General features: G+C 66.3%; 38 protein-coding genes. 25 read left to right on the top strand and 13 right to left on the bottom strand.

Annotated elements, in window-relative coordinates:
• Positions 1-129 precede the first annotated feature (129 nt).
• Complete coding sequence (locus PV761_RS20175; RefSeq protein WP_347899426.1) at positions 130-840, bottom strand: FadR/GntR family transcriptional regulator; 711 nt, start codon at positions 838-840, stop codon at positions 130-132.
• A 152-nt stretch (positions 841-992) separates the two neighbouring features.
• On the opposite strand from PV761_RS20175, the gene PV761_RS20170 reads away from it, so the two are divergent.
• From PV761_RS20170 to PV761_RS20140, 7 genes are all read left to right on the top strand, one after another.
• Positions 993-2,504, top strand: coding sequence for a four-carbon acid sugar kinase family protein (locus PV761_RS20170; protein WP_347899425.1), 1,512 nt, complete (start codon positions 993-995; stop codon positions 2,502-2,504).
• A gap of 29 nt (positions 2,505-2,533) precedes the next feature.
• Positions 2,534-3,436 carry an NAD(P)-dependent oxidoreductase gene (locus tag PV761_RS20165; RefSeq protein WP_347899424.1) on the top strand — a complete coding sequence of 301 codons (903 nt, stop codon included), beginning with the start codon at positions 2,534-2,536 and terminating at the stop codon, positions 3,434-3,436.
• A gap of 98 nt (positions 3,437-3,534) precedes the next feature.
• Positions 3,535-5,001 carry a GntP family transporter gene (locus tag PV761_RS20160; RefSeq protein WP_347899423.1) on the top strand — a complete coding sequence of 489 codons (1,467 nt, stop codon included), beginning with the start codon at positions 3,535-3,537 and terminating at the stop codon, positions 4,999-5,001.
• Positions 5,001-5,900, top strand: a complete 900-nt coding sequence (locus PV761_RS20155; RefSeq protein ID WP_347899422.1) for a class II fructose-bisphosphate aldolase — start codon at positions 5,001-5,003, stop codon at positions 5,898-5,900. The genes PV761_RS20160 and PV761_RS20155 overlap by 1 nt, the downstream gene beginning before the upstream one ends.
• A gap of 42 nt (positions 5,901-5,942) precedes the next feature.
• A complete protein-coding gene (locus tag PV761_RS20150; RefSeq protein ID WP_347899421.1) occupies positions 5,943-6,335 on the top strand; it encodes a DUF1304 domain-containing protein in 393 nt (130 codons plus the stop codon).
• A 103-nt stretch (positions 6,336-6,438) separates the two neighbouring features.
• Positions 6,439-7,779, top strand: a complete 1,341-nt coding sequence (locus PV761_RS20145; RefSeq protein WP_347899420.1) for an acyltransferase — start codon at positions 6,439-6,441, stop codon at positions 7,777-7,779.
• Complete coding sequence (locus PV761_RS20140) at positions 7,776-8,132, top strand: GNAT family N-acetyltransferase (protein WP_347899419.1); 357 nt, start codon at positions 7,776-7,778, stop codon at positions 8,130-8,132. Before PV761_RS20145 ends, PV761_RS20140 begins: the two co-directional genes overlap by 4 nt.
• A 30-nt stretch (positions 8,133-8,162) precedes the next feature.
• Here the strand turns inward: PV761_RS20140 and PV761_RS20135 are convergent, their stop codons facing one another.
• Complete coding sequence (locus tag PV761_RS20135; protein ID WP_347899418.1) at positions 8,163-8,900, bottom strand: GAF and ANTAR domain-containing protein; 738 nt, start codon at positions 8,898-8,900, stop codon at positions 8,163-8,165.
• A 128-nt stretch (positions 8,901-9,028) separates the two neighbouring features.
• Here PV761_RS20135 and PV761_RS20130 point away from each other — a divergent pair, with 128 nt between their 5' ends.
• The 9 genes from PV761_RS20130 to PV761_RS20090 all read left to right on the top strand — a co-directional run bounded on the left by PV761_RS20130 (position 9,029) and on the right by PV761_RS20090 (position 19,123).
• On the top strand, positions 9,029-9,712 hold the full coding sequence (locus PV761_RS20130) for a hypothetical protein (RefSeq protein ID WP_347899417.1): 684 nt from the start codon (positions 9,029-9,031) through the stop codon (positions 9,710-9,712).
• 177 nt (positions 9,713-9,889) lie between these two features.
• Positions 9,890-11,860 carry a glycosyltransferase family 2 protein gene (locus PV761_RS20125; RefSeq protein ID WP_347899416.1) on the top strand — a complete coding sequence of 657 codons (1,971 nt, stop codon included), beginning with the start codon at positions 9,890-9,892 and terminating at the stop codon, positions 11,858-11,860.
• Entirely contained in the window at positions 11,857-12,186 is a 330-nt protein-coding gene (locus tag PV761_RS20120) for an STAS domain-containing protein (protein WP_347899415.1), read from the top strand. Before PV761_RS20125 ends, PV761_RS20120 begins: the two co-directional genes overlap by 4 nt.
• Positions 12,186-12,617, top strand: coding sequence for an ATP-binding protein (locus tag PV761_RS20115; protein ID WP_347899414.1), 432 nt, complete (start codon positions 12,186-12,188; stop codon positions 12,615-12,617). The genes PV761_RS20120 and PV761_RS20115 overlap by 1 nt, the downstream gene beginning before the upstream one ends.
• Positions 12,618-12,825: 208 nt before the next feature.
• Entirely contained in the window at positions 12,826-14,409 is a 1,584-nt protein-coding gene (locus PV761_RS20110; protein WP_347899427.1) for an aspartate aminotransferase family protein, read from the top strand.
• Positions 14,406-15,815 carry a lysine N(6)-hydroxylase/L-ornithine N(5)-oxygenase family protein gene (locus PV761_RS20105; RefSeq protein WP_347899413.1) on the top strand — a complete coding sequence of 470 codons (1,410 nt, stop codon included), beginning with the start codon at positions 14,406-14,408 and terminating at the stop codon, positions 15,813-15,815. Before PV761_RS20110 ends, PV761_RS20105 begins: the two co-directional genes overlap by 4 nt.
• On the top strand, positions 15,812-16,405 hold the full coding sequence (locus PV761_RS20100; protein WP_347899412.1) for a GNAT family N-acetyltransferase: 594 nt from the start codon (positions 15,812-15,814) through the stop codon (positions 16,403-16,405). Before PV761_RS20105 ends, PV761_RS20100 begins: the two co-directional genes overlap by 4 nt.
• Positions 16,402-18,231 carry an IucA/IucC family siderophore biosynthesis protein gene (locus PV761_RS20095; protein ID WP_347899411.1) on the top strand — a complete coding sequence of 610 codons (1,830 nt, stop codon included), beginning with the start codon at positions 16,402-16,404 and terminating at the stop codon, positions 18,229-18,231. The genes PV761_RS20100 and PV761_RS20095 overlap by 4 nt, the downstream gene beginning before the upstream one ends.
• A 115-nt stretch (positions 18,232-18,346) precedes the next feature.
• On the top strand, positions 18,347-19,123 hold the full coding sequence (locus PV761_RS20090) for an SDR family oxidoreductase (protein WP_347899410.1): 777 nt from the start codon (positions 18,347-18,349) through the stop codon (positions 19,121-19,123).
• A 9-nt stretch (positions 19,124-19,132) separates the two neighbouring features.
• On the opposite strand, the gene PV761_RS20085 is transcribed toward PV761_RS20090, so the two are convergent.
• Both PV761_RS20085 and PV761_RS20080 read right to left on the bottom strand, forming a co-directional pair.
• Positions 19,133-20,200: an FUSC family protein gene (locus PV761_RS20085; RefSeq protein WP_347899409.1), complete on the bottom strand. Its 1,068-nt coding sequence runs from the start codon at positions 20,198-20,200 to the stop codon at positions 19,133-19,135.
• Between the two features lie 147 nt (positions 20,201-20,347).
• Positions 20,348-21,949, bottom strand: coding sequence for an MFS transporter (locus tag PV761_RS20080; protein WP_347899408.1), 1,602 nt, complete (start codon positions 21,947-21,949; stop codon positions 20,348-20,350).
• Between the two features lie 503 nt (positions 21,950-22,452).
• Here PV761_RS20080 and PV761_RS20075 point away from each other — a divergent pair.
• Positions 22,453-22,704, top strand: a complete 252-nt coding sequence (locus tag PV761_RS20075) for a hypothetical protein (protein WP_347899407.1) — start codon at positions 22,453-22,455, stop codon at positions 22,702-22,704.
• A 76-nt stretch (positions 22,705-22,780) separates the two neighbouring features.
• Positions 22,781-23,035: a hypothetical protein gene (locus PV761_RS20070; protein WP_347899406.1), complete on the top strand. Its 255-nt coding sequence runs from the start codon at positions 22,781-22,783 to the stop codon at positions 23,033-23,035.
• Positions 23,036-23,206: 171 nt separating this feature from the next.
• Here the strand turns inward: PV761_RS20070 and PV761_RS20065 are convergent, their stop codons facing one another.
• Positions 23,207-25,804, bottom strand: coding sequence for an ATP-dependent DNA ligase (locus PV761_RS20065; protein WP_347899405.1), 2,598 nt, complete (start codon positions 25,802-25,804; stop codon positions 23,207-23,209).
• Positions 25,805-25,844: 40 nt separating this feature from the next.
• Between PV761_RS20065 and PV761_RS20060 the strand changes: the two genes are divergently transcribed.
• Entirely contained in the window at positions 25,845-26,906 is a 1,062-nt protein-coding gene (locus tag PV761_RS20060) for a Ku protein (RefSeq protein ID WP_347899404.1), read from the top strand.
• 44 nt (positions 26,907-26,950) lie between these two features.
• On the opposite strand, the gene PV761_RS20055 is transcribed toward PV761_RS20060, so the two are convergent.
• From PV761_RS20055 to PV761_RS20025, 7 genes are all read right to left on the bottom strand, one after another.
• Complete coding sequence (locus tag PV761_RS20055) at positions 26,951-27,217, bottom strand: Rho termination factor N-terminal domain-containing protein (protein WP_347899403.1); 267 nt, start codon at positions 27,215-27,217, stop codon at positions 26,951-26,953.
• A gap of 2 nt (positions 27,218-27,219) precedes the next feature.
• Positions 27,220-27,828, bottom strand: coding sequence for an SRPBCC family protein (locus PV761_RS20050; protein WP_347899402.1), 609 nt, complete (start codon positions 27,826-27,828; stop codon positions 27,220-27,222).
• Positions 27,829-28,128: 300 nt separating this feature from the next.
• Positions 28,129-28,407 carry an HPr family phosphocarrier protein gene (locus PV761_RS20045; RefSeq protein WP_347899401.1) on the bottom strand — a complete coding sequence of 93 codons (279 nt, stop codon included), beginning with the start codon at positions 28,405-28,407 and terminating at the stop codon, positions 28,129-28,131.
• A 56-nt stretch (positions 28,408-28,463) separates the two neighbouring features.
• On the bottom strand, positions 28,464-30,527 hold the full coding sequence (locus PV761_RS20040) for a fructose-specific PTS transporter subunit EIIC (protein ID WP_347899400.1): 2,064 nt from the start codon (positions 30,525-30,527) through the stop codon (positions 28,464-28,466).
• A 2-nt stretch (positions 30,528-30,529) separates the two neighbouring features.
• A complete protein-coding gene (locus PV761_RS20035) occupies positions 30,530-31,528 on the bottom strand; it encodes a hexose kinase (RefSeq protein ID WP_347899399.1) in 999 nt (332 codons plus the stop codon).
• Positions 31,525-32,334, bottom strand: a complete 810-nt coding sequence (locus PV761_RS20030) for a DeoR/GlpR family DNA-binding transcription regulator (protein WP_347899398.1) — start codon at positions 32,332-32,334, stop codon at positions 31,525-31,527. The genes PV761_RS20035 and PV761_RS20030 overlap by 4 nt, the downstream gene beginning before the upstream one ends.
• Positions 32,335-32,612: 278 nt before the next feature.
• Positions 32,613-32,870: a DUF6458 family protein gene (locus PV761_RS20025; RefSeq protein WP_028270630.1), complete on the bottom strand. Its 258-nt coding sequence runs from the start codon at positions 32,868-32,870 to the stop codon at positions 32,613-32,615.
• Between the two features lie 271 nt (positions 32,871-33,141).
• On the opposite strand from PV761_RS20025, the gene PV761_RS20020 reads away from it, so the two are divergent.
• From PV761_RS20020 to PV761_RS19995, 6 genes are all read left to right on the top strand, one after another.
• Entirely contained in the window at positions 33,142-34,362 is a 1,221-nt protein-coding gene (locus tag PV761_RS20020; RefSeq protein WP_347899397.1) for a beta-ketoacyl-[acyl-carrier-protein] synthase family protein, read from the top strand.
• Positions 34,363-34,404: 42 nt separating this feature from the next.
• Positions 34,405-35,022: a phospholipase gene (locus PV761_RS20015; protein ID WP_028270632.1), complete on the top strand. Its 618-nt coding sequence runs from the start codon at positions 34,405-34,407 to the stop codon at positions 35,020-35,022.
• A gap of 157 nt (positions 35,023-35,179) precedes the next feature.
• On the top strand, positions 35,180-36,208 hold the full coding sequence (locus tag PV761_RS20010) for a LacI family DNA-binding transcriptional regulator (protein WP_347899396.1): 1,029 nt from the start codon (positions 35,180-35,182) through the stop codon (positions 36,206-36,208).
• Between the two features lie 150 nt (positions 36,209-36,358).
• Positions 36,359-37,099 (top strand): HAD-IA family hydrolase, encoded by a 741-nt coding sequence (locus PV761_RS20005; RefSeq protein WP_347899395.1) that lies wholly within the window; start codon positions 36,359-36,361, stop codon positions 37,097-37,099.
• 54 nt (positions 37,100-37,153) lie between these two features.
• Positions 37,154-39,514, top strand: coding sequence for a glycosyl hydrolase family 65 protein (locus tag PV761_RS20000; RefSeq protein WP_347899394.1), 2,361 nt, complete (start codon positions 37,154-37,156; stop codon positions 39,512-39,514).
• A gap of 95 nt (positions 39,515-39,609) precedes the next feature.
• Positions 39,610-40,071 carry a DUF2871 domain-containing protein gene (locus tag PV761_RS19995; protein WP_347899393.1) on the top strand — a complete coding sequence of 154 codons (462 nt, stop codon included), beginning with the start codon at positions 39,610-39,612 and terminating at the stop codon, positions 40,069-40,071.
• Between the two features lie 51 nt (positions 40,072-40,122).
• Here PV761_RS19995 and PV761_RS19990 read toward each other — a convergent pair whose 3' ends face one another.
• Positions 40,123-40,524: a hypothetical protein gene (locus PV761_RS19990; RefSeq protein WP_347899392.1), complete on the bottom strand. Its 402-nt coding sequence runs from the start codon at positions 40,522-40,524 to the stop codon at positions 40,123-40,125.
• Between the last annotated feature and the right edge of the window lie 157 nt (positions 40,525-40,681).

The following is a 40,681-nucleotide window of genomic DNA, read 5'->3' as shown; positions in this document are numbered from 1 at the left end:
CGTCTGGCACCGCACTACCAGCCCCAAACAAGTCCTGGAACACTCAACCTGGCGACGAAAACACCAACACCGCGCACGACATAGTCATTACAAAACCCGCGGACACACCCCATAAACGCGACTGTAGTACTAGGCCGGCTTCGCCTCAAGCACGTATGACTTCAGGTCATCGAGCGTCTGCTGCATGTGCGCGTCCATGGCGCTGCGGGAGCGTGCGGCGTCCCGCGATTCAAGTGCCTCGGCAATGGTCCTGTGGTGGCCGATGGCATGCTCCTGGATCTCCCGGAACTTGGACGTTTCGGTCCGGCGCTTCTCCAGCACGCGGTGCAGCGGCTCAAACAGGACGGCGACAAAAACGTTCTCGGAGGCGCGGAGGATGACGTCGTGGAATGCGAGGTCGGCTTCCACGAAACCCGGCAAATCGTCGGAGTCATGCGCCTTGCGCATGGCGGCCACGTAGCCATGCAGAATCCCGATGTCCGCGTCGCTGATGCGGCTCGCCGCCAGTTCGCATGCGCCCGTTTCCAGCATCCTGCGGAGTTCAATCAGCTGGATGGCGGCGGAGGCATCATTCACGCCCTCTGACGCCGCGCGGAGCACTGCTTCGAGGGATGCCCAGCGGTTGAGCGGGTTGACGAATGTGCCCCGCCCGCGCTCCACACTCAGGATGCGCTGCGCCTCCAGCGTCTTCATGGCTTCCCGCACGGTCATCCGGCTGACCTCATGCTTCGCGCTGAGCTCCAGCTCCCCCGGGACGCTGGAGCCCGGGGGAAACTCGCCGGCAATGATCCGGTCGAGGAGCTCATCGGCCACCACGCCGACCAGTGATTTACGTGCCAATTTTCCCCCGTTCAGCGGTGAGCGACGATTTGTCCGACAAGTCTACTTGCGCGTCCCTGTGCCTTGTGCCACACTAGCATTCAAATGTTAGATGTCTGACATCTTACAAATACCTAACCGCAGCAGAGATTTCATACACAACGGAGTGCAAAGTGCCCCTTGAAGCAGATGTACTGGCAGCCTTCCCGGCAGAGGTCCAGATTCCCGCTGAGCTGGTTGCCGACGCTGTAGCGGCGTCTTCGGCAGCCTCCCCCCGCGTGCTTGTAGTGCTCGACGACGACCCCACCGGCACGCAGTCCGTTGCGGACCTGCCCGTGCTCACCCGCTGGGACGTTGCCGACTTCACCTGGGCCTTCTCCCACATCCGGGAAAACAACCTCAAGTCCGCCGTCTACGTCCTGACCAACACCCGTAGCCTGGATCCGGCTGAGGCCGCGGCACGGAACGAAGAAATCGTCCGCAACGCGCTGGCCGCAGCCGGGAACACAGCCGGCCCCGCGGGCGGAGAAGCACTGCGCCTCGGTTTCGTCAGTCGCAGCGACTCCACCCTCCGCGGCCACTACCCGCTGGAACCTGACGTCATTGCAGCCACTGTCGCCGCCGAGACCGGCGAGGGCACCGACGGCGTAGTGATCGTTCCGGCATTCCCCGACGCCGGCCGCGTCACCATCGGCGGTGTGCATTACATGCGCGGCACCGGGGCGGAGGCGGGCACGCTCACCCCCGTGGCCGAGACTGAATTCGCCAGGGACGCAAGCTTCGGGTTCGCCAACTCCGAAATGGCCAAGTACGTCGAGGAGAAGTCGCAGGGCCGGTTCGCCGCTGACTCCGTGATTGTCCTGGACCTCAACATCATCCGTGCCGGTGCTGCCGCTGCGGACCCGGCCATCTCCGCCAAGGCCATTGCGGACGCCATCGAATCCGCCACCGATTCCACGCCGATTGTGGCCGACATCGTCACCGAGAATGACTTCCGTGCCCTGGCCCTCGGCCTGGAAGAAGCAGAACGCCGTGGCAAGAAGCTGCTCTACCGCGTGGGTCCGCCCTTCGTCCGTGGCCGCATCGGCCAGGAAATCCGCGCCCAGCTCACCGGCGAAGAGGCCTATGCCGGCAACACCCCGTCTGAAGCCGGCGGGCTCATCGTGGTGGGCTCCCACGTCGGTGTCACCACCCGCCAGCTCAAGGCACTCACTGAACAGCACAGCGCGGCACGCATCGTGGAGATCGACGTCGAGAAGCTTCTTGGCGATAGCGCCGGCAGCTACCTGGACGAGACGGTGGACGCGGTGGTGGAGTCGCTGCGCACCGGCGACGTCATCGTGCACACCAGCCGCCTCCTGATCAAGACGGACGACGCCGCCGAAAGCCTGCGGATCGCACGCACGGTGTCCGCCGCCGTCGTCGCCGTCGTGAACCGCACGCTCAAGACCTTCCCGCCGCGTTTTGTGATCGCCAAGGGCGGCATCACGTCCTCGGACGTCGCCGCGCACGGCCTGGAAATCCGCCACGCGATCGTCCGCGGCCCCATGCTCCCGGGCATCGTCAGCCTATGGGAGCCGGTGGACGGCCCCGCCAAGGGCATCCCGTACATCGTCTTCGCCGGCAATGTGGGCGACGACCAGTCCCTCGCGGACGTTACGCGCAAGCTCAGCAACACCTTCTGAATCCCGACATAATTTCAATGGAGAACACCATGACCAGCAGCAACTACACCATCACCGTCCTAGGCCTTGGCGCCATGGGCCTGCCCATGGCCACCCGCCTCGCGTCCGAGCTGACCGTCCACGGTTTCGACATCGCCGAAGCCCGCCTGGAGCTCGCTGCGGCAGCAGGCATCAAGACCTTCGCCTCCGCCCGCGAGGCTTCCGAAGGCGCCGACGCGCTCCTTCTGGCAGTCCGCAACGGCGAGCAGCTCAACGATGTCCTCTTCGGCGAGAACGGCGTGGCCTCCGTGCTCAAGCCGGGCGCCGTCGTGATCCTCGGCAGCACCGTGGGCACCGACGCCATACCCGCCACCGTGGACCGCCTGGCCGAATACGGCGTCGAACTCGTCGATGCTCCGCTTTCCGGCGGCCCGAAGCGCGCCGGTGAAGGCGACCTGCTGATCGTGGTGGGCGCCTCTCCCGAGGCCCGGGAAAAGGCCCGCCCGGCCCTGGAACTGCTGGCCTCCACCCTCACCGTGGTGGGCGACAAGCCCGGCGACGGCCAGGCGCTCAAGACCGTCAACCAGCTGCTCTGCGGCGTCCACATCGCTGCAGCCGCCGAAGCCCTGGCCCTGGCCGACGCCCTCGGCCTGGACCAGGAGAAGACCCTCAAGGCCCTCGAAGCCGGTGCAGCGGGTTCGTTCATGCTTTCCAACCGCGGCCCGCGCATCCTGGAGGCCTACAACGAGGAAGGTGCCGAGGTGCTGAGCCGCCTGGACATCTTCGTCAAGGACATGGGCATCGTGGGCAAGGCCACCCGTGCCGCCGGCCTGGCCGCCCCCGTTGCCGCCGCGGCCGAGCAGCTGTACCTCCTGGGCCAGGCCCAGGGCCTCGCCGCGGCGGACGATTCCGCCGTCATCAAGGTTGTCGCCCCCACGAAGCGCACCGCATAATCCCCAACTAGAGCCCGACGACGGCGGTCCCCCCTCCGTCGTCGTCGTCGAACCACCTCGCCAGGCGTTGCCGGCGACGTCAAAGGAGACAATTCCCCATGAACCCCCTGATGAACTCCTTGATGGTGCGGGCCGCTGATGCCCCCGCCATCAAGCCGGCCGTGGAGCTGGGCACTCCGCTGCTGCTGACCATCGCCGCTCTCGGCATCGCACTCCTGCTGGTCATGATCATCCGCTTCAAGATCCAGGCCTTCGTGGCCCTGCTCACCGTCAGCATCCTCGTGGCCATCGCATCGCAGATTCCGCTGAAGGACGTCTTCACCGTCGTGGCCACCGGCGTGGGCGGCACCATGGGAAAGGTCGCACTGCTGATCGCCCTCGGCGCCATCCTGGGCCGGATGATCGAGGTGTCCGGTGGCGTCCAGTCGCTGGCCTCCCACTTCACCGCGAAGCTCGGTGCCAAGCGCGTGGCAGTGGCACTCACCGCCGTCGGCTTCCTGGTGGCCATTCCGGTGTTCTTCGAGGTTGGCGTGATCGTCCTGGTCCCGATCGTCTACGCGTTCGCCAAGATCGCCAAGGTCCACCCGGTGAAGTTCGGCCTGCCCATGGCCGGCATCATGCTGTCCATCCACGTCGCCGTGCCGCCGCACCCAGGCATCGTCGCCGGGGCAGGCGTCTTCGGAGCCGACATCGGGCTCATCACGCTGATCTCCCTGCTCATCTGCATCCCCCTCGGGTTCCTCTCCTACTGGGTTGCCAGCATCATGAACCGCAAGGAATACGAGCTCCTCCCCAGCGTCAAAGCACAGGTTGACGAGTTCGGTTCCGCTTCCCTGGTGCACGTTGGCCACGACGGCCCCGGCGCCCAGGCTGTTGCTCCGCCGCGGCCCGGCCTGATCATCTTCCTCATCGCCGCACCCATCGTGCAGATCCTCCTGGGCACTGTGGGCACCCTGACCATCAGCAAGGACAACTTCTGGTACGGCGTGGCCGCGTTCGTCGGCAACCCGTTCCTTGCCCTGCTCGTGGCAGTTGGCCTGTCGTTCTTCCTGCTGGCGGTCCGCCGCAACTGGTCGCTGCGCGAAACCGGCGAGATCTTCGAAGGCGCACTGCCTCCCATCGCCTCCATCCTGATGGTGGTTGCCGCCGGCGGTGTGTTCGGCGAAGTCCTGCGCACCTCAGGCATCGGCGCGGCCCTCTCGCAGACCCTGGACCACCTGGGCCTGCCGCTGATCGTCCTCGGCTTCATCATTTCCCTGGCGCTCCGTGCAGCGCAGGGCTCCGCAACCGTGGCCATCGTCACCACTGCGGGCCTGCTCACCTCGGCCGTGGCTGAAGGCGGCTACACGCCCGCCCAGATCGCCGTACTGGTCATCGCCATCGGCTTCGGATCTTTGGGCCTGTCCCACGTGACTGACGCCGGCTTCTGGACCGTGGTCCGGTACTACGGCCTCACCGTGTCCGACGGCCTCCGCACTTGGACCGTTCTGACCACCATCCTGGGCCTGGCCGGCTTCGCCCTGACCTTCGTCGCCTGGATCCTGGTGGGAGGCCTGAGCGCCTGATGCGAGCCCGACTCGACCACCTGGTGGTTTCGGCCCTGCAGCAGGGCGCCGCCGTGCCGGCCTTCACCTGCTACGACTTCACCACAGCCCTGGCCGTGGTGGAGGCAGCGGAAGAGGCCGGCCGCGGAGCCATCCTGCTGGTGGCTCCCAAGACCGCCGCAACCCCGAACGGGCTGCGCCTCATCACCGCGCTCCGCGGCCTGGCCGACTCCGCCAGCGTCCCGATTGCCGTGCAGCTGGACCACGCCTCCGATCTTCGGGTGATCGCCGACGCCGTCGCAGCGGGGGCGGACTCGGTCTTAGCAGACGGTTCGTCGTTGCCCTATGAGGACAACATCGCCCGGGTCCGCGAGGCGCGGGCCGTGCTGGCGGCGCAGGGCCATGCCGACGTCGTGATCGAAGCGGAACTGGGCGGGCTCGCCGGTGACGAGGACCGTGCCTTTGGTGCGGACGCCTCGGGCCCGTTGACGGACGGCAGCGTCGCCACAGGCGCGGATGCCGGCACCGCCGGGCTGACCGACTCCGCCCAGGTGGAGGACTTCGTGGCCCGCACCGGCGCCCAGTTGCTGGCCGTGGCCGTGGGCAATGTGCACGGCAGGTACAAGGGGGAGCCGCAGCTGCGGTGGGACGTGCTGCAGGACATCGCCGTGCGGACCCACATCCCGCTGGTGCTGCACGGTGCGTCCGGAATCCCGGCCGAAGAGCTGGTCAAGGCCGCCGCCATGAACGTGGGCAAGGTGAACTTCAACACCGAACTCCGCACCGGTGTGCTGGCCACGCTGGAAGCCGAAACCGGTCCCCACCGCGCCGACGGCGAGAACCTCCAGGGACTCCTCGGGAAGTGGAACGCCTCGGCCAGGGACTTCGCCACCGGCGCCCTGTCCACCCTCATGAAGTAGCGGAACGGTAAAACTCCCAACGGGGGAGGCTAGGATCGAGCCATGATCCCGGCCTCCCTCGTTTTCGCGTTTGTCGCTGCCCTGCTGCATGTCTACATCTTCACGATGGAGTCCGTCACCTGGACCCGGCCGGCCACCTGGAAGCGCTTCGGCGTCGCCTCACAGGCCGACGCCGAAACCACCCGTCCGCTGGCCTACAACCAGGGCTTCTACAACCTGTTCCTGGCCGTCGGCGCGCTCATCGGCGCGGGCGCGGTCATCCTCGGCCAGCCGGTGGTCGGCTGGACCCTCATCTTCGCGTCCTGCGGTTCCATGCTGCTGGCGGCCGCCGTCCTCGCCCTGACCGGGCGGAAGTACCTCCGCGCGGCCGCCACGCAAGGCACGACGCCGCTGCTCGCCGTGGTGCTCGGCCTCCTGGGGCTGCTGCTCGGCTAAGCCCGCTCCGATGCGCCGCCCGGCGTAGCTTCTGGTCCTTGACGGACGCCCGGCGGACAATGGACAGTACGCAGGGAATCGTTCCGCCTCGGTAGGGAGCGCAATGGGTGGTCCGCAGCAGCCGCAGCAGGCAGGCGCCGGGCAGGTTGTGCCCGCACCGGACCGCGACACCGTGATCGACCTTGTCCGCTTCTTCTGCCTGGCACTGGTAGTGGTGGGACACACCATGATGGTCAGCCCGGTACTCCACCCTGACGGCACAGTGACCACCGAAAACACGCTCGCGCTGCAGGACTGGTTCGAGCCCATCATCTGGATCTTCATGGTGATGCCGCTGTTTTTCGTGGCCGGCGGCATCACCGGGCTGCAGTCCTGGCGGCGGCTCAAGGCGCGCGGCGGCAGCGGACTGGAGTTCGCCCAGGCCCGGCTGTTGCGCCTGATCCGGCCGGCCGCCGCCCTGCTGGCCGTGATGTTCGCCGGGCTGTGGGCGGCCCGCCTGTCCGGCGTGGAACCACAGGTGGTGGAACTGATCGTCACCGGCGCCGGAATGCCGCTCTGGTTCCTGGCGGCGTACCTGGCGGCCCAGCTGAACATCCCCCTGCTGGCGGCGCTCCATGACCGTTCCCCCTTGCTGTCACTGGCTGGATTAACCGCGCTCGTGGTGGCAGTCGACTGCTTCCGCGGTACCCTGCCGCTGCTGGCGTACGCCAACATCCTGTTCCTCTGGTGCGCCGTCCAGCAGCTGGGGTTCGTGCTCGCCGACGCGCCCCGGGAGAAGACCCGAGCCTCCACACTTTTAGGCATTATCATCGCCAGCAACCTCCTGCTGGGGTTGGTGACGGGCCTGGGGCTGTACCGCGGCAACATGCTGGTGAACTTGAACCCGCCCAACTTCTGCCTGCTGCTGCTTGGAGCGGCCCAGGCTGCGGCGCTCCAGCTCGCCCGGCCGGTGCTCATGGGTGTTGCGTCGGCGCGGTGGGTCCGGGCCGTGGTGGGGCTGGCCGGACGGCACGCCATGACCGTCTACCTGTGGCACCTGCCGCTGCTGGCAGCCATGTCCGGGCTGCTTCTGCTGACCGATTTCCCCAAGCCGTCGGCCGGGACCGCAGCATGGTGGTGGTCGCGTCCGCTGGTCCTGCTCGGCGTCATCGCGCTCCTGCTCCCGGTGCTGGCAGTGTTCGGGCGGCTGGAAGAACGTCCGACGGCGTCTGTCCACTCCCGCCGCCGGTCTCCCGCCGCGGTGGTGACCGCCGTCGTCGTCGTTTTTGTGCCGGTGGCCGACGCGGCGCTCAACGGGCTGACGCTCGCCCTGCTGGGCGGGGGAGCGGCGTGCTTCGCCCTGGCGGTTCTCCTGCTCGGCCGGATTCCGCCGCGTCCAGCCACGCCGGGAGGCCGTAGCGGACCATTGCCACAGGCGCCTTTAAGTGCCAATGTCGAACCATGACGGAGAACACCGTATCCAGCGAAGACACGTTCAGTCCGGACGTCACCACCATCCGGAATGATGACCTGCACCGCTACGAACTGCGTGTCGGCGGGAAGCTGGCGGTCGAGTCGCGCTTCGTGGACAGACCCGGGCATGTGGACTTCATCCACACCGACACGGCGGCGGAATTCAAGGGACAGGGGCTGGCAAAGGTGCTGGCCCATTTCGCCCTCGATGACGTGGTGTCCGCAGGGAAGCGGATCATCCCGCATTGCCCCTTCATCTACGCCTACTTGAAGAAGCACGACGCCTACGAACAGTTCATCGACTGGCCCGAGCAGCCGCCCACGGACCAAATAACCGCGTCCTAGCGTTGGGCCCCCGCCTGGGGAAGGGCAGGCTTAGTCGTCGAAGTGCGTGGCCGGCGCCTCCGGGGCGAACGATGCCACGAGCTTTTCCGCCACGTCACGAAGCTTCAGGTTCCGGCCGCTGGAAGCCTTGGTGAGGATGGACATCGCTTCCGCCTGCGAACACCGGTTCTGGCCCATGATGATGCCGGCTGCAAGGTCGATGGCGGTGCGGGACTCCATGGCCGCCCGCAGGTCCGCGGCCAGCTTTTGCTGCATGCCGATTCTTACCGCAAGGCGGAGCGCCTTCTCGGCCTGGGCGGCAAACTGTTCGGCTTTCCGGACCGCGGCGGCGTCGAAGATGTCCGGGGCCGCACCAAAAACGTTCAGTGCAGCGGCAGCGCCGGCGTCAAGCGTCAGCGGTACTCCGAGCACGCTGAACTGCCCCATGGAGGCAATGGCGTGGCCGTATTCCGGCCAGCGGGGGTCCGTGCGGGTGTCCCGCACCAGTACCGTGGTGCCCGTCGTCATGGCGTGGAGGCACGGGCCTTCGCCGAAGCCGTGCTGGATCTCGTCGAAAAGGCGGGCCGCAGGGTTGCTCCAGGCCGCCGTTGTGGTTCTGTGGTGCCGGCTCAGGGTCACGGCGCAGGAAACATCCCGGCCAAGGGCGCGTGAGAGGGCGGCAGCTGAAAGCTCACAAAGCTCCGCGAGGAAACCGTTAACGTCGTCGCTGTTGATGACCAGATCCTGCAGCTGTTCGGCCACGGATGCGTCCAGCTTGATCTCATCCATCCTCCAAGTCTAGGTCCGGTGGGAAGTGTAAGACCCGGCGCGGAGGGCGGCTTGTGGCCCGGTCAACAATTTCGTATGGTTTAGGTGAGTTATGAAGCTGGCTCTTGGATGTCTCTGTGGGAGAACCCTTGAACCATAAACTGCGTGTGCTGGTCCGTGTGGACATTGATCCCGGACGAGTGACCCTGGAAGTCTCGGGCTGCCTGACCCAGGCCAACTACCCCGTATTGCTTCACATCATGCGCCGCGGGCGCCGCCTGTCCCCGGAGCAGGACATCACGGTGGACCTGCACAACGCGTCCCACCTTGACCCCGAGGTCCTGATGTACCTGCGCCACATCGCCGGACGCAGGGCTGAGGGCGGCGCGAATAACGGGCATGGCGCGAGCGGCTCCGACGCGTTCCGCCTCAATCTCGCCGAGCCCGCGGAAGTTCCCATCTGCCTGGAGCATGCCGGGCTGGCGGGCGGCGAAGAGGCCACGCTGGACAGCGAAATCAACGCACTGCTGGACTCCGACGCTGCTGCAGGCCTGGACATCGACGAAAAACTGGCAGCGCCCGGGGAACAGCGCACCATCGACGGCCTGGAGCTGTCCGAATACCTAGAAGGGAACCTGGATCCCGCCTCCACGGTACGGGCTTTGTCGGATGAAGCCCTCGGGAAGCTGGCCGACGCCCTGTACCGTCATTTGGACACGCCGAGCCCTTCCTTCGGCGCGCACACCTGGTACGAACTGGCCGCCGAGGAACTGCATGCACGGCACCTGACGGAGCCCGAAGGCCCGTCGCAGGAGGAAATCGCCGCGGGCTGACGGCCCGGCCCGCCGTCAGCGTCCGCCAGGCACCTTAGCCCTTTTTCCGGGCGTGCGGATAAGGTTGGACTGACTCAGGATTGTCCGCCCTTCCACGCTCCCTTGGTCTCACTTCGGAGCCGGGTCCTCACCGGGCGGCTGACTGAACGGACGAGGATCCAGGGGGACAGCCGGGCCATGACACCACGGCAACTGACCATCAGGCTTATTGTTTTGGCGACTGCCATCCTGGGCCTGAACTACATCATTTGGCGTTGGATGGTTTCCATCAACTGGGAAGCCTGGTGGATCGCGGTACCACTGGTCCTGGCGGAGACCTACTCCCTGCTCGATTCCCTGCTGTTCGGCGTCACTATGTGGCGGTATAGGCAGCGGGACACTCCGCCACCGCCGCCGGCCGGCCTCACGGTGGACGTTTTCATCACCACCTACAACGAGCCGTTCGACCTCGTTATGGGAACGGCCCGGGCAGCCAAGAACATCGCGTATCCGCACAGGACCTGGATCCTCGATGACGGCAACCGCGCCGACTTGCGGGACATCGCCGAGGCGGAGGGCATCGGCTGGATCACCCGGTCCGAGGACTGGGCCAACCGGCCCCGGCACGCCAAGGCCGGCAACCTCAATAACGCACTGCTCGCCACCGACGGCGAGTTCATGCTGATCCTCGACGCAGACCAGGTGCCGGACCCGAAGATTCTCGACAACACGCTGGGCTATTTCAACAACCGCAGGATGGCCCTGGTCCAAACACCGCAGGTGTTTGTCAACGTTCCGCCCAACGATCCGCTGGGCAGCCAGGCACCGCTGTTCTACGGACCCATCCAGCAGGGCAAGGACGGCTGGAACGCGGCCTTTTTCTGCGGTTCGAACGCCATCATCCGGCGGGAAGCGCTGATGCAGCTGGGGGTCATGCGCTACGTCTCGGAAACAGAGCTGGCACTGAACAAGGCGCTCAAGACGGCGGACAAGGTGGTGGCCAAGGCGAGGCGCCAGCTCGGGCCCGGGCAGGAGCGGCTGGCATCCGCGCTCTCCACCCTGGCGACGGACCTGCAGCAGGTCCGGCACGAACTTAGCGAGGGGCAGGCCATTGCCGACGTCACCTACCGGTTCCAGGAGCGCGTGGATGCCGTGGCCCGGAACCTGGTGGCGGAAGACTTCGCCGCGCTGCACGCTGAACTGAACTCCATTGAGGGGCTGTCCCGGACCATCGACGCGGACGGTTCCCTCGCCGTCGTCGACGACGTTGCACTGGACAGGCTCTCCCAGCGCGACTGGTCCCCGCTGGGGGCGGTGGAAACCGTCCGCGTCCTGATCGATTCCGTCAACGCCGAGAAGGCCGGCGAGGCGCAGGCCGTGATGCCGCTGGCCACGATCTCGGTGACAGAGGACATGGCCACCTGCATGCGGCTGCATTCCCTTGGCTGGGAATCGGCCTACCACCACGAACGGCTGGCCGACGGACTGGCCCCCGAGGACCTCGATTCGATGCTGACCCAGCGGCTCCGGTGGGCCCAGGGCACCATGCAGGTCATGTTCCGCGAAAACCCGTTTATGCAAAAGGGGCTCACCCTGGCCCAACGGCTGATGTACCTGGCAACCATGTGGAGCTATCTGTCCGGGTTCGCCGCGGTGGCCTACATCGCCGCCCCCGTGATCTACCTGACCCTCGGGATCCTGCCGGTCCAGTCCCTGAGCAACGAATTCTTCCTCCGGCTCATCCCGTTCCTGGTGATCAACCAGATCCTGTTCATGGTGGTGGGACGCGGGGTAAAGACGTGGCGCGGCCAGCAGTATTCGCTGGCGCTGTTCCCCACCTGGATCAAATCCGTCACCTCCGCGTTCGGGAACGTCTTCCTGGGCCGGGACCTGGACTTCCGGGTCACCCCCAAGACGCTGCAGGCACGCAGCCGGCTTCCGTGGCACCTGGTCCGGCCGCAGCTGATTGCCATGGCTGTGCTGGTCCTGGCGGCCGGAGTGGGTGTGATCCGGCTGTTGCTGGGCCAGGGCGATCTCCTGGGCAGCACTGTCAACTTTGTGTGGATAGCCTTCGACCTGCTGATCTTCAGTGTGGTCATCGAGGCTGTCCGCTACCCCGGCTATGATGCCTGGCTGGACAGCACCCAAAAGAAAGAAGGAAATCCATGATCGAATTCAACAACGAGACCCTGGCCAACGGGGTGGGCGTGATCCGTCCGGTGGGCCGGCTCAACATGGTGTCAGCACCGCACCTCGGCGCCAACATTGATGCGCTGATCAGCGATGGCACGGTCCGGCTGGTGGTGGACCTTGCCGGCACCGACTTCATTGACTCATCCGGCCTGGGTGCCCTGATTACCGGGCTGAAGAAGACCCGGCAGGCGGGCGGAGACCTTCGGCTGGCCAACCCGACGGCACAGATCACGGCGGTCCTGGAAATGACTAACCTCAACAGGGTGCTGCAGCCGGTCTCCTCCGTGGACGGAGCCTATTGATGAGCAGCGAGTTCAGCCTGCGCGCCGCCGCGGTGCCCGAAAGCCTGGAGCTGATCCATGAGCTGCTCGAGGACGTTTGGGCGGGCGAACCCGGCATTGAACCCATGGACCGCATCAGGTTCGAAACGGCGCTCATCGAGGTGGCATCGAACATCATCGAGCACTCCCGCCCGGCCGGCACGGACCCTGTGCGCTTCGTCCTGGCCGTGGAGTGCGAGCCGGAACGGCTCTTCGCCGAATTCACGGACAACGCCAGGCCCGCCGGCGTCGACCTCACCGCGGCCGAACTGCCGGACGACATGTCCGGGAGCGGGCGCGGACTTGCCCTGGCCAAGGTGGCGTTGGACCAGTTTTCCTACGCCAAGGAGGACGGCGGGAACCGCTGGACACTGCTCTGTCGGCGCAAGTCGGCGGCCACCGCAGCGCACTGAGCCGGCCACCCACAGCCGGAACGCGAATTCTGCCTCAAACGCCTCCCGAACGACAGTCAATGACGCTCCATTGAGCCGGGATAACCCCGCAAATCCGTCCATTTCATAATTAGCTCACAAAAGTTTGACTAAAAGGTTTACCTAAGTAAGGCTTGCCTTGCTACGTTAGCGCGCCTCCGAACGCCTACCAAAGGAAAACCTTGTGACGCTGTCGCCCCGTGTGGACGAGAAACCCCTGGATCTGCCCGCCCCTGCCGGCGGGCACGATTTCGGCTCCCGGGTGGAGCTCGCCCTCGCCGCCACCAACCACCTTTTCAACTCCCGCAATGCGCCCCGTTACGTGGCGCAGGTGCTTCAGGGCGTCAACGCCGTGGCCACCAAACTGGAGCGGACCACCAAGCCGTTTACCGGCGTCGGACCCCGCGAACTTCAGGCGCGCGTCGGCGCGGTTGACCTGGACCACCCCCTGCCGGACACTGCTGCCGCCCTGGCGGAACTGGAAGAGGTGTACCTGCAGGACGCCGTCTACTTCCATGACGCGAAGTACGCGGCCCACCTGAACTGCCCCGTGGTGATCCCGGCGCTGGTGGGGGAGAGCATCCTGTCCGCCGTGAATTCGTCGATGGACACCTGGGACCAGAGCGCGGGCGCCACCATGATCGAGCGCAGGCTCATCGACTGGACGGCTGAGCGGCTGTCCCTGGGTGACGCTGCCGACGGCGTGTTCACCTCCGGCGGCAGCCAGTCCAACTTCCAGGCGCTGCTCATTGCCCGCAACCATGCCGTGACCGGGCTGCGAAAGCTCCCCGGCAATGCGTCCCTCAGGCTTCCCGCCCTGCTGGAGAAGCTGCGGATCTTCGCTTCCGAAGACAGCCACTTCAGCATCCGCAAGTCGGCCTCCATGCTGGGGCTGGGGTACGACGCCGTCGTGCCGGTGGCCTACGGGCGGGACCATCGGATGGACCCCGCCGCGCTGGCCGGCGCACTGGCGCAAACGGCCGACGCCGGGCTGGTCCCGATCGCAGTGGTGGGCACCGCCGGCACAACCGACTTCGGCGCGGTGGACCCGCTCGTCGAAATCGCCGCCCTTGCCCGGGCGTACGGCGCCTGGTTCCACGTGGATGCCGCTTACGGCGGCGGCCTGATGCTCTCCGGCCGCTACGGCCACCGGCTGGACGGGATCGGCCTGGCCGACTCCGTCACCGTGGATTTCCACAAGACCTTCTTCCAGCCGGTGAGCTCCAGTGCCCTGCTGGTCCGGGACCGGGCCATGCTGCGGCACGTGACCTACTACGCCGACTACCTCAACCCGGAGAGCGCCGCGCTGGCGGACATTCCCAACCAAGTGGACAAGAGCATCCAGACCACGCGCCGCTTCGACGCCCTGAAGCTCTGGCTGACCCTGCGGATCATGGGCGCGGACGCCGTCGGCGCCCTGCTGGACGAGGCGATAGACCTTGCCGCACGCACCGGGCAGGCCCTGGCCGCTGATCCCGACTTCGAGCTCCTTGCCGAACCCCAGCTCAGCACCCTCGTGTTCCGCTACCGCCCGCTCCTGGCCGACGGGACGCGCCTCGATGAGGATGCCGCGGACACCCTTAACCCGGCGATCCGCGCCGCGGTATTCGCCTCCGGCGAGGCGGTGGTTGCCGGAACGAAGGTGGCCGGACGGCATTACCTGAAGTTCACCCTGCTGAACGCCGAGGCCACTCCGGAAGACATCAACACGATCATCAGCATGCTGCGCCGCACGGGTGAAGCGCTGCTGACCGGACAGGAAGCTGCAGCATGAGCACGTCCACTCCCTCCAGCACCTCAAGCTCCAGAACCTCAAGCGAGGGGCGCATTTACGACTTCGCCGGAATCGGCGTCGGGCCCTTCAACCTGGGGCTGGCCGCGCTCACCGAGCCCATCGACGGACTGGATGCCGTCTTCCTGGAGCGCCGCGACTCGTTCGACTGGCACCCCGGGATGATGCTGGAACCGGCCCACCTGCAGGTCCCGTTCATGGCGGACCTCGTGACGCTGGCCGACCCCACGTCGCCGTATTCGTTCCTGAACTTCCTCAAGCAGACCGGCCGGCTCTACCGCTTCTACATCCGGGAAAACTTCTACCCGCTGCGCGCCGAGTACAACCAGTATTGCCAGTGGGTGGCCGGCCGGCTCCCGTCGGTGCGGTTCGGCACGGACGTCCGGGAGATCACGTACGACGACGGCGTGTACGCGCTCTCCGTCCACGGTCCCGCCGGTCCGGAGGTGCTGCGTGCGCGGCGGCTGGTGCTGGGCACCGGGACGTCGCCGTACGTCCCCGCGGCCTGCGACGGAATTGTCGAGGCGGCAGCCAATGGCGGAGGACTGGTCCTCCACAACGCCGAGTACTTGTCGAGGAAGAGTGAGCTGCAGAAGCGGCGGAGCATCACCATCGTGGGCAGCGGCCAAAGCGCGGCGGAAATCTACTATGAGCTGCTGCAGGAGAGCGACGTCCACAGATACCAGCTCAACTGGGTCACGCGGTCCGGCCGGTTCTTCCCGCTGGAGTACACCAAGCTCACCCTGGAGATGACGTCACCGGAGTATGTGGACTACTTCCACGGCCTTCCGGAGGAACGGCGCGACGGCCTTATCAGGAGCCAGAAGAACCTGTACAAGGGCATCAACTCCGAGCTCATCGACGCCATCTACGACCTCCTGTATGCCAAGAGCCTCTCCGGGATGGTGGATACCCGGCTGCTGACGCACTCCGCCCTTACCGGGGCCTCGTGGGACCCCGCCTCCGGCACCCACACCCTGGAGTTCCGGCACGAGGAGCAAAGCGCCGACTATGCGCTGGACACCGAAGCCGTGGTGCTGGCCACCGGCTACGGCTACCGCGAGCCGGAGTTCCTCGCCGGCGTGCAGGACCGGATCGCCCGGGACGGCCGCGGCAGGTTCGCCGTCGCGCGCAACTACAGCACCGGCGTCGAACCCGGCGAGATCTTCGTCCAGAACGCGGAACTCCACACCCACGGCTTCGTCACCCCGGACCTCGGCATGGCCGCCTACCGCAACTCCTGCATCCTGCGCGAAATCACCGGCCGCGGGGTCTACCCCGTGGAACAAAGCATCGCGTTCCAGCAGTTCGGGGTTCCCGCGCCGGCCGTGACCGTGCCGGACATGCCTGTGCCGGACATGCCTGTGCCGGCGGGGGTGCGCGCATGAGCTTCACGTTCCGCTGCTTCGACCCCGACGCCGACGCGCACCTCCTGCACAGCTGGGTAACCCGGCCCTATGCAGCCTTCTGGGGGATGCAGTCCGCGTCCGTGCAGGACGTTGCGCAGGAATACTGGAAGATCCAGTCCAGCGGTCATCACCACGCGCTGCTGGGGCTCGACGCCGGCGTTCCCGCCTTCCTGATGGAGGAGTACCTTCCGGTTTTCTCTCCACTGGCCGGCCGGTACGCCGTGCAGCCGGGGGACATCGGGATGCACCTGCTGGTGGCACCGCCGGCCGGTACGCCGCGCCCCGGCTATACCGCCGCCGTGATGGAGACGGTCCTGGACCGGCTCTTCGCCAAGGACAAAGTGGAGCGCGTGGTGGTGGAGCCCGACGCCCGGAACCACAAAATCCACGTGCTTAACGAGCGGCTCGGTTTCCGGCCCGCGGGGGAGATCGCACTGCCGGACAAGCAGGCCCTCCTCAGCTTCTGCACCCGGGAGGCCTTCCATGCGGCCCGCGCCGCCCTTCATTCATCCCCGATCCGCCAGTCCCCGATCCGCCAGTCCCCGATCCGCCAGGGAGCGTCACTTTGACCACCGCAGAACTTGAATCCGTCCTCACCGCAGCAAACGCCGCAACCCACCTCACGCCGGAACGCTGGGCCGTCGCCAACCGACACCTGATCCGCAAGGCGCTCGCCGAGTTCTCCCACGAACGCATCCTCAGCCCGGAGCGGACCAGCGCCGGGGACTACCGGGTGCTCAGCGACGACGCCGCAGTTGAATACCGGTTCTCCGCCAGGATCCTGCACCTTGAGCACTGGTCCGTCGACGCTGCTTCGATCAGCTGCAACCGGGATGGGCAGGACGCGCCCCTGGATGCGCTCCGGTTCATTACCGAATTCCGTGACACCCTGGGGATCCGGCCGGAGATGCTCCCGGTTTACCTTGAAGAGATCAGCAGCACCCTTGCCAGCCACGCCTACAAGCAGTGGATCGGCCAGCCGTCGTCCGCGGAACTGGCGGCAGGCGTGACCGGCGGAGCCGACGTCGCCACGGACTTCCAGGCCATTGAGCGCAGCATGACCGAGGGCCACCCCTGCTTCGTGGCCAACAACGGCCGGCTGGGTTTCGGCATCAGCGATTACCGCGCCTTCGCCCCGGAAACCGGTGCTTCCGTGCAGCTGGAATGGATCGCGGTCCACCGGAGCAAGGCAGTGTTCACTTCCAGCGAGGGCCTGGACTATGCAGCCCACCTTGACGCCGAACTGGGTGCGGGCACCCTGGCCTACTTCGATGCCGAGCTCGGTGCCCTGGGACTGGACCCTGCCGCGTATTTCCTGATGCCGGTGCACCCGTGGCAGTGGGAGAACAAGCTGACGGTGACCTTCGCGGCCGAGATCGCCCAGCAGCACATCGTGCACCTCGGGATCGGGGCGGACGGCTACCAGGCCCAGCAGTCCATCCGGACGTTCTTCAACACCGCCTCCCCGGAAAAGGCGTACGTTAAGACCGCCATGTCCGTGCTGAACATGGGGTTCATGCGCGGGCTGTCCCCGCAGTACATGAAAGCCACGCCGGCCATCAATGACTGGCTCCGGGACCTGATCGGCGGCGATGAGGCCCTGCAGGCCCGCGGGCTGGCCATGATCCGGGAGGTGGCGGCGATCGGATACCACAACGGCTACTACGAGGAAGCTGCGCCCAAGGATTCGCCCTACCGGAAGATGCTGTCCGCGCTGTGGCGCGAAAGCCCGCTGCCGCTTCTGGAGGAGGGGCAGCAACTTGCCACCATGGCCTCGCTCCTGCACACCGATTCCGCGGGCACACCCATGGTCTCCGCCCTGATTGAACAGTCCGGACTGGAACCCGGCGAGTGGCTGCGGCGGTACTTCGAGGCGTACCTCGTGCCGCTGGTGCACTGCCTGTACCGCTACGAACTGGCGTTCATGCCGCACGGCGAGAACGTGATCCTGGTGCTCCACAACGGGGTGCCCGTGCGGGCCGTCATGAAGGACATCGCCGAGGAAATCGTGGTCATGGGGAACCGGATCGAACTGCCGGACGCCGTATCCCGGATCAAGGTGGATATTCCCGACGACGAGAAGGTCCTGGCCATCTTCACCGACGTGTTCGACTGCATCTTCCGGTTCCTCGGCGCCCTCCTCGAGGAAGACGGCGTGCTCCGGGGCGAGGAATTCTGGCGCATCGCGGCCCGGACCATCCGCGATTACCAGGCTGAGCACCCCGAACTCGCGGACCAGTTTGCCCGGCACGACCTGTTCGCGCCCGACTTCCAGTTCTCCTGCCTCAACAGGCTGCAGCTGCGCAACAACCAGCAGATGCTGGACCTCGCGGACCCGTCCGGAGGCCTGCAGATGGCCGGCAGGCTGGTGAACCCGCTGGCGAAATTCGCCTAGGGAGTTCACCGAGATGGCATGTCACGGCAGTCGTGGTCGCAGCGACTGCCGTGACGTGCCATCTCGGCGCCGGTTGAGGGAGGCGCCGGGCGCAACGTGCCACTAGGCTTCTGCCATGACCGAACAAGTTCCCGGACCCACGGCCCTGATCACCGGCGCGACGGCGGGCCTTGGCGCCGAGTTTGCCCGCCAGCTCGCGGAACAGGGGCACCACCTGGTGCTGGTTGCACGCGATGCGGAGCGCCTGCGGGCCGCCGCGCACGAACTGGAGAACAACTACAGCATCACCGCCGAGGTGCTCTCCGCGGACCTGACCGACGATGCCGGGGTGGCCGCCGTCGTCGAACGCCTTTCCGATTCTTCCCGGCCGGTGGAGATCCTGGTCAACAACGCCGGCATCGGGCTACTGAAATCCTTCGACCAAAACAGCATTGACGAGGAACGCAGGCACCTGCGGCTGCACGTCCAGACGCCCATGGAACTGTGCCACGCGGCACTGCCGGGCATGCTGGCGCGCGGGTCGGGCAGGATCATCAACGTGGCCAGCGTCGCCGCCTTTGCGAACCGGGGGAGCTACTCGGCGGCGAAGGCCTGGCTGGTGAGCTTCAGCCGCTGGGCCAATCTGGCCTACGCCGGCAGCGGGGTCAAAGTCACGGCCGTGTGCCCGGGGTTGACCCACACCGAATTCCACGACCGGATGGGCATGGACAAAACCGTGGCCCCGCGGTGGCTGTGGTTGCACGCAGACCGGGTGGTCCGCGAGGGCCTCGGGGATAACGAACGCGGCCGCGCGGTGTCCATCCCCACCAAGCGGTACAAAGTGGTGGCCGCCGTATCCCGGATGCTGCCCGCGCGGTTCACTTCGGGACCGCCAAAAAGGCCTGCAAAGTAACCCCCGGGTTCAGCTGCGCGGTTGCAGCCGGACGGCCCGCCGCCGCACCAGGACAATCACCAGGATGCCCACCACCGCGCCCACCACGGTTTCCACGGCCCGTTCCGTGATGAGGACATAGGGGTCCGCCGGGGCGGCAAGTTGCGTCATCAGCAGGATGACGGGCGTGAAGGACACCATGGCGAGGCCGTAGTGCCTGGTCATAAAAAGTTCAGTAGTGAACTGGAAGGCGATGACCAGAAGCGCCAGCACGGCGGCTTCCGCCCCCGGAAAGAACGTCAGCGGCGCCCACGGCACCGGAAGGAGCACGACGGCGACCAGCACCAGCCCGAGGAATGTCCCCACCATGCGGTGGAGGCCGCGGTGCACACTGCTGGGCAGGTCAGCTCCGGCCAGGGGAACCGCGGCGGCGGCCATGGCCCAGTGCGGGTGTCCGCTGCCGCTGAGAACACCGATGGAGCCCGCGGTTCCCACTGCGAGGACATAGCGGGCCGCGTGGACCGCAGCTGCCTGTCGCCGCAATCCGCTGAGCGGTGCGGCTGACCGGACCGCTCCCGGCTGCCACTGCCGGCCGCGGACCCAGCCACCGAATCCAATGGCTATTGAAAACGCGGCGGAGGCGGCTGCGATGAGCAGCGCCGCAAACCAGGGAATGGTGGTGGGGACTGAGGCGCAGGCGCCGAGGGCCAGGATGCCGAAGAACGGGCCGTTGGGCTTCAGGTTCACCCGATCGGAGAACACTGAGCCGACGCCGGCCAGGACGGCTTCCACCCCCACCAGCCACCAGGAGTGCAGGTGGTTGACGGACAGGAAAATGCCGACGCCAACACCGCTGAGCAGGACCAGCGCGGCCTGGGCCTGGTGGGTGAGGCGGAGCTGGTGCGGTTCGGACCGTCCGTACATCCCGGTCAGGGCACCAAACACGGCATAGATGATCAGGTCCGGACGGCCGAAAACCAGGAGGGCCAACGAGGGGACGGCCACACTGACTGCCACGCGCAGGGCGGCCAAATGATCATTGTTGGCCGGGCCGAGGCTATGCAGGTCGCGGAGATGCCGCCGGAGTACATGGGCCATAGGTACCTCCGGTCGGTTTTTGTGCGTTCGTTCCGAGCGCACTTCCTCAAAAAGTCTGCCAGACGCGCGGAAGGCCTGCTTTGCACGCTGTCACAAAGGAACATGGTGCAAAGCAGGCCTCGTAGGCGGGGCAGCTGGGCTACAAAGCTAGGCCTTCGCAGGAACCTTTTCGGTTTCGCGCAGCTCGTCCTCAAACGGCATGTCATCCAGGTTGATCAGCGGGTTCTCATCCTGGGTGGCCACGAGCTCCTGTGCCTCAGCCTTCGTGTCCACGCTGGGCATGGAGCCCGGCAGCGGACGGTTGGCCGATTCCTTCAGGAAGTAGATGGCCACGGCGCCGATGGCCGAGGTGGCCATCAGGTAGTAAGCGGGCATCATGTCGTTGCCGGTCGCCTTGATGAGGGCAGCCACAATGAACGGCGTGGTGCCGCCGAAGATCGCTACCGAGAAGTTGTAGGCAATGCCCATGGCGCTGTAGCGGCTGGCCGTGGGGAACTGGGCCGGCAGGGCCGAGGCCAGGTTTGCCACATAGAACGTGACGGGGAATGCGATCAGTGACAGGCCGGCCAGGGTCGACCAGATGTCGCCGACGCCGATCAGGAGGAAGGCAGGCGCGGCCAGCACGATCGTGCTCACGGCACCGATCCACAGGACCGGACGGCGTCCGATACGGTCCGAGAGCTTGCCGGTCAGCGGGATGCACAGGCTCATGACCACTAGCACGGGGATCGTCAGCAGCGTGCCGTGGACGGGGTCGTAGCCCTTGGCGTCGGTCAGGTACGTCGGCATGTAGGACGTCAGGGCGTAACCGGCGGTGTTTGCCGCGGCCACAAGGACCATGGCAACAATAATCGGGCGCCAGTTGGCCTTCACAACACCCACGGGACCCTTGGCGGCAACGTCAGAGGACTTGGCTGCTTCCTTGCCGAGCTCTTCCTGTGCGTCCAGGGTTGCCTGGAACTGCGGGGATTCCTCAATCTTGCTCCTGAAGTACACCGCGATGAGGCCCAGCGGGCCGGCGAGCAGGAACGGAATACGCCAGCCCCACTCCTCCATGGCAGCCTGGCCCATGGTCAGCTGGAGGGCTGACACGAGGGCGGCACCCATGGCAAAGCCGAGGTAGCTTCCCAGGTCAAGGAAGCTGGCGAAGAATCCGCGGCGCTTGTCCGGGGCGTACTCGCTCACGAAGGTGGTGGCACCGGCGTACTCGCCACCGGTGGAGAAGCCCTGCACGATCTTCAGCAGCACCAGCAGGGCGGCCGCCCACAGTCCGATCTGCGCGTAGCCCGGGAGGAGGCCGATGGCGAACGTACTTGCCGCCATCAGCATCAGGGTTGCTGCCAGGACCTTCTGGCGGCCCACTTTGTCACCGAACCAGCCGAAAATCACTCCGCCAAGCGGGCGGGCGATGAAAGTGGCGGCAAATGTGCCCAGCAGGAACAGCGTCTGCGTGGACGGATCGGATTCCGGCAGGAACACCGGACCCATGGTGGTGATCAGGTAGCCGAACACGCCGACGTCGTACCATTCCATGGTGTTGCCCACGATGGTTCCGCCGAGGGCTTTCTTGAGCATCGGCTTGTTGACGACGTTGACGTCGGAGACTTTGAGTCTGCGGCGAGGCAACAGCCTCGACTTCTTAGCGCTTTGGGGCGCCGCGCCCGGGGGCACTCCTGGCAAAATATTATCGGTTCCGCGGGCGTTGTTCGCGCCTGCTGAAGAGTCGGTCATGCTTCGGTCTGTGGGCATTTGGGCTTCTCCTATGGAGGTCATTTGCTTGCGACTTGTAGCTGCCCCGCTCTGGGCAGGCTTTCAATTTTACGCGATTTCCATGGTGTTTCCGAGTTCGGTGGCGTATGATCCGGGGTTTAGAGGGCAGAACGGCGGCCGGAACCCAAGTTATTTTGCGCCGTTTCACCGCGCCAGCACTGGAATCTGCGGATTTTCCGCATCGTTACCAAACCTTTTTCGGCCAGCGGCCCATAAAGCACCCAAATTCGCCGAATAATGCCCTTCAGCTCACACCTGCCAAGTGATGCGAGCGGGGCACGAATCCATCCGAACCGGGGGTTCCCAACCGGCCGGAACACTGCCTAAGGTTGACCCATGGGAACACTGATCTTCGGATAGGCCGGCGGCCGGCCACCAGCGGTGTTCCTGCTGGCCTGTCCGCCCGCACCATTCACCAACAAACAAAGCTCGTTGAGGCGTACTTCCGAGCTATCCGTTTCCGTCATACAAGGAGTGCTTCCATGACCCACAAAGACAACACCCAAGGCGCCGAACCGAAATCGGGCGCGGACACAGACCAGGACACAGAATCGCGGGAGGCCGGATCGCCGGAAGCCGGCCAGGGTATCAAGTCCCGGCTGACGGATGCCCAGAAGGAAATGCTGGCCAGCAAGTCCCGTGGGGGCGCCGGGTCGCAGAGCGTTTCGCACGGCCACAAACCCACGCATGCCAGCGGCAAGCAAGGCCCTGCCCAGAAAAAAGTCCGCTGGTAGGTACTGCAGACAAGCCGTAACCGCAGACCTAATATTGGTGGACGCTTCATTTCAACGCGGAAAGGAAGAGCACAAAATGGCTGAGAAAAATCCTGGGGGACAGCTGGAACCGGAGCTTGCCAGTCATCTGGCGGAATCCATGGACGAGGCGCCCGCGCCCGAGATGCCAGCTCCCGCGGGCCCCGTTAGCGGCGGCCGGCAGTGGCCGGATGGCAACGGCAAGCGGCGTCATCCGAAGGAACGCGGCACCGCCCACGGCCGGATGGGCCATGAGGCAGCAGTGACCGCAGTCCACCGGACCGGCCGGCCGCAGATGCCGCACTCCTCCTAAGCGGAATCCCCAAAAGACGGAATCCCGAATACCAACCCGGGGCCGGGCGACACCCAAAACGGGTTCCGCCCGGCCCTTCCCGTGTTTCGGTTAGCTCTGGTTTCCCGTGTTCCTGTTCCGGTCTGTCCGAATCCGGGATTTCCTGAATCCCGGCTTACTGCGCCCCTGGCGTCAGCCGGATTCCGCCACGACGTCGCCGGCGTTCTTGTCCAGCCGCCAGCCGCGCCACACCGGGTGCCGCAGCTTCCCGCCGCCAGTCCATTCCCCGAAGGTCACCTCGCCCACCAGTTCGGGACTGACCCAGTGCGCGTCGGAGGCATCGGCGGCAGGGACATCGGTGAAAGGCGAGGTCTTCCTCGCCAGCGTGTCCATCTGGAGCCGCAGCTCCGTCAGCTCCCGGTCGCTGAATCCGCTGCCCACGCGGCCCACATACCGCAGCGTGCCGCCGTCGGGGATGCCCACCAGCACTGAGCCCACGGAGCTGTTCCGGGACCCCCTGCCGGGGCGCCAGCCGCCCACCACCACTTCCTGGGTGCGCTCGAACTTCAGCTTCAACCAGGACCTGGTTCGCTCGCCACTGACGTAGCGTCCGTCCAGGCGCTTGGCCATGATCCCTTCCAGCCCCAGTTCCCGGGCGCTTTCCAGAATGTGCTCCACTTCCTCGTCCAGGACTTCGGACAGGTGCACGGGGCAGCCGGACGGCCAATCCAACTGCTCCAGCCGCACCCTGCGCTTCCGGAGAGGCAGCCTGCGGAGGTCCTCGCCGGCGTCGGAGAGCAGGTCGAACACCATCAGCCGGACAGGCGTGGCCGCCCGGGACCTGGCGACGTCGGCTGCTTTGGTCAGTTTCATCCGCGTCTGCAGCAGCCCGAAATCGGGCCGCCCGGAAGGCCCGACGGCGACGATCTCGCCGTCGGCGGTGAAGTCCTGCTCCGGCCAGCATGCGCGGTCTGTCAGCTCCGGGTAGCTGGCGGACACGTCGTTCCCGTTCCGGCTGATGAGCCGGATCCGGTCTGCGTCGCGGATGATAAGCGCCCGGACGCCGTCCCATTTCAGTTCGAACTGCCAGTCCAAGCCACGAAGGTCGGCCGGGGTCCCGGCGCTAGCCAGCATTGGCCGGAAATCAGGTGAAGGCGAGGGGGCAGGTAGCGTTACAGGCGGCGGCCCGTCCTCCTTCTTTGCTTCTTCCGGGGTGCTTGAGGCTGCAGCAGCGCCTGGTGGCGGTGGGCCACCATGCCCCTTGCGGTCCATCAGGTGTATCAGCCACTGCGCTTGTTCCGGCCGGTGGGAGGCGTCGCTGTCCCGGGAGGTCCGGATCAGCGCGAACCTCTTGGTGCCGCCAAGGCCGCCGCCTTCAGATCCCGTAAGGGTGGCAATGACTTCCTTGCCCGCGATCCATTTGTCGCATTCGTAGAAACCCTGGTCCCAGATGCTGACGGTCCCGGCGCCGTACTGGCCCTTGGGGATGGTGCCCTCGAAATCGAGGTAGTCCATCGGGTGGTCCTCGGTCTGGACCGCAAGGTGGTTCTGCGACCCGGTGACGGGCACGCCCTTCGGAAGTGCCCAGGACACCAGCACGCCGTCCCGCTCCAGCCGGAAGTCAAAGTGCAGCCGGCTGGCATGGTGCTCCTGGATCACAAACCGTTCCCTGATGGTGCCGGCGGCGGGGTCCGCCCGGAGCCGGTCCGCACTGAACGGCTCCGGCGTCCCTTCCGGATCCCGCATCGAGCGGTACTTCTCCAGCCTCGGGTCGGTGCTGCCGCCGTCGGCTGTTCCCCCGCCGCCGTGCCCGCCGCCTGCGGACGATCCGGCAGGGGACCCGCTGCCGGAACCCCCGCTGCCGGAACCCCCGCCGTCGGGATGGCCCTGCACGTGCCCGCCGCCTGCGGAAACCGCTGCGAACGGGTCCTTGCCATCCTTGACCCGCCGCATAACCTCCCGGTAGTCCAGCTGCTTCAGCGCGGGGGAAGCCAGCTCGCGCCAGGTCCGCGGTGCTGCCACCGTGGGCCGGAGCCGGCCGCGGAGTGAGTACGGCACGATCGTGGTCTTGGCGGCGTTGTTCTGGCTCCAGTCCACCAGCACTTTGCCGGTGCGGAGTGTCTTCTTCATGTCGCTGACCGCAAGGTCGGGGTGGTCAGCTTCCAGGGCGCGGGCAAGTTCGTGGGCGAACTCGGAGATCTGTTCCGAGCCCTGTGTGCCGTCGAGGCCGGCATACAGATGGATGCCCTTGCTGCCGCTGGTCACCGGCACAAGGTCCAGGCCAACGTCCTTCAGGATGGCGCGTGCCAACCGTGCCACTTCGGCGCACTCGGCCAGCCCGGCGCCCTCGCCGGGGTCAAGGTCCAGCACCAGCCGGTCGGGGTTCATGGGATTGCCGTGCGGGTCCACGCGCCACTGCGGGACGTGGATTTCCAGCGAGCCCATCTGGGCCAGCCAGATCAGGGTGGCGGCGTCGTTGACCAACGGGTACTGGTTGGTGCGCTCCTTGTGCCGGATCGAGGCACGCGGAATCCAGCCGGGCGTGGAGTCCTCCAGGTTCTTCTGGAAAAACATCTCGCCCGGCGCCTCGGCGGTGCCCACCCCGTTAACCCAGCGTTTGCGCGTGGCGGGCCGGTTCACTGCAGCGGGGATCAGGACCGGCGCTACGGCCGTGTAGTACGACAGGACGTCGGCTTTGGTGGTTCCCGTCTCCGGGTACATCACCTTGTCCAGGTTGGTGACCACCAGTTCGCGGCCCTGGACCCGGACACGTTCCCTACTGCCGGCCAAAGGACTTCACCTCAGGGCAACTCTGATGTTCACTTGATCCATGAGAGCCATCTGGAAAGGCGCTATCGCATTTGGGCTGGTCAACGTGCCGGTCAAGGTCTATAGCGCCACGGAAGACCACGACATAGGGCTCCACCAGGTCCACGGCGCCGACGGCGGGCGCATCCGGTACCAGCGCCGCTGTGAAGTCTGCGGTGAGATCGTGGACTATGCGGACATCGACAAGGCCTACGAGGAGGACGGCCGCACGGTGATCCTCACCCGTGACGAGCTCAAGTCCATCCCGGCGGAGAGCAGCCACGAGATCGAAGTGGTCCAGTTTGTCCCGTCCGAGCAGCTCGATCCCATGATGTTCGAGAAGAGCTATTACCTGGAACCGGATTCCAAATCCCCGAAGGCATACGTCCTCCTCCGCCGCGCTCTGGAGGACACTGACCGTGTGGCCGTGGTCCAGTTCGCCCTCCGGGAGAAGACCCGGCTCGGCGCTTTGCGGATCAAGGACGACGTCCTGGTGCTGCAATCGCTGCTGTGGGCCGACGAAGTCAGGGAACCGGCTTTCCCCGCCCTGGAAACCACCGTGCGGATTTCTGCCCAGGAACGGGAGATGTCCGCGGCCCTGGTTGACTCCATGGCCGGGGATTTTGAGCCCGGCCAGTTCACCGACGACTACCAGGTGCAGCTCCGCAAACTCATCGACGCAAAGATCGAACAGGGCGAGTCCCTGGACACGGAAAAGACGTTCGGTGCCGAGGCCGCCGAGACCGGGCAGGGCGAGGTGATCGACCTCATGGAAGCACTCAAGCGAAGCCTCGAAAAGAAGCGGAGCGGAGCGGCCAAGGCCGCGGGCGGATCCGGGGCGGCCGGCAGCGACGACACCGAGGCTGACGACGCCGACGCCGACGCTGACGACGCTCCCGCAAAAACCACGCGCGCCAAGGCCTCTACCGCCCGTTCGAAGACGACGTCCGCCAAGACGACGGCTGCCAAGGCTCCCGCCAGGACGACGTCCGCCAAGGAGTCCGCTGCCAAGACTCCCGCCAAGACGGCTGCGGCGGAACCTGCTGCCAAGGAACCGGCGAAGAGCAGGCGCAAAGGAGCCTGACCCTGCAGTGCACTGGCCGGTTCGGTAGCCCATTTCTGCCGCGGTCAGGAGTTTCTGAGAGCTGAAATGAGCTCACTTTTCTTCTTGGCGGAGTAACCCTTCAGCCCTATTTCCTTAGCTTTGGCTTTAAGCTGCGCGACGGTCCAATCGTCGTAGTCGCCTGCTTTGCCGCCCTTGCGGCCCACCGCGGAGCGTCCCCTCTGTGCGGCGGCGTTGGAAATCCGGGCCGCCTTTTGTTTCGAGGCGCCGTCCTCGCGCAGCTCCTCGTACAGTTCCGGGTCCTTGAGGCTGGGGTTCTTTTTCTCAGGCATGATCAGCTCGGATCTGATGGTTCGGCGTCGTCAATGAAAGGGTCCACCCCCGCGGGACGCTGCGGCGAAGGCGTGGGTGTGTGCGGCGGCTGCGGGTGTGCGAGGTGCGCCGGGGCGTCCGCCGCAAAGCCTGCCTCTTCCTCGGTTTCTTCTACTTCTCCGTGGTCCACGGCAGAACGCCAGGCGCCCGTTTCAATGCCGCGTGATTCGATGAACTGCTTGAAACGCTTGAGGTCAGCGCTGATCTGGTGGCTGTCCGCACCCACTGCTGAGCCGGCCTTCTCCAGCAGGCCCTCGGGCTCCCACTCGAGCGCGACCGTGAGCCGGGTGTGCTCCGGCCCGAGGGGTTCGAAGGTGACCTCGCCGGAGTTGCGCGGCTTGTCCGTGCTGACCCAGGCGATTCGCCGGTCCGGTAGCTGCTCGGTGATCTGGGCGTTGTATTCGCGCCTGACTCCGGCGATGTCCGTCCGGAAATGCAGGGACGTTTCGTCGATCTGCTCCACGGACTCCACGCCCCGCATGAATTCCGGGAAGGATTCAAACTGGGTCCACTGGTTGTAAGCGGTGGACACGGGAACATCCACCTCGATGGTTTCCTGCAGGGTAGCCACTGTCTCATCCTCTTTCGGCCGGAGAAGGTGCCTCCGCTCGCGGGTCTGTTGAACGGCGTGTCGCCACGTTGTCCACGCTAACGTGGCCGTCAGGCAAAAACAAGGAATGTACTAAGCCGGCTTAGTTAATTCTGCACGGAGCTAACAGGGAGCAAACAGTGAGCTAAACAGTGAGCTAAACAAGGGAGTTAAACGCAGCAGCCGGCCCGCTGCGCCGCGTGCCCGTAAAGGGGCCGAGGCGCAGCGGGCCGGCCGCTGGTTTGCCGTACCGGACGCGGACTGTATCAGCCCGCGGAGCCGCTACTCGGCGTCGTGATCGGTTTCCAGGATCTGGACCAGGTGGTCCAACGCGGTGTCGGCGCCGTCGCCCTCGGCGCGGAGGATCACAACGTCGCCGTGCGAGGCGCCCAGGCTCATGAGGGACAGGATGCTGGCCGCGTCCATGGCCTCGTCAGCCGGTTCGCCCTGGCGGGCAATGGTGATCTCGTGCGGGTACTCGCCGGCTGCCTCGGCAAAGATGGCTGCGGGGCGGGCGTGCAGGCCCACGCGGCTGGCGATGGTGGCGGTGCGTTCGAACATGTGTGCTCCTTGGTTATCAGGTCGAGACAGGTGGTTGGTCAGAATACCGAACCGGGTCAGACAGTTACTGGAACCGGCTCCACGGTATCAACGGACTTGCGGACGGCCCAGCGCTTGAGGGCGATCACGGCGAGGGCGGTGACGACGGTGCCCACCAGGATCGACACCACGAACATCACGAAGTTGTCGATCGCGAAGAAGACGAACAGGCCGCCGTGGGGTGCCTTTGAACCGACGCCCGCTGCCATCGAGATGGCGCCGGTCACCGCACCGCCCAGCATGCTGGCGGGGATGACGCGGAGCGGGTCGGCCGCGGCGAACGGGATGGCGCCTTCGGAGATGAAGGATGCCCCCAGCAGCCACGCGGCCTTGCCGTTTTCACGCTCGGCCAGGCTGAAACGCTTCTTGTCCAGGACGGTGGAGGCGAGGGCCATGGCCAGCGGCGGCACCATGCCCGAGGCCATGACGGCTGCCATGATCTGCCACGGTGCCTGGTTGTCCAGGGTTGCGGCACCCAGGCCGGCGACGGCGAACGAGTAGGCAACCTTGTTGACCGGGCCGCCGAGGTCGAAGCACATCATGAGGCCCAGGATGACGCCGAGCGCGATGGCGCTGGCACCGGTGAGTCCGGAGAGCCAACCGTTCAGGCCCTTGGTGATGGCTACGATCGGGGCGCCCAGGATCAGGAACATCAGGCCGGAAGCCACGAGCGAAGCCACCAGCGGAATGATCACCACGGGCATCAGTCCGCGCAGCCAGCGGGCCACCTGGATCTTGCCGATGGAATGGGCAATGTAACCGGCCAGGAGGCCGCCCACGATACCGCCAAGGAAGCCTGCACCCATGAACCCTGCCACGGCGCCGGCCACGAAGCCCGGTGCGATGCCCGGGCGGTCGGCGATGCCGTAGGCGATGTAACCTGCCAAGGCGGGGACCAGGAAGCCCAGCGAGAGGGCGCCGATCTTGAAGAGCACGGCACCGAGGTAGGCGCCGAGCGGGCCCCAGGCGTTTTCAGGGTATTCGGTGGGCAGGTTGAAGATGCTGTTGTCCACCACAATGACGTCGGCGAACTGGGTGATCAGGTAGCCGCCCATCAGGAAGCCCAGGGCGATCAGCAGACCGCCGCCGGCCACGAACGGAATCATGTAGCTGACGCCCGTGAGGAGCGCCTTCTTCAGCTTCTGGCCGATGTGCTCGCCCTTTTCGGTGGCTTCTGCCTCAGCCTGCTCCTCGGCGCCGAAGTGCGGTACGCGGCGGGCGTTGGGGTTGTCTGCCGCGGCCAGTGCTTCCTGCACCATCTTGTCCGGTTCGTCGATGCCGCGCTTGACGGGTGCGTTGATGACCGGCTTGCCGGCAAAGCGCTCCTTGCCGCGGACGTCCACGTCCACCGCGAAGATCACGGCGTCTGCGGCTGCGATCACTGCGGGGTCCAGCGGCTTGGCGCCGGAGGAGCCCTGGGTTTCCACCTGCAGGTCAACGCCGACTTCCTTGGCTGCGGCCACCAGTGAATCGGCGGCCATGTAGGTGTGGGCGATGCCCGTGGGGCACGCCGTCACGGCCACGAGGCGCTTGGGACCGCCGGACTTGGCTCCGCTTGCGGCACCGGCAGACGGCGCGGCCGCTGCGGCTCCTGCCCCCGCCGCTGCGGGCTCCGCTGCGGCGGCCGGCTTGTCGGCCAGGGCGCCCTCGACGAGTTCGACGATGTCGGCCTGGGTGGTGGCTGCACGCAGGGAAGCGGTGAAGTCCTTTTTGATCAGCGAGCGGGCCAGCTTGGACAGGAGCTTCAGGTGCTCCTGGTCCGCGCCTTCGGGGGCTGCGATGAAGAAGATCAGGTCCGCCGGGCCGTCCTTGGCGCCGAAGTCCACGGGCTGGGACAGCCGGGCCATGGCCAGGGTGGGCACCGTCACCGCAGTGGAACGGCAGTGCGGAATGGCAATTCCGCCGGGCACGCCGGTGGCGGTCTTGGATTCGCGGGCAAAGGCGTCCGTGAAGAGGCCTTCGGCTTCGGTGGCGCGTCCGGTGGCGGCAACCCTGCCGGCCAGATGGCGGATCACGTCCTCGGGCGAATTGCCCAGGTTCTGGTCTAGCTCGACCAGATCAGTAGTAATGAGCTGAGTCACTGTCAGTCCTTCCGGAGGGCCGTGATGGTTACGGCATCAGGGGTGGTTTGGTGGACCGCCGGAACTGTGGAGCCCGGCAGGGAGGCGGCAGCGGCACCATGTGCCACAGCCTGACGGAGGCAGTCGGCCGGGGCGGCGCCCTGGCTGGAGGCGAGCAGATAGCCGGCAAGGGAGGAATCTCCCGCACCGACCGTGCTGACCGCCTTGACCGGCGGGTGCGTGGCCAGCCACGCGCCGTCGGCCGTTACTAGAACCGCACCCTTGGAACCGAGCGTTGCCAGCACGGCACCTACACCGGAACGCACGACGGCGGCGGCGGCTGCCGCGGCAGCCTCCGGATCCGCTTCCAGTTCGTCAGCGGTGGACGCCGTGGCGAAACCGGCTGCGGCAGCCAGTTCAGCCAGTTCTTCGGCGTTGGGCTTGAGGAGGTCCGGCATGCCCGACGCATCGCCCGAGAGGGCGGCGGCGAGGGGCGCGCCGGACGAGTCGACGGCGATGCGCGGAGTCGACGGTGTTGTGCCGTTGCCGGCGCTTGTGGAGCGAAGCCGCCGGGTGACGGTGGCGTAAAAGTCGGCCGGGACTCCGGGTGGGAGCGAGCCGGCGAGGACAACCCAGCTGGCACCGCGGGAACGCTCCAGCAGCAGCCCGATCAGGGCTTCCTGCTGCTCTTCGCTCAGTACCGGGCCGGGTTCGTTGATTTTGGTGGTGACGCCGTCCGGCTCCGTGAGCGCCACGTTGGTGCGCAGCGGTTCGTGGATGGCGAGGGCGGCGAAGGGGACGCCGCCGTCGCGAAGTCCCGCCAGGACCGGATCGGAGTCGCCGCCGGGGAGGACGGCCACGGTTTCCAGTCCGGAGGCCACCAGGGCGCGGGAGACGTTGACGCCTTTCCCGCCGGACTCCTGCCGGACGGAGACGGCCCGCTGTACTTCGCCGCGGAGCAGCGGCGAGGGCAGGGCTACGGTGCGGTCGAGGCTCGGGTTCGCGGTGAGGGTGACAATCATGCGATCACCACGTCCACGCCGGCGTCAGCAAGCGCCGCCGCCAGCTCCGGGCTGGGTTCACTGTCTGTAATCAAGGTGTCCAGATCTTTCAACGAGGCGAACTGGACCAGCGTTTCGGCATCCAGCTTGGACGAATCGGCCAGCACCACAATGCGGCGTGCCGATTGGACGAAGGCCGCTTTGACGGCGGCTTCTTCAGGATCGGGGGTGCTCAGCCCGAAGGCCGAGTGGATTCCGTTGGCGCCGATGAAGGCGATGTCCGGACGGATGCGGTGGGCCGCGTCCACGGTGGACTGGCCCACGGCAGCCTGGGTGAGGCCGCGGACCCGGCCACCCAGCAGGTGGAGGGCGATTCCAGGCTCGCCGGCGAGCTTGGCGGCGATGGGGATGGCGTGGGTGATGACTACGAGTTCGTTCTCCGAGCCGGAGTCGGGGGCGGCCGAGGGGTCGGACAGGCGCAGGGCGATCAGGTCCGCCAGCGCTTCAGTGGTTGAGCCGGCGTCCACCAGGATGCTGCCTGCCGGATTTTGCGGGATGAAAGCCAGGGCGGCCTCGGCGATGCGCAGCTTTTCCGGCTGCCGCTGCACGGTCCGTTCCAGGATGCTTTCCTCCGTGGTGCTGATCCGGTCCGGGGCGACGGCGCCGCCATGGACCCGGCGTACCGTACCGGCGGCCTCCAACGCAGCGAGGTCCCGCCGGACGGTTTCGGTGGTGATGTTGAAGCGCTCGGCAAGCGCAGTGACGCTGGCCCGGCCGCTTTCGGCGACTAGACCCGCGATCAGCTGTTGGCGCTCCTCGGCGAACACTTACCCTCCATTGCGTAAATCCTGCTGGTACTTCCGATGCCGGCTGGTGCGACCGGCTTCCGTGACTGCCATCACACGATGTTGAATTGCTTGACTTTATCTTTGTTCATGTGGGTTTGTCAATGAAAACAACACGAACGCAGATTCCGATGTGGCGTTAGACGGCGGAAGCCGGGCCCGACCGTGTTGGTCTGGCCCGGCTTCCGGGATACTCCTGGTGCGGTTCGCCTGTGTCCGTGAACAACTTTCCGCGGACGGCGGCGGCCGGAGGGTCATGGCTAGAGGCTGCCGTCCCGGCTCTCATTGCGGACAATCCGCTCGCCCGTGTTCGGGTCCACCACCGAACGGGTTTCGCTCACCCGCCGGGTGCGCCCCGGCGAAGCCAGGACCAGCGATGCGATCAAGCCGATGACGCCGACGGCCATGAGGATGTACCCGATCAGGGTTTGGTCTACATAGGGGATGAGGCCGGGGGTGATGGCCCAGGCCAAGATGGCACCGATGGCGATGAGGAAAATGGAGGAACCGATTCTCATGACTTGCTCCTAGCTGTCCGGGGGACGTGCGGGCAAAAAGACGTGCGGCAAACTTGATCAGTATGCTGTCTAGCGACAGGCTACAGCCCGTTTCCCCCTGTTTCAATGAACCCGAAGGCGCGCGCCGGAGCCGTGTCACAGTCGTTATTTACCGGGATGTTCCCTGCGGCGGGAAGTAACACCGGCAGCCGGAGGTGTGCCGCGCGTACTGTGGATTGCGCACGCGGAACACAGTGCGCAGTGTCCACAGACCCCAGGAGCAGTGTTACCCATGTCTGAACAAGTCCCCGCGGTAGTAGTCACCGGCCTGGGAGCAGTGACCCCCGTCGGCTCGACCGCCGGCGAAACATGGGATGCGCTGCTGGCCGGACGTTCCGGGATTGCGGCCCTCGACGACGGCTGGTCAGGGGGGCTCCCCGTACGCATCGCGGGACGCGCGTCGGTGGACGTTCAGTCACTGCTGTCCACCCTGGAATACAAAAGGATGGACCGCTGCGGCCACCTGGCGCTTGTCGCCGCACGCGAGGCCTGGGCGCACGCCGGCCGGCCGGAGGTCCACCCGGAACGGCTCGCCGTCGTGATCGGCTCCGGCTATGGAGGCCTGGACACCACCCTTGAGCAGACCCGGACCCTGGACGGGAAGGGGCCCCGCCGGGTCTCACCGCACACGCTGACCCGGATTATGGTCAACGGACCTGCGGCGTGGGTCTCCATTGACGTCGGGGCCCGCGGCGGGGCGCGGACTCCCGTCAGCGCCTGCGCCTCCGGGGCCGAAGCGATCTCGCAGGCGGCAGACATGATTCGCAGCGGCGCTGCCGACGTGGTGATCGCCGGCGGAGTGGACTCCTGCATCAACGGCCTGACCATCAGCGGGTTCTCGCAGATCAGGGCCCTCTCCACCCGCAACGACAGCCCGCAGGCCGCCTCCCGTCCCTTCGACCGGGACCGCGACGGCTTCGTCATGGCCGAGGGCGCCGGGATCGTTGTGCTGGAAAGCGAGGACCACGCCCGATCCCGCGGGGCAGATGTGCTCGGCGTGATCGCAGGCAGCGCCGTCACCTCTGATGCCGTGGACATCGTGGCCGCCGACCCCGCGATGCAGCGCCGCGTCCTGCAGAAAGCCATTGCCGCCGCCGGACTCACCGGGGCGGACATAGGCTTCGTGCACGCCCACGCCACGTCCACTCCCGTGGGGGACCGGCTCGAAGCGGAAGCCATCGGCGCCGTCGTCGGACCTTCCGTTCCCGTCACGTCAACGAAAAGCCTCACGGGGCACCTGCTGGGCGGGGCCGGGGCGCTCGGCGCCATCGTCACCATCCAGGCGCTGCGTACCGGCGCCATCCCGGGGACCCTCAACCTCGACAACCCGGACCCGGACATCCACCTCAACATCGTTTCGGAGACAACCACGGGGCCGGCTGCGAAGGCCGGCATTGCCAACGCCTTCGGATTCGGCGGCCACAGCGCCTCGCTGGTGATCACCGCAGGCTGAGGCCTGCCGCCGGGACCGCCGGCGGAAAGTTAGGCTGTTGCGATGGAGACAGTCGTATGGTCCAGGCCGGAGAACCAGCGCGCCGGCACGCCGCTGCTGGTGATGATGCACGGCTACGGCACGGACGAAGTGCGCATGTCGGACCTTTTCGGGCAGCTGCCGCCCGAGTTCACCTGTGCCGCCCTGCGCGCGCCCAAAGTGATAGGCGATGATTACGGCTGGTTCCTGCTGGACTATTTCCTGACCCATGACTTCGCCGACGTCATTTCAGTCAGCAACAAGGTGTTCGACTGGATCAACTCCGTCAAGGCGCAGCACAGCAGCGTGAGCCTGCTGGGCTTCTCGCAGGGCATGGCAATGGCCAGCACGCTCTTGCGGCTGCGGCCCCACGACTTCCGGGCCGTGGTGGGGTTGTCCGGATTCGTCCTGGACAACGAACTGCTGGCCATGAGCGAATCGTTCGACGCCAAGCCGCCGTTCTTTTGGGGCCGGGACAAGGCCGACCTGGTGATCAATGACGACGCCGTGGAGCACACCGCTGATTGGCTGAACCGGAACACGCAGCTGACGGCGCGCACCTACCCGGGCATGGGACACACCATTTCCAAGGCGGAGATGGTGGATGTGAGCGCCTTCCTGCGCCACTACGTCCTGCGCTGAGGGACCAAGCGCGCGCGTGGTTTTCCCCGGAAGCCCGAAATAATCCGCACCCGCGGGTAAAACCAGTTGCGCGCTAAATTTGTAAGCGCTTACACTCTTCTTCGGCCATGTATCGGGCCCACGACTTCCGAAGAAGAAAGGGCTGAGCCCGTGTTGCATGGCTAAAGCACCGCGCGTGACCATCCAGGACGTTGCCGCATTGTCGGGGCTGTCCATCTGTACCGTTTCCCGTGCGCTGCGCGGGCTGCCCAACGTGTCGGACACCGCCCAGGAGAAGGTGGCAGACGCCGCCACCAAGCTCGGCTACAGGGCCTCGTCGGCGGCATCGCGCCTGGCCGGCGGCACCACCGGGTCCGTGGCCATCATCGCGCCCACCGCCACGGCGTGGTTTTTCACCCAGGCCGTGGAGGCTGCCGAGGAAGTCTTCGCTGACAGCGGCTTCGACACCATGCTGATCAGCCTGCGCAACACCCCCAGCGTGCACCGCAAAGTCTTCGGCGACCTTGACGCGTTGTCGCAGCGCGTGGACGGGGTGCTGCTGCTCAATATTGCCCTCAGCAGCGGCGACATCGACGCGCTGGCCTCCTCCGGGCTTGCCGTGGCCAGCGTGGGCATGCACAACGTCCCCTGGGACAACGTGGGAATCGACAACGAGGACGCGGCATGGAAGGCAACCAGCCACCTCCTGGGCCTGGGACACTGGGACCTGGCCATTCTCTCCGGCCGCGAATCGGGCGAGCGCTCGGTGGTCACGGCCACGGACCGCCTCAACGGATTCAGGCGGGCGCTGGCCGAGCACCACCTGACCGTGGACCCGGACCTGGTAATGGATGCCGGGTCGAGCATCGAAGGCGGCCGCCGGGCCATGACCGAGCTCATCGAAAACCGCAGGATGCCCTCCGCGATTTTCGCCGGCTGCGATGAAACTGCCTTCGGCGCACTCATGGCCCTGCGCGAGCTTGGTTTGTCAGCGCCGAAAAACGTGTCCATCATAGGTATAGACGATCATCAGATGAGTTGGTTCCTGGGGCTTAGCACCATAGCGCAGCCTGTGGCCGACCAGGGCGCCTTCGCAGCCAACCTGCTGATCGAAGGACTCCAACGTCCGGGGCCGTTGAACGCCCCCGCCAGCCACGTGCTGGATACCAAGCTGATTGAACGCAAGAGCACGCGCCGGAAGCGTTGAGCGTACGCGCCGAGCCACCTGACACCAAACAGTGCATCGCCGCACTTCTGCACCAATCCCCGTTGAATCAAGCGATTCCCGCCGCCGCAAAAACCTGCAGTATCCACGCACGTCCCCCTGCACGCCGTCTGAAAGGACACCGAGTACCGCATGACTGAGCTTTCAAACAGCACCACCGTCCACGGCTGGACCGGCGCTTCCGCCATCCTCTTCGACCTCGACGGCGTGCTCACGCCCACGGCGATCGTCCACGAGCGCGCCTGGCAGGAGCTTTTCGACGGCTTCCTGCAGGACGTTCCGGAAGCGGACAGCTACCGCGAAAGCGACTACTTCGACCATATCGACGGCAAGCCCAGGTTCGACGGCGTCCGGGACTTCCTTGCCTCGCGCAGCATCGTCCTGCCCGAAGGCCCCTCGGACGACGACCCCGCCAACGACACGGTCCATGGACTCGGCAACCGCAAGAACAAGGTTTTCAACGACATCGTCGAAGCCGGCGGCGTGGCCCCGTACGAGGGCTCGGTGCGCTTCCTGGAAGCAGCGCAGGCGCTGGGACTCAAGGTCGCCGTCGTCTCTTCCTCCCGGAACGCGCCGGCAGTGCTGCAGGCCGCAGGACTGGCCCACCACTTCCCCGTGGTGGTGGACGGCCTCGTCGCCGCTGCCGCGGGCCTGCCCGGCAAGCCCAGCCCGGCAACCTACGAGTACGCGGCGCAGCTGCTGGACCTCCCCAGCGCGGAATGCGTCGTGGTTGAGGACGCAGTGTCCGGGGTCCAGGCCGGAAGCGCCGGCACCTTCCATTCGGTGATCGGAGTGGACCGCGGAGCCGGCCGGCAGACGCTGCTGGACGCCGGCGCCACGCTGGTGGTCGAGGACCTGAACGAACTCCTGTAGCCCCGCCGCACCAAACCCCCAACCTGCACAACGCCAAAAGGAACCCCAACAGCCATGGCACTCATCACCTCTGACCGTGCTCGTTTCCCGAACGACCCCTGGCAGCTCGTGGAAACCGTACACCTTCCCGGCAACTCCGGAACCCTGGAAACCCTCTTCAGCCTGGGCAACGGCCATCTCGGCATCCGCGGCGCCCACTGGGCCGCCGCGGACGCAGACCTGCCCGGAAGCTTCATCAACGGCTTCCACGAGACCTGGGACATCAAGCACGCAGAGAACGCCTTCGGCTTCGCCCGCACCGGCCAGCGGATCCTCTACATTCCGGACGTCAACAACTTCACCGTGATCATCGATGGCGAAACGCTGACCCTGAGCGAATCGACGGTGCTGGACTACCGCCGGTCCGTTGACTTCGCCACAGGGATCTACGAATGCCGGATCACCTGGCACTGCCGCTCAGGTGCCACCGTAACCACCACGGAGCGCCGGGCCGTGGGCTACCAGTCACGCGGCACCCTGGGCATCAGCCTCGAAGTGGCTGCGGACCGTGACATCTACGCAGATGTGACGTCCTCCGTGATCAACCGCCAGGACCAGCCCGTGGAGGACCACTCCACCCACGATCCGCGCCGCGCCGGACGGCACGCCGGCCGAGTCCTGCTGCCGGTACGGCTCGACGGCGGGGACGGCTCGCTCCGCCTTTCCTGGGAAGCCGCCGACTCCCGCCAGCGTGTGGGTCTGGCCGTGGACCACTGGACCTCGGCCGAGGTCCAGCCGTTCGAGACCCTGGTGGACCAGGACGACAGCAGCGTCCGGTATGTACTCGCTGTGGGAGCCGACCAGCCCTTCCGCCTTGAGAAGACCGCCAGCTACGCCGTGGCGCGGGCCTTCCGCGAGGGCGCCGTGGACGGCGGGTCCGCGCAGGACCCCTCGGAAGCGGCGGAGAACGCGCTTCAGCCCGTCAATGCCATCTTCGCCGAAAGCGAAGCGCACTACCGCGATTACTGGGCCACCTCAGACATTGTGGTGGGCGGCCAGCCCGAACTGCAGCAGGCCATCCGCTGGAACCTCTTCCAGCTGGCCCAGGCCAGCGCCCGCGCGGACGTCGCCGGCATCCCGGCCAAGGGCGTCACGGGCTCCGGCTACGATGGCCACTACTTCTGGGACCAGGAGGTGTACCTGCTTCCGTACCTGACGTACACCAGCCCGGACAACGCGCGCCAGGTCCTGGAGTTCCGGCATGAGATGCTGCCGGACGCCAAGGTCCGCGCCAAGGAACTGAGCGTTGACGGGGCACTGTTCCCGTGGCGCACCATCAACGGGCTCGAAGCCAGCGCCTACTACGCCGCCGGCACCGCGCAGTTCCACATCGCCGCCGCCGTCGCCTTCGCCGCCAACAGGTACATGTGGGCCAGCGGCGACGAGGACTTCAAGCACGGCATGGGCGCGGAGCTGCTGATCGAAACCGCCCGGATGTGGGTCTCCCTCGGCTTCTTCGGCAAGGACGGGCTGTTCCATATCCACGGCGTCACGGGCCCGGATGAGTACACGGCCGTGGTGAACGACAACCTCTACACAAACGTCATGGCCAGGTTCAACCTGCGCACCGCAGCGGCCCTGGACCACCCGGAAATCGACGACGCCGAACGCGAGCTCTGGGAGCAGGCTGCCATCCGGATGCAGCTGCCCTACGACGAAGACCTCGAGGTGTATTCGCAGGACAACGACTTCATGACCCTGGAGCCGTGGGACTGGAGCACGCCCCGGTCCAAGTACCCGCTGCTGCTGAACTTCCACCCGCTGGTGATCTACCGCCACCAGGTCCTCAAACAGGCGGACACCGTGCTGGCGATGTTCCTGCAGTGGCAGGACTTCACGGCCGACGAAAAGCGGCGCGCGTTCGACTTCTACGATCCGATCACCACCGGCGACTCCACCCTGTCCGCCTGCGTCCAGGGAATCATGGCTGCCGAGGTGGGCTACGAAAAGGCCGCGCTGGACCACTTCACCCATGCGGCGTACATCGACCTCGACGACACCCACGGCAACACCATCGACGGCGTGCACATCGCCTCCACCGGCGGTGTGTGGAGTTCGCTGGTCAGCGGCTTTGCGGGGCTCCGGGACCAGGGCGACGTTCCGTTCTTCGACCCGAGGCTGCCCGACGAATGGGAGGGCCTGACCTTCCACCTGAAGGTGCGCGGCCGCCTGCTGTTCGTGGAGCTGGGCCAGGGATCCATCGGCCTCAGCATCCGCGAGGGCGAACCACTGGACGTCAACGTCCGCGGCGAACTGCTCACGGTGGGCCAAGACGTTGCCCGGGTGCCGCTGGCCCCGGTCGGCGCGCCGGAGCCCACCATCTTCCCGAGCGGACTTCCGACGGCGTCCATCCCGATCGTGCGCGCCCGCACCTAAGCGCGCAGTAGTTCCAACAGCAGTAGTCCCAACAGACGGGCGGGATCAACCGAACGGTTGATCCCGCCGTCGTGCTTCGGCGAAAGACTGGGGGAGTGAAAAAACTCTTCCATGCCTCGTTTGCCTATGCCATCGCCGGAGTCCTCTCCGGCCTCTACTATCGGGAACTCACCAAGATCAACGGCTTCACCGGCGACTCCCAGCTGGGCCTGGTGCACACGCACTGGCTGGTGCTGGGCTTCATCGTTTTGCTGCTGGTGCTCGGGCTGGAGAAGGTCTTCGCCATCTCCGCTGCGGCGCCGAGGCTGTTCGCCTGGTTCTTCTGGATCTGGAACGCCGGCGTGGTGGTCACCGGCGGGATGATGCTGGTCAAGGGGACACTGGTCGTGGCAGGTTTGGATGCCAGCTCCAAAGCGCTCGCCGGGATCGCCGGCACCGGCCACATGCTGCTCACCGCCGGCCTGGTGCTGCTCTTCCTGGCCCTGCGGAAGGCATTGACGGCGGCCACTGACGCCCCGTCGGCGGTGCCGCCGCTGCCTGTGGCCGCCAAGGCGTAGCAGCCGCGGGGCGCGGCAGGCTCCGACATGGCAGCCGCTGGGTGCGGCAGCCTACGGGCTGTCGGCGGTTTCCCGGTCCCCGGCGCTGCGGTCCAGCGGGTGGGCCAGCTCGTCGGCCGGCATCCTGGCAACCACCAAGGCCACCACTGCCATGACGGGGCAGACGCCTCCAGCCACCAGGAAAATCACCCAGGTGGGCACCACAGCCGCAGCGGGTCCGGCCAGTGCCATGGAGACGGGCATCAGGGCCAGGGACACGAAGAAGTCCAGGCTGGACACGCGGCCCGCAGTGGCAACAAGGGACAGCTCAAGCGGACCGCCGCCCAGGTGGATCACCTGGTACACCATGCCCACAGCCCACATTCCGGAACCGAAAATGGAGACGGCCAGCGCCGCGATCAGCACCCGGTACTCCCGGTGCACAAAGGGCCGCAGGGCTCTGGGGGTGGGCATAAGGCTAGTCTAGGGCCGCCCATCCGGCCGCGCCGCAGCTGCCGCCAACCCCTGCAGGGCTAGCCTCGATTTTTCATGACGGTCGGTGATGGTCGCTGGTTCGTGCCGGTGTGTTGATCGGCGGGTGTTTTCTGTTTTCGGGCAGTGTGATGTGGCC

This window comes from Arthrobacter sp. CC3, assembly GCF_039907775.1.
Lineage (GTDB): Bacteria > Actinomycetota > Actinomycetes > Actinomycetales > Micrococcaceae > Arthrobacter.
The sequence above is the reverse complement of the archived record's forward strand: the minus strand, read 5'-3'. Positions and strand labels throughout refer to the sequence as shown.

What these genes read in the sequence shown, in the direction of transcription:
- PV761_RS20165 (WP_347899424.1), top strand. Translation starts at nt 2,534, where the DNA reads ATGACCAGCAGCAACTACACCATCACCGTCCTAGGCCTTGGCGCCATG.
- PV761_RS20160 (WP_347899423.1), top strand. Translation starts at nt 3,535, where the DNA reads ATGAACCCCCTGATGAACTCCTTGATGGTGCGGGCCGCTGATGCCCCC.
- PV761_RS20155 (WP_347899422.1), top strand. Translation starts at nt 5,001, where the DNA reads ATGCGAGCCCGACTCGACCACCTGGTGGTTTCGGCCCTGCAGCAGGGC.
- PV761_RS20150 (WP_347899421.1), top strand. Translation starts at nt 5,943, where the DNA reads ATGATCCCGGCCTCCCTCGTTTTCGCGTTTGTCGCTGCCCTGCTGCAT.
- PV761_RS20145 (WP_347899420.1), top strand. Translation starts at nt 6,439, where the DNA reads ATGGGTGGTCCGCAGCAGCCGCAGCAGGCAGGCGCCGGGCAGGTTGTG.
- PV761_RS20140 (WP_347899419.1), top strand. Translation starts at nt 7,776, where the DNA reads ATGACGGAGAACACCGTATCCAGCGAAGACACGTTCAGTCCGGACGTC.
- PV761_RS20135 (WP_347899418.1), bottom strand. Translation starts at nt 8,900, where the DNA reads ATGGATGAGATCAAGCTGGACGCATCCGTGGCCGAACAGCTGCAGGAT.
- PV761_RS20125 (WP_347899416.1), top strand. Translation starts at nt 9,890, where the DNA reads ATGACACCACGGCAACTGACCATCAGGCTTATTGTTTTGGCGACTGCC.
- PV761_RS20120 (WP_347899415.1), top strand. Translation starts at nt 11,857, where the DNA reads ATGATCGAATTCAACAACGAGACCCTGGCCAACGGGGTGGGCGTGATC.
- PV761_RS20115 (WP_347899414.1), top strand. Translation starts at nt 12,186, where the DNA reads ATGAGCAGCGAGTTCAGCCTGCGCGCCGCCGCGGTGCCCGAAAGCCTG.
- PV761_RS20105 (WP_347899413.1), top strand. Translation starts at nt 14,406, where the DNA reads ATGAGCACGTCCACTCCCTCCAGCACCTCAAGCTCCAGAACCTCAAGC.
- PV761_RS20100 (WP_347899412.1), top strand. Translation starts at nt 15,812, where the DNA reads ATGAGCTTCACGTTCCGCTGCTTCGACCCCGACGCCGACGCGCACCTC.
- PV761_RS20090 (WP_347899410.1), top strand. Translation starts at nt 18,347, where the DNA reads ATGACCGAACAAGTTCCCGGACCCACGGCCCTGATCACCGGCGCGACG.
- PV761_RS20085 (WP_347899409.1), bottom strand. Translation starts at nt 20,200, where the DNA reads ATGGCCCATGTACTCCGGCGGCATCTCCGCGACCTGCATAGCCTCGGC.
- PV761_RS20080 (WP_347899408.1), bottom strand. Translation starts at nt 21,949, where the DNA reads ATGCCCACAGACCGAAGCATGACCGACTCTTCAGCAGGCGCGAACAAC.
- PV761_RS20075 (WP_347899407.1), top strand. Translation starts at nt 22,453, where the DNA reads ATGACCCACAAAGACAACACCCAAGGCGCCGAACCGAAATCGGGCGCG.
- PV761_RS20070 (WP_347899406.1), top strand. Translation starts at nt 22,781, where the DNA reads ATGGCTGAGAAAAATCCTGGGGGACAGCTGGAACCGGAGCTTGCCAGT.
- PV761_RS20060 (WP_347899404.1), top strand. Translation starts at nt 25,845, where the DNA reads ATGAGAGCCATCTGGAAAGGCGCTATCGCATTTGGGCTGGTCAACGTG.
- PV761_RS20055 (WP_347899403.1), bottom strand. Translation starts at nt 27,217, where the DNA reads ATGCCTGAGAAAAAGAACCCCAGCCTCAAGGACCCGGAACTGTACGAG.
- PV761_RS20045 (WP_347899401.1), bottom strand. Translation starts at nt 28,407, where the DNA reads ATGTTCGAACGCACCGCCACCATCGCCAGCCGCGTGGGCCTGCACGCC.
- PV761_RS20035 (WP_347899399.1), bottom strand. Translation starts at nt 31,528, where the DNA reads ATGATTGTCACCCTCACCGCGAACCCGAGCCTCGACCGCACCGTAGCC.
- PV761_RS20025 (WP_028270630.1), bottom strand. Translation starts at nt 32,870, where the DNA reads ATGAGAATCGGTTCCTCCATTTTCCTCATCGCCATCGGTGCCATCTTG.
- PV761_RS20020 (WP_347899397.1), top strand. Translation starts at nt 33,142, where the DNA reads ATGTCTGAACAAGTCCCCGCGGTAGTAGTCACCGGCCTGGGAGCAGTG.
- PV761_RS20015 (WP_028270632.1), top strand. Translation starts at nt 34,405, where the DNA reads ATGGAGACAGTCGTATGGTCCAGGCCGGAGAACCAGCGCGCCGGCACG.
- PV761_RS20010 (WP_347899396.1), top strand. Translation starts at nt 35,180, where the DNA reads ATGGCTAAAGCACCGCGCGTGACCATCCAGGACGTTGCCGCATTGTCG.
- PV761_RS20005 (WP_347899395.1), top strand. Translation starts at nt 36,359, where the DNA reads ATGACTGAGCTTTCAAACAGCACCACCGTCCACGGCTGGACCGGCGCT.
- PV761_RS20000 (WP_347899394.1), top strand. Translation starts at nt 37,154, where the DNA reads ATGGCACTCATCACCTCTGACCGTGCTCGTTTCCCGAACGACCCCTGG.
- PV761_RS19990 (WP_347899392.1), bottom strand. Translation starts at nt 40,524, where the DNA reads ATGCCCACCCCCAGAGCCCTGCGGCCCTTTGTGCACCGGGAGTACCGG.